The sequence below is a fragment of the Actinoplanes lutulentus genome (assembly GCF_003259845.1).
Taxonomy (GTDB): Bacteria; Actinomycetota; Actinomycetes; order Mycobacteriales; family Micromonosporaceae; genus Actinoplanes; species Actinoplanes lutulentus.
In genome coordinates this window covers 1-57,671 of sequence record NZ_QLMJ01000027.1, presented here as the reverse complement: position 1 = coordinate 57,671, position 57,671 = coordinate 1, and the positions used below count along the sequence as shown (strand labels likewise).

Below are 57,671 nucleotides of genomic sequence, written 5' to 3'. Positions count from 1 at the left end.
CTCCGTCGTCTGGCCGGCCTGCAGGCCCAGAACCGTACGGTAGAAGAGCGCGACCTGGTCGAAGTCGTCGATCGGCTCGGTGAGGGCGATGTGGTCGGTTCCGGTCACCAGACCGTCGGTGCGGGTCTGGGCGCCGGTGGGCTCGAAGTCGGCGAGCCAGCTGCTGCCGTCCGCGCCGGGGCGGCAGAAGAAAACCGCCATCCCGTCCGGCGCAGCCACCGAGCTCAGGTCCGCTTCGCCCGGCCGGCGCACCCGCGGCAGCACCGGAGCGAGGAGCCGGTCGGCGCGTTGGGCAGAGCTTGCGGGGTCGCTGCTCTCCACCCCGAGAGCGCAGATCGCCGCGGTGCCGGGCGGGACCGTCCGCTGCGACGCGAAGTTGAGCAGGATCCGGGCATCGCCCTGCTGCCACAACTGCACCGGCTTCGAGCGGTGCAGCCCGATCTGGGCGAAGCCGAGAGCGGTCAGGGTCCTGGCGACGGTCGAACCGGACCCCTCGTCGACCGCCAGCTCGGTGAACATGTGACCGCCCAGACGCGGCACCGCCGGCAGGCCGGGTGATCGCAGCCGCCGGCGCGCCGCGGGTGGGCCGCCGAGGCTCACCGACTCCTGCAAGGCCAGCAGCGAACGCATCCCGTCGATGGCGGCATGCCGGGGATCAGCCTGGCGGTAGACGTCGTTGAACACTTCGAGCGAGAACGGACCGTCATAGCCGGTGGCCAGCACCTGACCCACGAACCCGGTCAGGTCGAACGAACCCAGGCCGGGGAAGAGCCGGTGGTGCCGGCTCCGCTCCCCCACGTCCATCGTCGATCGGGGTGCGTCGGCCAGCTGCAGGTGGAACACCTTCGAGCCGGGCACCACCCGGATTCCCGCCGTGTCCTCGCCGCGGGACAGGACATGGAAGCTGTCCAGGCACAGGCCGAGAGCGGGGTGGTCGGCGCGCCGCACGATCCGCCACGCGTGGGCGTAGGTGTTCACGAACCGGCCCCAGGCCAGTGGCTCGTACGCGATCCGCAGCCCTCTGGCCGCCGCACGCTCGGCCAGCTCCCGTAGCTGGTCGGCGGCCAGTTCGTCGTCGTCGACGGCGTCGGCGGACTCGGACGACGCGACCAGCAGAGTGCCGGCGCCGAGTTCCTCCACGACGGCGAGCTTGTGTTCCGCACGGCGCATGTTGGCCCGGAAGGTATCGGGGGCGACCGCCTCGAAATCGCGGAACGGCTGGTAGAGGTCGATGGCCAGGCCCCGGCGCGCGCATTCCTGCCGGACTCTCGCCGGTGACCAGGCCGACGCGACAAGGTCGCTCTCGAAGATCTCGATCCCATCGAAACCGGCTGCGGCGGCGGCCGCGAGTTTGTCCTCCAGGGCCCCGGACAGACAGGCGGTGGCGATCGTCAGGCGTGGGCCGGTGGACGGGGCGGCGGGCGGGCTCTGAGCAGCATCATGATCGGCGATGAGCATGGTGCACTGCCTTCCTCGATAGCTGTGCCCGGCTTCAGGGACGAGCTCAGCGATGCGCCGATGGGACGACGGAAGGTATTCGTTGCCAGGGGCTGTGTAACAACCATTGATACTGACAACAATGTATGTACTAGTTAGTTAGTTATACGCTCCGAGTGGCGGAGGAGGAAGGCCCGCGAACCCGCGACTAAGGTGGATCTTCGATCGAAGGAGGGCCATGTGGCGACCCAGACGCCGGAATCGCCGGCGGCGGCACCCGCCGCTCGCGACCCGGAGCGGACACGATCCGAGATTCTGGCTGTCGCGACACGCGAGTTCGCCGACAAGGGCTTCGCCGGCGCCCGCGTCGACGAGATCGCGGCGAAGACCCGCACCACCAAGCGGATGATCTACTACTACTTCGGCGGCAAGGAGAACCTGTACATCGCGGTCCTCGAGCTGGCGTACACCGGGATCCGCGCCCTGGAACGACAGGTCGACGTGGAACATCTCGACCCGGCTGAGGCGATCCGGCGGCTCACCGCTCTCACCTTCGACCACCACGAGTCGCACCCGGACTTCATCCGGCTGGTCAGCATCGAGAACATTCACTACGCCCGGCACATCGTCCGGTCCGAGATCCTGGCCGGCCTCGCCAATCCCGCGCTGGACACGCTGACCCGGATCCTCGACCGCGGTCGCGCGGCCGGCCAGTTCCGCCGCGACGCCGACCCGATCGACGTGCACATGATGATCAGCGCGTTCTGCGTCTTCCGGACCGCCAATCGGTACACGTTCAACGCGATCTTCAAGCGGGACATGCTCGACCCCGCCCGCCGGGACCATTACCAGGCCATGATCGGTGACCTCGTGCTGGAGTATCTGACCGCCTCCGACGGACGGCCGGCGCCGACGGCCTGAGCTTCCAGCGGCCGGATCGCCGGGTTCGGTCACCGCGCTGCCGCCGATGATATTTGCTGGCAGGGTGACGTTCGATGCCGGAGCCGGGATGTCCGGCCCTCGCCGCTGGTGGGCGAACCTGTCGGTGCTGGGCAAGGTGCTGTGCGCGGTGATCCTCGCGGCCGGCGCCGCGGTGGCAGCGGGCGCCGTCGGGATGCTCGAGTTGCGGGCCGTCGACGAGAGCGGCGGCGGCATCTACGAACGCAACCTGCTGCCGATCGACACCCTCGGGAAGGTCGACGGCGACGTCAACGAGATCCGGGCGACCGTCCTGCGGCATGTCGTCTCCAGCGACGCGGCGGAGGAGGACGAGCGGGAACAGGAGATCACCGGCTTCCGGGACGAGCTCGGCGAGCGATGGGCCGAGTACACGGCCGACACGGGCTCGGCGCAGGAGGAGGATGCCCGGTCGCGGTTCCGTACCGCGCTCGACGCGATGTTCACCGTGATGGACGACGAACTGCTGCCGCTGAGCCGGGCGAACGACACGGCCCGGGCCGCAGCGGTGGAGTCCGAGCGGTTCGACCCCGCCTTCGACCAGGTCGGCGAGGTGCTGAACGAACTCAGCGAGATCGAGACGGCCCAGGCCACGGCCAGCGCCACCGAGGCAGAGGCGACCTATCGCGACGGCCGTAACACCCTGATGGTCATCCTGGTCTTCGCCGTGCTGGCCGTCGGTGTCGGCGCTTTGGTGGCGCGCTCGGTCAGCAGACCTCTCGTACACGTCGTGGGGGTTCTGCGCCGCGTCGAGGACGGCGATCTCACCGTGACGGCGGATGTGCGTTCCCGTGACGAAACCGGTCAGATCGGCGCCGCGCTGAACGCCACGACGGCCCGGCTGCGCGAGATCATCGGCGGGCGGATGGCGCAGACCGCGGTCAGCCTCGCCGCCGCGGCCGAGCAGTTGTCGGCGGTCAGCGCCCAGTTGCAGTCCAGCGCCGGCGACGTCGCGGACCGTGCCGGCACGGCGACCCGGGCGACCCAGGACGTGAACACCGGTGTTCAGGCCATCGCGGCCGGAGCCGAGCAGATGAGCGTCTCGATCACCGAGATCGCGGCGAACGCCGGCTTCGCCGCGCAGGTGGCGCAGAAGGCGATGGCCGTCGCGCAGCGCACCAGCGGGCAGGTCGCCGACCTCGGTGTCGCCAGCGCCGAGATCGGCGAGGTGGTCGAGCTGATCACCACGATCGCCGAGCAGACGAATCTGCTGGCACTCAACGCCACCATCGAAGCGGCCCGCGCCGGTGAACTGGGTAAAGGCTTCGCCGTCGTCGCCGGCGAGGTCAAGGAGCTGTCGCAGCAGACCGCGCAGGCCACCGAGCAGATCACCAGCCGCATCGACGCGATCCAGCATTCGAGCGCGTCCGCCACGGCGTCGATCGAGGAGATCAGCACGGTCATCGTGCAGATCAGCGACTACACCACGACAATCGCGTCCGCCGTCGAGCAGCAGACCGCGACGACGGCCGAGATGAGCCGGTCGGTGACGGATGCGGCCGGTAACAGCAGCGATGTCGCGCGTACCGTGGCCGCCGTTGCCGACGTCGCGGCCGCCACCGCTGACGGCGCGGCGACCACGCAGCAGGCCGCGACCGATCTGAGCCGGCTTGCCGGCGACCTCACCTCGATCGTCGGCAGTTTCCGGCACTGAACCACGGATCACCCGGGTCCCCCGCACGCATGAGCGGTGGCACCACCGTGAGCCTCAGCTCTGGCGCAGGTGACGTCCCGCGAAGTCGTCGTCCTGGGTGAGCTCCACGGCGAGGGTCTGGGTGAGCCGGTCGATGGTGGCCGCGAGGGTGCTCAGTTCCTGCGGTGACCAGTCGCGGAAGGTCTGACGCAGGGTCTCGACGCGGGCCTGGCGCACGGCCTCCACCCGGGTACGTCCGGCGTCGGTGATGGTGATGTGCACGGTGCGGTGCTCGTCGGGGTGGCGGTCGCGGCGCACCAGCCCGGCGTCGGCGAGCGGGGCGACGCGGCGGGTGGCGGTGGACGGCGTGATGTCGAGCTGTTCGGCGATCTCGCCCATGGTGAGCGGGGTGCCGCCGGCCAGGCGGGACAGCAGCAGGAAGGCCGTGCGGTCGAGCATCGGCCCGCCGCCGGCCTCGCCACGGTGGAAGCGGTGGAACTCGCCGAGCCGGATGAGCCAGGCGATGGACTCCTGGATGCGGGCGAGCTCGGAGTCGGCCGACGGCGAGGTTCCCATGCCGCTCATCGTGCCCGATCGAGGGGGCCTACCGGAAATCCAACCCATCTAACCTATTGAACTTGTAGGAAATGCTGGTAGCTTTCATTTGCACATTGCAAATGACCGCATGGAAGGACGTGACGTGACTCAGCAGACCGATCTGGCTGACGTGCTGAGCGATCTGGAGGCAGGCTCCGCCGAGCGTGAGTCCGCGGCCGGGCGGCCGCACGACGTGGTCGACCGCCTGCGCGGCACCGGCTTCCTGACGCTGCGGGTGCCGCGCGATCACGGTGGGGCGGACGCGAGCCTGCGGCAGGTCTTCGAGGCGCTGATCGACGTGGCCCGAGCCGACTCCAACGTGGCCCAGGCCCTGCGGGCGCACTTCGCCTACGTCGAGGGACTGCGGTTCTCCCCGGGCGGATTCGAGGCCGTCACCGGCGGCAGCGTCATCGGCAACGCGATCACCGAGCCCAGCGGCGCGGCCGCGGGTGACTTCGCCGGACTGTCGACCGTTTTCGTCCAGGGTCCGGACGGGTGGACGATCACCGGCACCAAGTTCTATTCGACCGGCACCCTGTACGCCGACCGGGTCTGGGTGTGGGGCGTCACGGACGCAGGCGTCCCGGCCAGCGCGCTGATCCCGCTCGACCGTCCCGGCATCACGGTCGTCGACGACTGGGACGGCTTCGGCCAGCGCGCCAGCGGCAGCGGCACCACCCACTTCGAGAACACCCCGGCCACCCTGGACGAGGTCGTCGTCGCCGGGTCCGAGCCACCACCGCGCCTGGCGATCGGCGCGTTCCTGCAGCTCTGGCTCACCGCGGTGATCGTGGGCAACCTCGAGGCGGCGAGCAACGACGCGCAGGCCCTGCTGCGCGGACGCAGCCGGGGCATCACCCACGGCACCACCGAGCTGCCGCGCCACGACCCGGTCCTGCTGCAGCAGGCCGGCGACATCGCGAGCAAGGCGTACGCGGCCCGAGCGATCGTGCTCGACGCGGCGTCGCTGCTCGACGACGTCGACGCCCGGCTGCACGCCGGTGATCTCGACGGGGTCGCCGCGCAGGAGGCCGGTCGCCGGGTGGCCGAGGCCAAGATCTCGGTCGAGCGGCTGGCTCTCGACGCCGCGACCGAGCTGTTCGAGGTCGGCGGCGCCTCCGCCACCCGCGCGGGCGCCAACCTCGACCGGCACTGGCGCAACATCCGCACGCTCGCCTCGCACAACTCCACCCGGATCAAGGCGCGGGTCATCGGCGACCACGTGATCAACGGTTCCGACCTGCCCGACAACACCTACTTCTGAGCCAGGAGCACTTCGTGACCACCATCCCCGCAGCAGCTTTCGGCCCCGGCGCGAAAAACGTCGACGTCGCCGTCCTCGACTCGCACCTGCACCACGTCGAGCAGGGGTCGGGTTCGCCCATCGTCTTCCTGCACGGAAGCCCGACGAGCTCCTACCTGTACCGCCACGTCTTCCCGCTCCTCGAAGGCCACGGCCGCCTGCTGGCACCCGACCTGATCGGCTTCGGCGACTCCGGCCGCCCGGACATCGCCTACGAGCTGGCCGACCACGAGCGGTACCTCGACGCCTGGTTCGCAGCGCTCGACCTGCGCGACGTGACCCTCGTGCTGCAGGATTACGGCGCGGCCTTCGGCATCTCCTGGGCCGCCCGCCACCCCGAGCGGGTACGCGCGGTGCTGCTGGCCGAGCCGGTCATCCGCGACATCGAGTCATCGGCGCTGCCCGAGGCCTTCGTCGGTGCCCAGAAACTCATCCGGACGCCGGGCGACGGCGAGAAGTTCGTGGTCGAGGACAACGGCTTCCTCACCCAGGTCTTCCCGGGCGCCTTCCTGAAGCCGCTCGCGGCCGAGGACCTGGCCGTCTACCAGGCGCCGTTCCCGACGCCCGAGTCGCGTGCCCACCTCATCCGCTTCCCGCGCAACCTGCCGATCGACGGCGTACCCGCCTCGAGCGTCGAGTTCCTGGCACGCAACGAGGAGTGGCTGCGGACCTCGTCGGGCGTACCCAAGACGTTGTTGACCTATGAGCCCGGCTTCCTGCTCACGCCGGCCATCGAGGCCTGGATCCGGGAGAACGTCGCGGACATCGAGGTGCACGCCGGTGGCGCCGCCGTGCACTTCGTGCAGGAGGAGGAGCCGCAGAAGCTGGCCGACGCCGTGGTTTCGCTGCTCGCCCGTTCTCAGGCGAGCGGCCGATGACCTTCGACGCTCTGATCGCCCGCATCGCCGAGGGGGCGGCCTACCGCGACGCCGAGGGCATCGCACCCTTCGAGCAGATCGCCTGGATCAAGCAGGCCCGGCTCGGGGCGTACCGGGTGCCGGTCGCCGAGGGCGGCAGCGGCGCCGGCGTGCGCGACCTGTTCGACCTGGTGGTGCGCCTGAGCCACGCCGACTCCAACATCGGTCACCTGCTGAGAGCCCACTTCGGTACGGTCGAGGACATCCTGACCTGGCCCGCCTCCCCGCGCCGGGAACGCTGGATCGCGCGGGTGGCCGCCGGTGAGCTGTTCGGCAACGGCAACAACGAACTGGGCGCCAAACACGCCGGCGACTTCGGCAAGTCGACGACGTTCACACCGGACGGCGACGATTACGTCGTCGAGGGCACCAAGTACTACTCCACCGGCACCCTGTACGCCGACCACACCTTCGTCACCGGCGTCACCGACACCGGCATCCCGGTCCAGGCCCTGCTCACGCTCGGCGCCGAGGGCCTCACGGTCGAGGACGACTGGGACGGCTTCGGTCAGTCGCTCACCGCGACCGGGACCACCCGTTTTGCGAGGGTACGGGTATCGGCCGAGGACGTGACACTCCCGCCGGAGGATCTCAGCTCGATCCCGCGGTGGCACCTCGGGCCGTTCTACCAGCACTACCTGAACGCGGTGGTGGCCGGGAACGTGCGGTCGGTGCTGGACGACGCCATCGCCCTGATCCGCTCGCGCCGGCGCAGTTTCACGCACGGCTCGGCCGACCTGCCGAAGGACGACCCGGTGCTGCAGCAGGTCGTCGGCGAGATCTCGGCGCTGTCCTCGGCGGCCACCGCCGTCGTCCTGGAAACGGCCGACGTGCTGGCCCGCATCCCCGGCAGCCCGGTCCTCCTCAGGGACGAGGCGGTGCACGAGGCCGCGCTGCGGGCCTCACAGGCCCAGGTGGTCCTGCACGACCTCGGGCTGCTTGCCGCCACGGCGCTCTTCGAGGTCGGCGGGGCGTCGGCGGTCAAGCGCTCGGCCAACCTGGACCGGCACTGGCGCAACATCCGCACTGTCGTCTCGCACAATCCGGTGCGCTTCAAGAATCGCGCCATCGGTGACCTGCTGGTCAACGGCGCGACCCTGCCCGACAACACCTACTTCTGAGCGGAAGCCGTGACGCGCCAACTTCACCTGAACCTGTTCATCCTCGCCTCGGGCCACCACGAGGCCGCCTGGCGGCATCCCGGTTCCACGCCGGAGCGGATGTTCGACCCCGGGTTCTACACCGAACTGGCGCGCACGGCCGAGGCTGCCGCCTTCGACGCGGTCTTCCTCGCCGACATCCCCAAGCTCGACGACAACATCGAGTTCAACTCGGCGGGACGGCTCGATCCGCTCGTGACCCTGGCGATCATCGCCGGGGCCACGGAGCGGATCGGGCTGATCGGCACCGCGTCCACCACGTACTCCCATCCCTGGCAGCTGGCCCGATCCCTCGCGAGCCTCGACCACCTCTCCCGCGGCCGGGCCGGCTGGAACATCGTCACCACCGACTCCCCCGCCGCGGCCCGCAACTTCGGTCTCGACGGGAACCCGGACGCGGCGACCCGGTACGAACGCGCCGACGCGTACGTCGACGCCGTACTCAAGCTCTGGGACAGCTGGCAGGACGACGCGATCCGCCTTGACCGCGCGGCCGGCCGGTACCTCGATCCCTCGCGTATCCATCATCCGGGCGTGAACTCCCGGCACGTGCGCGTCCAGGGAGCACTCACCACACCGCGTCCGCCGCAGGGATACCCGGTGCTGGTCCAGGCCGGTTCGTCGAACCACGGCCGGGCCTTCGCCGCCAAGTACGCCGAGGCCATCTTCACCGCCCAGCAACACATCGACGACGCCCGGGCCTTCTACGCCGACATCAAAAGCCAGGCCGCCGGACGCGGCCGCAACCCCGGCCACATCAAGATCCTGCCCGGTCTGAGCCCCGTGATCGGCGGCACCGAGGAGGAGGCGCTGCGCCTGCAGGCCGAGCTGAACGAGCTGACCGTGCCCGCGTTCGGGCTCATCCAGCTCAAGGACTTCGCCTACGTCGACCTCGACCACCTCGACCTCGACGAGCGCGTACCCGAGGAGGCCTTCGCCGGCGCGGGCGACGTGACGGACAACCTCAAGAGCCGCACCCAGGTGTACGCCGACATCGTCCGCCGTGAGAAGCCCACCCTGCGCGAGCTCCTGCACAAACTCGCCGGAGCTCGCGGGCACAAGGTGCTGGCCGGCACCCCCGAGCAGGTCGCCGACCACATCCAGCACTGGTTCACCGGCGGCGCCGCCGACGGCTTCAACGTGATGCCGCCGTCGCTGCCGACCGGCATCAACGTGTTCGCCGAGACCGTCGTGCCGATCCTCCGCGCGCGGGGCCTGTTCCGCGAGGGCTACACCGGCACGACGTTCCGCGAGCACCTCGGCCTCCCGCGCCCGGAGAACCAGTACACGATCTAGGCACCGCCGGTGGTCTCGGCCCGGCGGGTGAAACCTCAGATCCGGCCGGCGCCGGCCCCGGACCGCACTGCCGCCGGCACCGAGGCCACCGGATCCAGGGTGTACGCGTAGTACTGCGACGGCTCGGCCACACTGCCGCCCGCCTCGCAGACGCCGGACCCGCTGAACTGGTTGCCGCGCTGCACCAGACGGCCCGGCCCGCTGTCGGCGTACCCGCTGGTGGAGAAGCAGGGGTACGGGACGTTCGTGAAGCTGTTCCCCTCCACCACCACACCGGCGTTCATGGTGGATGCCACCGCGTAGAGCTCGTTGCCCTCGAAGAGGTTGTTGTAGACGTGCACCGGCTCGCCGAAGCGCACCCGCGGGTGACGCTGCCGGGAACCGTCGAACCAGTTGTGGTGAATGCTGACCTTCAGATGGCCGATGTCGCTGGAGGCCGCGCCGTCGGAGTGGCCGATCAGCATGCTCTTGTCGGTGCCGGCGAAGTGGTTCCACGACACCGTGACGTAGTCGGCGCCCCGCACGATGTCGATCGACCCGTCGACCGGGCTGCGGAACGTGTTGTGGTCGATCCAGATGTGGTGCGACTGCTGGCCGACGTTCACCGCGTCGTCCTCGGCGCCGACGAAGGTCAGGTTCCGTACGATCACGTTGGACGAACGGTAGAAGTCGAACCCGCCGCCGGTGATCGTGGCGTTCGCGCCGGCCCCGACGATCGTCTTGTTCGGCCGGACCCCCTGTTTGCTGGTGATGGCGATGGTGCCGGAGACCTGGATGACCATCGCGCCGACGGTGTCGATCGCGTCGAGCAGCTCATCGGTGGTGTCGACGGTGACCGTGGGGCCACCTGCTCCCCCGGTGGTCCCGGTGGCGAATCCGTCCGCAGCGGAAGCCGCAGCCGGCGCGACGAGCACGGGCGCCATCAGCAGGGCGGCGAGCAATCCGTACATCAGAGCCTCCCCACGCCCGCGCCCGCGGTGACGATGGACTTCACCGCGTTCGGGTCGTCGAGGGTGTAGGAGTAGTACACCGACGGCTCCTGCACGGTTCCGCTGCAGTCCGGCGCTCCGGACTCCCCCACGAAGACGTTGTTGCGGGCCACGCAGCGTCCGGCCGGTCCGGCGTACGTATTGGTGACCGGCTCCTCGACGTTCTCGAAGTAGTTGCCCTCGACCATGCACCCGGCGGTGTTCTGGCAGGCCACGCCGGTGTCGGTGTTGTAGAAGTAGTAGTTGTTGTAGACGTGCACCGGCTCGCCGAACCGGACCCGCGGGTTGCGCTGCGGCGTCGCGTCGAACCAGTTGTGGTGATAACTGACCTTGAGCCGGCCGGTGTCCTGAGCGCCGTTGCCGTCGTCGTGACCGAGCAGCATGTTCTTGGTGTGGTGGTGGGTGTGGTTCCAGGACACCGTGACATAGGACGAGCCACGCTTCACGTCGATCAGCCCGTCATACCCCTGTGCCAGATCGTTGTGGTCGATCCAGATGTGGTGCGAGAACATCTGCACGTTTATCGAGTCGTCGCTGGCGCCACGGAACGACAGATTCTGGATGATCACGTTGTGCACCGCGTCGGCCGGCGGCGTGGTCACCGCCGACACCGGCAGGCCGATGTTGAAGCCGCCACCGCTGATCCCGGCGGTTGCGCCGACGCCGACGATCGACTTGTCGCTCGTCACGTCGTACATGCCGGCCGGCAGCGTGATGGTGCCGGCCACGCAGATGGTCAGCGGGCCTGCCGCCGCGATCGAGGAGAGCAGCTCAGCGGCCGTGTCGACCTGCACCACCGGGCCGCCGGCGCCACCGGTCGTGCCGTTCTGGCCCCACGCGTTGACCGCGGCGAAACCACTTGCCGCGCCGCTCACCGCACAGCCTCCGGGAGGCGGGGGCGAGCTGGGCGCGGGCGAACTCGGCGACGGCCCCGGCCCGGGTCCGTCGTTGGTCACCGTCACATCATCAAAAACCGCGCTTGCGTACGACGTGACGAGGCCGATCCGGCCACCGGCGAAACTGCTGTCCGTGGCCTGGGCGACCTGGGTTCCGTCGACATAGCCGGTCAGCGTGCTGCCCTGGGCGCGCAGGGCGAGCGTGCGCCACGTACCGGTGCCGCCGCCCACCACGGCGGTGGCGAGCACGGCCGCGGTGCCGCCGGAGACCCGCTGCAACTGGGCGGTGCCGCCGCCGGTCAGCACGAGGGTGTAGTACTGGCTGGTGGACTGGGCCCGCGCGGCCACCCCGGCGGTGCGGTCGGCAGCGCCGAAGGCGAGCGGTTTGACCCGCGCCTGCACGGTGTAATCGGTCCAGGAGGTGGCACCGGCCAGGGCCCGCGCGTTCGCGCTGGTGCTGGACTGGCGATACGCGGGGGTGCCGTCGGTGACGACCGACCAGGTGCCGCCGTTGCGGCTCCATCCGTCGGCGTTGCCGTCGTCGAACGTGTCGCCGAACAGCGCCTCGGCGCGTGCCGGAGCGCTGAGCACCGCGGTGAGCAGCACGGCCGGCGCGACCACCGCGAAACCGGCGGTGAACCATCGAACTCTTCTCATGTCGGGACCTCGGATCACGCAGAAGGGACCGGGAGGGGGAACGGGTGCGCGGCATCGCCACCGCGCTGCCCTGAGCGCGGCGGAAACAGTGATCAGGAAATGCGGCGGGAAATGCGCCCGCCGGGCTGTGTAACATCCGCGAAACCTTGGGCCGACCATAAAATCGCCCATCGGAGCTGGTCAATGTTTTTCGTTTGCAGAAATGTTGCAGTCACAACTCTCACGAATTGACTGCATCCATCCGAGGGGGCCCGAGCGAAGTACGAGTGGTGGCTGTCGGAGCCACCACCCGTACCGATCGGAAAGAGGCTCGAAGATGAGGTTCACCCGTCTCGGCAAGCAGGCCGCCGCGGTCGCCACCGCCGCGATCGTCGCCGCCGCGCTCAGCGCCGCCCCCGCGCAGGCCACCGGCAAGAAGCCGCTCAAGACCAAGTCTCTCGCCGCGGTCCTGACCGCGGACAAGAGCGGCTTCGACCACAACGGTCACGACTACGACATCCTGGCCGCCGCCGTGACTGCCGTGCTGAAGGCGAAGCCGGGCAGCAAGGTCGGCGTGCTCGCCGACGGCAAGGTCAAGCTCACCGCGTTCCTGCCCAACGACCGCGCCTTCCAGCTGCTCGTGAAGGACATCACCAAGACCAAGCGGCTGCCGGGCGAGAAGAAGGCGTTCACCGCCGTCGCCGGCCTGGGCATCGACACCGTCGAGTCCGTGCTGCTGTACCACGTCGTCCCGGGCGCCACGATCACCAAGAAAGCGGCCCTCAAGTCCGACAACGCGAAGCTGGCCACCGCGGCCGGATCCAAGATCAAGGTCGATGTGTACGGCCCGCGCTGGCACAAGCGCATCGCCCTGATCGACGCCGACCGTTCCGACCGTAACCCGCGGATCAACCGCTTCGACATCAACAAGGGCAACCGCCAGATCGGCCACGGCATCGACCGCGTCCTGCGCCCGATCAACCTCCCCTGATCCCGGTCCTCCCCGAGCACGGCCCGGGCGTGAGATCGCAGCTCACGCCCGGGCCGGCTGCGTTTCATCCTCGGCGGGTGCACCGTTCCATTGCAGGAGAAGGACGGTGGCGTCGTCCTGGAGGCAGTCGTCCTGGTGTTCGAGGATGGCGTGCACAAGCCGGCGGACCGTTTCCGGGGCGGGAAGCTGGTCGGCGAGGGCTCGCTGGGTGAAGTCGATGAGCCGCTCGACGCCGAACGGGTTGCCGTCGTAGTCACGGGCCTCGGTGATGCCGTCGGTGTAGAGCAGCACCTGATCGCCGGGTTCGAGGGCCTCCTCGATGATCACCGGTGGCCGCCGGTCACCGAGGGTGACCGGCAGGGCGGTGGGGGTGGGCAGAACAGTGACCAACCGGCCACGGCGCAGCACGATGCCGCCGGGATGGCCGGCGGAGATGACCCGCAGGACTCCGGTGTTCTGGTCGAGTTCGGCCATCACCGCGGTGATCATGCCGGTGCGATCGTGCTCCCGGACGGCATTGTCGAGGTGGTGGTAGGTGGCCGCCAGGTCCATGCCGGCGCGCCGGCCGTTGCGGTAGGCGGCGATGACGATCGAGGCGAGAATGACGGCGCGCATGCCACCCGCGGAGCCGTGCCCCACCGCGTCGAACAGGGCGAGGTGGGCGGTGTCGCCGTTCACCGCGTAATCGAAGGCGTCGCCACCGACGTCGTAGCAGGGTTCGAGGATGCCGGCGATCACGGTACGGCTGGTGGCGAAGGTCAGCGGGGGCAGCTGGGCGCGGAGCATCTCGGCTGCCAGTCGCATGGGTTCGCGGCGCCGCCGCCGCTCGATCGTGTCGCTGTAGAGATCGCAGGTGACGACGAGTTCCCCGAAAAGAGCGGCGATCGTGGCGCAGTCGGCGACGGCCTGCTCGGTCAGGGACCGGTCGGCGATGATCTGCAGAACGCCCATCCGCTCGCTGCCGTCGAGCAGCGGCACCCACAACACCTGCCCGGCGGCATCCGGCGGACCGGGGACAGGCATCAGGGTCCCGTACGCGCGGCCGGCAAGGGTGCCGTCGATCAGCATGGGCTTACTGGTCGGGGCCTGGTCGCCGGGCAACGGCAGCAGTTCGCGTTGCCGATGGTCGACGACGTAGATGACCATCGCGGTGACGCCGAGCAGGGGCGCCGCCTGCATGGCCATGCCGGCGAGATCTTCGGGACGGGCTCGATAGCCTTGGCGGATCAGTTGCCTGACCGCGTCGAGCGTACTCACCGTGACCTACTCTCCCCGGCCGGTCCGACACCGCCCAGCCCGCCGATTCAACCAGACCTCGGCTGAGCGGGAACCGGCCCGGTGCGGCCCGGCTCCCGCTGCTGATCATTACCGGCGAAGCGTCGTGAAGAACTGCGTCATCTCGGCGGCAAGCAGGTCCGGTTCCTCCAGCGGCATGAAGTGCCCGCCCTTTCCTGGTTCGCTCCAGTGCCGGATGTCGGTGCAGGCGCGTTCGGCGATCTCGCGGGGGAAATTGGCCTGGGAGGGTTCGGTGCTCACCGTGAACGCGGCGGGAACGGTGATGTCGGGTCGTGGGCTGTTGTGATGGAAGTCGAAGTACTGCCGGAACGACGAGCCGATGGCGCCACTGGTCCAGTACAGGGTGATGATCGTGAGCAGGGTGTCCCGGTCGAAACGGCTTTCTAGGTCCCCGTGGTTGTCACTCCAGTCCCGGTACTTGTCGACGAGCCAGGCGGCCAGCCCGGCCGGAGAGTCGTTCAATGCCGCGGCGATGGTGTCCGGCCGGGTCCCCATGATGGCGCTGTAACCGCCATCGGTCACGTCGTACGCCGCTTCGGCATCGAGAAACGCCTGCTCGGCGGGAGACAAGGGACGGGAGTCGAAGCTGGCCGGGAACGGTGGGTGGATCATGTGAATGCCGGCTACCTGCTCGGGGTACAGGGCGCCCAGCCACCCGGTGACCACGCCACCGACATCGCCACCGAAGGCGCCGTAACGTCGGTAGCCCAGGACGTCGGTCATCAACCGGTGCAGCGTCTGCGCCATCGAAGCCCGGGTGAGCGGGCCCTCCGGCAGCTCCGAGTACAGGAATCCCGGCAGCGAGGGAACCACCACGTCGAACGCGTCGGCGGGGTCGTTCCCGTACTTCGCGGGGTTGGTCAGGCGATCGACCAGCGGCAGCATCTCCACGAAGCTGCTGGGCCAGCCGTGGCTCAGAATCAGCGGCAGCCCGGCCGGTGCGCCGGCCGGACGCGTACCGGGCACGCGAAGGAAGTGCATGCGCCGCCCATCGACCGGGGCCTGGTAATGCGGCAATGCGTTGAGTTCGGCCTCGCGAGCCCGCCAGTCGAACCCGTCGACCCAGTACGACACCAGCTGCCGCAGGTAATCGGGGTCCGCGCCGGCCTGCCACGGCTGATCGCCGCTGCGGTCCGGGAAGCGAGTGCGGGCCAATCGGGCCCGCAGATCGTCGAGTACCTCGTCGGATACGTGGATACGGAACGGGGAGAAGGTCATGGTTCCTCCGGTTAGGAGGGCGCTCCCCGACGCGAGATCAGCGGACAGGGATGGCCGGGTGGAGCGCCCAGACGTGACATGGGGTGTTCACCGGGCTCACCTCCCCTCATCGCTGACATCGACCACTGTACAGACCATTCCCGGGTACGACGGTGGCCGCGCCGTTGCCGGGTGCGGCCACCGTCTCACCACCTCTACTGGACCACGCGGACGATCTCGCCGTCGTCGTCGACGACCGTGCGCATCCCCAGCGGTGCGTCCAGTTCGCCGACCGCCTCCCGCTCCACCGCGACGTCGTCCTGTGCGCCGCCGGCGGCCCGGTACAGCACCTTGACGCGTACCTGTTCGGCGTCCTGCGACAGGATCTCCAGCTCGCCCGCCGCATCGGCCGGGCGCTGCGCGTAGATCACGGTGATCTCGTTCGCGCCCGGGCCGGGCCGGAAGCCGACCAGGTCCGCCGACGTGCGGTAGATGCTGCAACCGGCCAGGGTGAGTGCCAGGACCAGGGCCGCCGCGGCGGTCCTCATGACGTCTTCAGCGTTCCCGGGAAGCCGTAGTAGGCGTCCCAGATGTCGGTGAAGTAGTTGGAGCAGGGATCGAACTCGCCACCGTACGAGTCACTGCCGCCGCCGTGGGTGCCGTTGAAGATGCCCTTGGCGGTGACGCTGCCGTCGGAGTTGACGGTGTAGACGGGCCCGCCGGAGTCGCCGGGGCCGGTGCACTTGCCGGTCTTGAGCCGGCTCATCACGACGTTGCGCTTCCACTTGCCGCTGGAGTAGACGTCGATGCTTGTCGCACCCACCGTCCAGCCGCAGATCTCACCGAAGTACGACCCGCCGACGCAGTACTGGTCGCCCTTCTGCGCCCGGCGGCTCCACATCGCCTTGACCCGGGCGGTCGCGGTCGTGCTCACCGGGCCCCGGAAGATCCGACCCTGAATGCCGGCGGACGCGTTGGCCAGCGCCATGTCACCTCGGTACACCTTCTGGTTGGGCAGGTAGACCGTACCGTTGGATCCGTAGTTCTCCCGGGATCCGCTCGGAATGCTGCCCATCGTCTGCTCGCGCCAGCTCAGCATCGTGCCGCCGTCGGGTGCGCAGTGTGCGGCCGTCAGCATGCCCGGCGCGGTCGACGTGATGTTCCAGGCGAACGCGGAGGAGCAGCCGTTGACCGTACCGTTTGGCCTCTTGATCTTGATCCGCGCGCCGCCGCGCCACAGCGGGACGTCGGCGAGCCGGCTCGCCTGGTCGACGGGCAGCTGGTTCTTCTCGTCGATCAGCACCACCCGGTCACCGAACCGCTGCTCCAGCGCCTGCGCGGCCGGGACCGTCACGTCGCTCATGGTGACCGCGATCCGCCCGCCGTCACGGTCCACCTCGGTCTTCCAGACGTCCGCGGCAACCAGCGCGGGGGTGCTCACCACGGCGGCCTGCACCTCGTCGCGCAGTTCATCGATCTCGGTACGGCTCAGCGTGACGTCGTTGATCGCCATGTCCACGCCGGCCACGTTGTCCTGGCCCTCGATCGCGGCCTCCTCGGCCTTGTTGGCGTCCGGGTCGGTGCTCGGCTGGGCCTGCAGGGTGCCGTCCGCCAGTGCCTGGGCCTTGTCGGCCGCCTCGTCGGTCACCACGTCGACGACGATGGCGTCACCGGTCACGTCCGGGTACCCGAACTCGTCCGGGTTGGCCTCCGCCAGCTGGTCGTAGGTACCGAGCGCGTCGCGCAACTCCTCCGGGACCGTCTCGTTGACGTCGTCGGCACCGATGATGTCCAGGCTGCTGTCGACGGTGAACTCACACCAGGTGGTCCAGGCGCCGGCGCTGCCGGCGGAGACGCCACGGGTACGCCAGCGGTAGGTCCCGCCGTTCGCCAGCTTGCCGGCCGGCACCTTCGCCGACACGAGCGTCCCGGACGCCTGGCTCGCGGAGGCCGCGGTGTGCAGGACCGTGCCGTTCAGAGCGGTCAGCTCGAAGTCGGCGCGCACCTGGGTCACGGCCGGGTCGTCGACCAGGATGTTCAGTGCCGGGGTGGTGGTGTCGACCACGGGCCGGTTCGCGCCGGTGACGCAGGACGAGCCCTCGTCGATGTGCGGTTCGGTGACCGCGACACCGGTGCTGTAGACGACCTCGATGTAGGGCACCTTCGCCGGGTCGGTGTACTTACGCGACCAGAACTGCTTGTAGGCGGTGTAGTCCGCCTCGTCGGTGGCGCGCAGGCCCATCGTCGGCTGGACCGCCTTCGCCGCGGCGGCGCGCCGCACGAAACTGGTGACGTCGGCGGTCACCGCGGTGTCGGCGCAGCTGGTCTCGGTGGAGACGGCCTCCAGCTCACGCCATGCGGGCTGCACGTCCCAGGAGGTGGCGGACGTGATCGGCCCGGTCGTCCAGACCTCCCACGGCGTCGGGTCGCAGGACGTCGAGTAAGGGTTGTGGAAGTGCGCGGTGGCCGACTCGATCCGCTTGTTCTGCACGGCGGAGGCGTCCCAGGTCAGGAACGAGCGGGCGGTGAAGCCCTCGTAGGCGCTGCCCAGGAAGACCGAGTCGGCGTCGGGCCAGCCGGTCGGATAGCCGGTGACGGCCGAGGTGTTGCCGATCGTGGTGAGGCGGACGGTCTGGGTGCCGGCCGCGGCGGCCGGCGTCGCGGTAGCGGAGACCACCGTGGCGGCGGTCGCGGCTATCGTCAGGCTGACGGCGGCGGCCAGTGAGCGAAAGATATTTCCCCGTGTGGATAGTGACACGCGACGATCCTGAAGGCCGTTGATCTTGGGGGAATCCGCTCATCGGCCGAGGCCTCCATCCACCGACCGGATCGATGTCCGCATGGGATGACAAGAGGTTGAACAGGCCCTGTACTGCACTTGATCAACTCCTTGCCGGCCGGCGTGAAGGCCCGGCCCGGCCGCGGCCGATTCCCGCGCTCCTGTCCTCCGTCGGCCGGTGGACCGGTCACCGCCACCGGCGCGGAAAGTTCAAACAACGCGACGGTTACGCTGGGTCATCAGCAAGCAGAGGAATGCAGATGCAAATGATCAATGTTCACGAATTTGCCCGCCGGCTCAGCACCCTGGGCGCCGCGGTTTTCACCAGTGACGACATCGTGGACCTGGCGACTGCCGTAGACGTGCGTATCAGCCCGGACCTGGCTATCGACGCGAATCTCGCGCAGCGGCTGCTTGACCACATCTCGCCGGCCCTGCCGGTCACCGGGGCGCAGATCGCCGCATCGGAGTGGCCGCCGCCGATCTCCACCCGTCCCGTGGCGCCGCCGATGCTGTTCTCCAACCCCGGCGCCGTCGACGGTCCGGCCGCTCAGCCGGGCCGGCCCCGCGGTTCCGGACCAGCGCGGACCGGGCGGCGACCGGACTCCCGGCGAACGGGCAGATGAATCGGGACAGACGCCGGACGCAGACCGGCCGGCGCGACCAGGAGACCACCTTCCGCCGCGGGGAAACCTCGAAGACCCGTCCGGGCCCGGCACCCGGCAACCTGGCTCACTGAAGCCACCACGGGACCCCGCGCGCTACCGGATGGTGGCCTGCGAGAGGTACGACCGGCGGCCGTCCAGGACCACCGTCTTGCCGACGATGTCAAAGGCGCCGCGCAGGCGGATGTCGCTGGAGGAGCTCCCGGCGAGGACCTGGACCGGGCCGGGTTCGAGGATGAAGTCGCCGTCGAGGCCGAGGTAACCGAGCTGGTCCATCCGCACGGTGAACTCGACAGTGGCCGCGGCACCGGCGGGCAGGTCGAGACGGGCGAAGCCGACGAGTTCCCGCGCGGGTCGTTCCAGACCGGTGGCCTGATCGCTGAAGTAGAGCTGGACGACCTCCTCACCGGCTCGTTCGCCGGTGTTGGTCACGGTCAGCGCGACGGTGACCGCTGCTTCGCTGTCGACCTCACGGGCGTTGAGTTCCAGATCGGCGTACCCAAAGGTGGTGTAACTGAGTCCGTGGCCGAAGGTGTACAGCGGGGTTGAGGGCATGTCCAGATATCCCTGGTGCATGTCCTGGCCGGTGCGGTGGTAACCGCTGCCGGTGAGCTGACCATGATAGATCGGCACCTGCCCGCTGTGCCGCGGGATCGTGATGGGGAGCTTGCCCGCGGGGTTGACGTCGCCGAAAAGTGCGCCGGCCATGGCGGCGGCGGCGTGCTGGCCGCCGTAATAGCCGTAGAGCAGCGCCGGCAGGTGGCCTGCGATCGCGGTCAGGGCCATCGGCCGTCCGGTGCAGACAACGCCCACGCAGGGTGTGCCGGTCGCGGCGACGGCTTCGACGAGCGCGACCTGGTTGGCCGGGAGGTCGATGTCAGCGGTGTCGCAGCCTTCGCCTTCGGAGATGCGCGGGGTGAACCAGCCGGCGCGGCCGCCGAGCGCGAGGATGACCACGTCGGCGTCGCTCGCCGCCGTCACCGCGGCGGCGATGTCAGCCGGTTCCTCGTCCAGGACGCCGCAGCCGGCGGCCACGATGACCTCGGCATCGGGTACGGCGAGGCGGACCGCGTCGGCGAGTGACTGCGCGCCGTAGTTGTCGCGCAGGTACTCGTCGATCGGTGTGCCGAGGGCGCCGGCGATGGTCTGGCGAAGCAGCGAGATCGCTTCGGGTGGCATGTCACCGGCCATGTGCTCGGTGCCCGGCATGGCGCCACGCTCGCCGGTGACCCGGGCCCGGAACATCTCCAGCATCGCGGGATAGGTGTAGGTCGGGAAGGCGACCGAGACGCCGTCGGCGTGCGGGCCGACGATCGCGATCCGGCGCAGGTCGCGCCGCAACGGCAGCACGCCGTCATCGTTCTTCAGCAGGGTCACCGACTGGCGGGCGAGCCGGGCGGACAGATCGCTGCCCTGCGCGGCGACCTCGCTGATGACGACCGGGTCCTCGTCGGCGTACGGCCGGTCGAACAGGCCGAGTGCGAACTTGTCCCGCAGCACGCGCCATGCCGCCTGGTCCAGTTGTTCCGCCGGGACGACACCGCGGTGGACCGCCTGGGCGAGGGTCGGGCCGTATCCGTACGCCATGGCGAGTTCGACGTCGAGGCCGGCGGCGATGGCGAGCCGGCCCGCTTCTTCGGCGTCGCGGGCGACACCGAGACGTTGGTGCAGGTGACGGACGGTGTCGTAGTCGGAGAGAGTCTCAGTCATCGGATTCCTTCGCGGCGGTGACGGTCAGGACGGTCGACAGGCCGGCCGTCGAGCTGCCGCCGGCCCAGATGTCGAGGGTGGTGGCGTCCTGCACCCACCCGTGGGTCGCCGCGCTCCAATACCGAAGTTCAGAAGGACCAAGATCAAATACGACGGTACGGGTCTCGCCCGCGGTGAGCGTGATCCGTTGGAAGCCCTTGAGCTCACGGACCGGGCGGGAGGAGGTGCCATACCGCTGGTGGATGTAGAGCTGCACCACCTCGTCGGCCTCCCGTCCGGAGGTGTTGGTGACGTTCACGGACACCATGGCGGTGTCGCCGATGACGACCTGTTCGCGGTCGGCGCGCAGGTCGTCGTACCGGAACGCGGCGTAGCTGAGGCCGTGACCGAAGGGGTAGAGCGGAGCCGACTCCTCGTCCCAGTAGCGTTTGTCCTGGTTCTCCGGCTGGAACGTGCGCAGGTGGGAGTAGACCATCGGCACCTGGCCGACATGGCGCGGCCAGGTGAAAGGCAGCCGGCCCGCCGGGGAGGTGTCACCGAACAGCACTGCCGCGACGGCGTCACCGCCGCGGCTGCCCGGGTACCAGACCTGAAGGATCGCCGGCACGTTCTCCTGTGCCCAGCGCAGGTCCAGGGGACGGCCCGACATCACGAGCAGCACGACCGGGGTCCCGGTCGCGGTGATGCGCCGCAACTGCTCCAGCTGACGGCCGGGCAGGTCGAGGGTCGACGTCGAGGCGTTCTCGCCGATCTGGTTCTGCCGCTCCCCCACGACGACCACGGCGACGTCCGCGCCGGCCGCGAGCGCGACCGCACGGTCGATCTCGGTGTCGTCGTCGTAGCCGGCCGGGGTGTTCACGACGTCCGGGTCCTGGCGGTCGAACATCGACGCGTACCGCCGGGCCGGGATGCCGGCGCCCGGCGCGTGCTCGACACTCACCTGGTCGCCGGCCCGGGTGCGGATGCCGTCGAGGATGCTGACGGTCTCGGCGGTGTCGTGGACGAACACCCACGGGCCCAGCGTGTCGCGCTTGCTGTCCGCGAGCTGGCCGATCACCGCGATCGAGCCGACGCCGGCCGTGTTCAGCGGCAGCGCCGCCTGCTCGTTCTTGAGCAGCACGGCCGTGCGTTCGGCGGCGGCGCGGGCGAGCTCACGGTGCTCGGCGGCGTCGAGCACCAGGTCGGTGTTCTGCTCGTCGACGTACGGGTTCTCGAATAGGCCGAGGCGGAACTTCGCGGTCAGGACGCGGCGCACGGCGGTGTCGATGGTGGCTTCGTCGACGAGGCCCTGGGAGACGGCTTCCGGCAGGGAGCCGAACGCCGGGTCGAAGATGCACATCTCCATGTCCAGTCCGGCGGTCACGGCCCGGGCTCCGGCGTCCGTGGCGGATCGCGCGAAGTGCTGGGTCTCCAGCGACTTGACCGCGTTGGCGTCGGAGACGACGAAACCGTCGAAGCCGAGTTCGCCACGCAGGATGTCGGTCAGCAGCCGGGCGTTGCCGCTGGCGGGGACGCCGTTGAAGTCCATGTAGGCGCTCATCACGTTCGCCGCGCCGGCGTCGATCGCCGCCTGGAAGGGCGGCAGGTAGACGTTGTACAGCTCCGAGTCCGACACCTCGGCGTCGTCGTAGTCACGGCCGCCGCGGGCGGCGCCGTACCCGGCGAAGTGCTTGGGCCCGGCCAGGATGTTCCGCGGCCCGAGGTCACCCTGAAATCCGCGCACCTGCGCGGCGGCGAACACCGCGCCGAGGTACGGGTCCTCGCCCGGACCTTCGATGATGCGCCCCCACCGTGGGTCACGGGCGATGTCGACCATCGGCGCGAACGTCCAGTGGATACCGACGGCCCGCGCTTCCCGGGCCGCGATCGACTGGGCCGCCGCGACGGCATCCGGATCCCAGGACGCGGCCTGCGCGATCGGGACCGGGAAGATGGTCCGCAGGCCGTGGATGACATCGAACCCGAAGATCAGCGGAATGCCGTGCCGGGAACCCTCGACGGCGAGCCGCTGCAGCCGGTTCGCGACGGATGCCTTCGTCACGAACAGCACCGACCCGGCACCGCCGCTCTCGACGGCGGCGTCGACCATCGCCGGCTGACGCAGGTACGCCTGGTGCTCCGGCGGCAGCGCATCGATGTCGAGGTCCGCCGGCGGCTCACCGAATCCGGCGAGGTAGAAGTACTGGCTCAGCTGGCCGGCCTTCTCGGCAAGGGTCAGCCGGCCGAGGAGGTCCTCGACCCGCTCGGCCACCGGCAGGGCGGGATCACGGTACGGAACAGTGCTCATGGCTGGATGCTCGCTTTCGAATCTGACAGGTTCGCGCCGTTGCCGCGGGCGATGCCCCCGAGCCACGCGAGGCTGGGCTTGGGGTGCCGGGTGAAGTCGTCCCGGTCGACCGCGATCAGGCCGAACGTCGGCTCCCAATGGCCCCACTCGAAGTTGTCCAGGGCGGACCAGTGCAGGTAACCGCGCACGTCGACACCGTCGGCGATCGCCGCGCGCAGCCCGTGAAGCGCACCGGTCGTGTACGCGATGCGGCGCTCGTCGTCGGCCGTGGCGATGCCGTTCTCGGTGACCAGGACCGGGGCGCCGGTGACCGCCACCGCGTGCCGGACCGTGATGCCGAGCGCGTCCGGCCGATAGGCGGCGCCGGTCAGCGTGTTGTCCGGGCTCGGCGCGGCAGGCACCATGCCGCCGGCGTCGATCTCCTGCGTCGAGTACGACTGCACCCCGATGAAATCGTCGCCGCGAGCGCCCTCGAGGTAGAGGTCCTCACGGGCGTAGAGCTCGGCCGGCAGGTACTCGGCGTTCTCCGGCTTCGCCCAGAGGCCGAGGTTCGCGACCGTCCAGCCGACGTTCGCGCTGGTGCGTTCCTTCAGCACCGCACGCGCCGCGTGGTGGGCGTCGACGAGCCGGTGGCCGATCTCCAGGGTCGGGCGCGGGATCACGATGCCGCCTTCACCCCGCTGGACCGTGGGGGTGTCGAACGCGGGTACGGCGCCGGGGTTGATCGCACGGGCCATCAGCACCATCAGGGCGAGCATGTTCGGCTCGTTGATGGTGCAGATCCACTCGACGCCGTCGAGGATCCCGGTCACCCGGGTGACGTAATCGGTGAACCGTCTGATCGCGGTGTCACCGTGCCAGCCGCCCTCTTCCACGAACCAGCGCGGGCTGGTGAAGTGGTGCAGCGTCACGACCGGCGTGAGCCCGGCCCCGATCGCGGTGTCGATCATCCGCCGGTAATGCGCCAGCTCGGCCCGGGAGAACTCGCCGGGCAGCGGCTCGACCCGTGCCCATTCGATGCCGAAGCGATAGGCGGTGAGGCCGGCGTCGGCAAGCAGCCGCATGTCCTCGGCATAGCGGTGGTAACTGTCGACGGCGTCGCCGCTGAGCCCGAGGTGCGGCATCCGCTGCTCGTAGAGCCACCAGTCGCTGTTGACGTTGTTGCCCTCGATCTGATGCGGCGCGGCGGCGGCACCCCAGAGGAACGGCGTGGGGAAACTTGTCACGAGGTGAACCCTTCGATGTCGTACGCGTGGGTGCCCGCTCCGGCGGTGTGCCGCTTGCCGTCCGGCAGGACGATCTCGGCGGTCGTGTTGGGTGGCACTGTCACGTCGAGGACGCCGTCCTCCCAGCGGCTGGTGACGGTGCCGTACAGGCTGGTGTACGAGGCGGCGGCATAGGTCAGACCACCGCCGGGGACCGGGGCGATCACGAACCGGTTCTCGCCGTCGACCCGGATGCCGGCCACGGTGTCGAACAGCCACTGGCAGACCGCGCCGGGCGCGTAGTGGTTATGGCTGACCGTGCCTTCCCAGTCCTCCCACACGGTGGTGGCGCCGGCTTTCACCTCGGCGAGCCAGCTCGGTGCCTGCTCGTTCTGCAGCACCCGGTAGGCGACGTCGGCGCGCCCGGCGTCGGTGAGCGCCGGGAGCAGGAACGGTGTGGACAGAAATCCGGTGCCGACCCGGTATCCGCGGTTCTCCACCGCTTGCACCAGCCGCTGCTGCACTGTCCGCTTGAGGTCGCCGTCGACCAGGCCCAGGGCGAGCGGACGTACCAGTTTGGCCTGCCGATCGGTGTCGAAGGTGCCGGCGAACAGGCGCAGGTACGCCGCCTTCGCCCCCTGCGCGTACTCCCGGAAGAGCGTCTCGTCGGTGCCGTGGTCCAGCGCACCGGCGACCTCGGCCATCAGCGTCATCGTGTAGTGCAGGTACGCGGTGGCGACCTCGGTCTGCGGAACCCTGCCGCGCGCGCCCATCGGGTCACGGAACTCTTCGGGTTCGAGCCATTCGCCGAGCTGAACGCCCTTCTGGTACGCGTACCCAGGGCTTGTGTTTTTGATCATGAAAAGCGCGTAGGCACGCATCATGTCGTAGAACTCGCGCAGCACCGAGACGTCGCCGTACCGTTTCCAGAACCGGTACGGGACCAGCACGACCGCGTCACCCCAGCCGACCGAGCCGCCGGTGCTGTCGTAGAGCATCGACAGCCCGCTGTATGGCGCGACAGCCGACGGTTTCCCGCTCGTGAGCTGCCCGTCACGCAGGTCATGCAGCCATTTGCGGAAGAACGCGGACACGTCCATCAGGTGCGCCGCGGTGTCGAAGAAGACCTGCGCGTCGCCGGTCCAGCCGATCCGTTCCCGGGTCGGGCAGTCGGTCGGCACGTCGAGGAAGTTGCCCTTCATACTCCAGCGGGTGTTCTCGACGAACCTGTTCACGTCCGCGTTCGAGCAGGTGAAGTCGCCGGTGGAGCCCATGTCGGAGTAGACCGCGACAGCGGAGAAGGCGGCCGGATCGATCGGCAGGTCCGTCTCGACGAGCGCGTAGCGGAAGCCGAACACGGCGAACGACGTCCGGTAGTGGTCGAGGCCGCCGCTACAGGTGAAGTCGATCTCCTGCTTCGGGGTGGGTTGCAGCTCGCCGCGGATGCGGCCGGCCTGACCGGAGATGAGCAGGACCGAGGTCAGCTTGCCGGGCTCCTTGACCGGTTTGCGCTCCTGGAAGTTCCGCTGGGTGAACTCCCCGGAGGCGTCGAGGATCTCGCCGAGGCGCATCACCACGCGTTGCCCGGCGGAACCCCGCACGGTGAAGGCGACGAAACCCGCGATGTTCTGCCCGAAGTCGAGGACGCGCTGCCCGCTGGGGGTGGTGAGCAGTGACGGCCGGAGGATCTCGTGCTCTTTCGGTACGACGTTGTTCGCGGCCCGGGGCACGAGGCGTTCGGTGGTGAGCCGGGCCCGGCCGGCGTAGGACGGCACCCGACCGGCGTCGTAGACCTCACCGTCCTGGAGGTCGGCGAACCGGATCGGGCCGTCGTTGCTCCACGCCCACGAGTCGTCGCTGCCGATCGTCTCGGCGCTGCCGTCGGCGTAGGTGAGTTCCAGCTGGCACAGCAGCTTCGTCCGCCGCCCGAACACGTTGGTCGAGCCGAAGGCGTTGACCGAACCCCGGTACCAGCCGTCGCCGACTCGCACGTCGAGCAGGTTGCGGCCGGACAGCAGGTCGAGCACGTCGTAGACCTGGTAGTGCAGCCGGTGCCGGTAATCGGTGCTGCCCGGCGCGAGGGCGGCGTCACCGACCCGCCGGCCGTTCAGGAACGCCTCGTACACCCCGCAGGCGGTGATGTAGAGCCGTGCCCGGATCACCACCCGCCGGGTGTCGAACTCCTGCCGGAAGCAGTCGACCGGATAGCGGGCGTGCTTCTTCGGCCGATAGTCACCGGTGATCCAGCGGCCCGTCCAGTCGCCCTTTTCGAGCAGCCCCATCTCGAACCAGCTCGACGCGCCCTCCCCCGCGACGTCGTTCTCGTCCCACAGGGTGACCGTCCAGTCGATCCGGTCCCGGCTGGTCAGGGCCGTGCCGTCCCACCCGACGTGGGTCATCCGCGCGGAGGCCACCTTGCCGCTGTCCCACACCGTCTCGTCGCCGCGCCGGGCGACGATCCGGTAAGCGGTCTGCACGGTTCCGGCCTCGGCGTTCCAGTAGAACCGTGGCCGGGCGATGTCCAGACCGAGGGGCTCGGCCAGATATTCGGTCCTGAGACGGACTGCTCTCACGGCCGCTTCTCCACGGTGACCAGCGCTTCGGCGCTTTCGCATCCGGGCGCGGTGGCGATCACCCGGACGTCACCGGGGCCGGTCGGGCGCACCACGAGCAGGGCGCGTCCTTCGTAGGTGGTGCGGGTGCTCCGGTCGTACCGTTGCTCGGTCGAGGGATCGGCGCTTCCGAAACCGATCAGTTCGCCGCCGCTGATGTCGACGGTGACCGGCAGGTCGGCGGCGGTGTGCACGGTCCCCGCGGCGTCGCTCAGGGTGAGCGCGACATAGGCGAGCTCACCGTCGGTGATCACAGCACGCTCGGCGGCGGCCCGCACGCTGGTCGGCTCGCTCGCGCTTCGCAGCTGGTCACGGCCGATTTCCACCCCACTTCGGTACGCGATGACGACGAGTTCCCCGGGCTCGTAGCCGAGTTCGAACTCGGCACGGAACCGTTCGATCGTCGTGCGGCCGTGGGACTGACCGTTCACGGACAACTCGACCTCGTCGGCGTCGGCGTAGACCTCGACGACGATCGGTGCCCCCTCGAAGCCGGGCCATGTCCAGGAGTTGATGCTGTCGGACCACGCCCAGGGCGTACCGATGAAGGTCTTGCCGTGGTGCTGGGGCCGCCGGACCGCGAGGTAAGGCGCGGTGCGCAACCCGAAGACGATCTCCCGGTAGAACGAGGCCGGTCGGCGGTGTCCGAGAATGTCGATGTCACCGGCGTCGGCGGTGAGGTGCGGGTACGGGGCGGCGAAGGCCCGCGGCGCGTCCGGGTCCAGGTATTGCGGGCGGCCGATACCGACTTCGCCGAGGTAGTCCCAGCCGGTCCAGGTGAAGTCACCGATGACGTGCGGGTGCTGCTTGACCAGGGCCCACAGCTCGTCGATGCGGGTCGGGAACGTCTCGGTGCCCAGGATGATCCGCTCCGGGAACAGCTCGGCGTCCATCGCGTAGCGGCTCTCCGAGTAATTCATGCCGGCCACGTCGAGCAGGCCGTAGGACTCGGCGGTCCGCGTCGTGACCATCTCGGACTGACCGATCATGTTCATCATGGCGCCGGCGTCGGCCATCGCGGTGTTGATGCCGCCGCCCTGATCCTGGCCGCGCTGCTTGCGTCCCTCCATCACGGCGTCCAGAACGGCGAGCATGTTGTTGATGCCGTTGGTGACGTAGCGGGTGCTGTCGAGGTCGCGGACCTTCTCGGCGAGTCTGCGTCCCCAGAGGGCGCCCGCGGGCGAGCCGGTCTCGGGGATTTCGTTGCCGATCGAGTACATGATCACGGATGCGTGGTTGCGGTCCTTGGCGACCAACGCTTCGAGGTCGCGTTCCCACCACTGCTCGAAGTGCAGGTGGTAGTCGAATTCGGTCTTGCCGGAGGTCCACATGTCGAAGGCCTCGTCGATGACGAGCATGCCGAGCCGGTCGCAGGCGTCCAGCATCGCCACGCTGGCCGGCTGGTGCGAGACCCGGATCGCATTGAATCCGGCGGCCTTGAGCAGCCGGATCCGGCGTTCCTCGGCGGTGGCGTGGGTGGCCGCGCCGAGGATGCCGTTGTCGTGGTGGACGCAGGCGCCGCGCAACGTCACGGTCTCGCCGTTGATCCGCAGCCCGTGTACGGGGTCGAGGCGCAGGTCCCGGATGCCGAACGTGACCGTCTCGGCGTCGAGCTCACCGAGCCACACGTCGGCGGTGTAGAGGTTCGGGTCGTCGACGCTCCATCGCGACGGCCGCGGCACGTAGAACCGTTGCCGCAGCGTGACCGTCTCCCCCGGCGGGATCGTGAGCGGCGTGGTCCTGGTCGTGACGTCCCGGATCGTGGTCGTCACGTCCACGGTGTGGATGCTGATGGAATCGTTGACCACCGACGTGGCGACCTCGACGACCGCGCGTTCGCCGTCGATGTCCGGCGTGGTGACCACAACGCCGTCGGGGGCGATGCGGACCAGGTCACCGTCGAGCAGCCAGACGTCGCGGTAGATGCCGGCGCCGGTGTACCACCGGGAATCCTTGTGGGCGCGGGCCTCCACCCGGATCTCGTTGTCACCCGGGCGCAGGAACCGGCCGGCGTCGACGCGGAAGAGGGAGTAGCCGTACGGACGCTGCCCGGCGTAGACGCCGTTGATGAAGACCGTCGCGTCACGGTAGACGCCCTCGAACTCCAGCAGGATCCGCTTGCCGACGAGGTGTTCGGGCAGGTGGAAGGTCTTGCGGTACTCCCAGGTCCCGCCGGGGAAGTAGGCGTTCGCGGGATCGCCTGCCGGGTCACGATCCTGGCCGATCATCGCGTCGTGCGGCAGCGTCACCGTCTCCCACGGCGCCGATGCCCCGGAGAGTTCCGCGAACGGGTTGACCTTCGGCCGGAACTCCCAGCCTTCGTTGAACGATGTGCGGTGCACGGTGGCTCCTTACCGGACGTTCTTGATGCGGGTGGCGATGGTCAGGCCACCGGCGAGGGTGACGACGGCGGCCACCAGGTAGAGCAGGGTGTAGTTCTTGTCCCCGCCGGAGGCTCCGATCGCCAGGAACGCCGGGGCGATGAACGGGGCGATGCCCTGGGCGGACGTGGTGGCGAACGCGAAGACGCCCATGTACCGGCCGGCGTCGGTGTCCCGGTCGGGCAGCACGTCGAGGGTCAGCGCCTGGTCCACGCTGGAGAACGCGCCCAGCCCCAGCGTGCCGATCAGCGACGCAACGATGATCAACGGCATCGACGGGGCGAACGCCAGCAGAACGGCGCCGCCGGCGAAGATCGCCGTGCCGACCAGGACGAAGATCCGGCGCCGTTTGAGGCGGTCGGAGAGGAAGCCGCCGCCGATCGCACCGGCCATGCCGGTGGCGATGCCGCCGATGCCCATGATCGCGACGGTGCCGGCCACCTCCTCGACCGACACGTCGAGGCGGTCGGCCAGGAAGAACGCGGTGAACGTGGTGTTCAGGGTGATGCCGAACATGACCAGGAACTTGCCGAGCCAGTTCCACGCGAAATCGGGGTGCCGGCGCGGGCTGAACGTGTAGGTCCGTAGCAACGAACCGGCGCTCAGTGGCACGTCGGAGCGGGGCACGTCGCGGTTGTCGGCCTCCGGCACGAACAGGACGAACGACAGCACCGCGAGAGCGCCGACGATGCCGGGCACCAGGAACAGCAGCAGGCTGTTGCCGGCGAATCCACCGACGAGCAGAACGCCGACGACCGGGGCCATCTGGGTGACGACTCCGCCGAGCCCGGCGACCCGGCCCCGCTGTTCCTCGGGGAGCTGGTCCGCCTGCGAGGTCAGCAGCAGGGTGATGACCGGCGCCCAGCCGGCCTGGGCGAGCATCCAGCCGAGACCCAGCACCAGCACCGAGGACGACTGGACGATGACCACGAGAGCGATCAGGCCGATCGCCGTACCCAGGAGAAGGAAGGGCCGGCGCTGGCCGAACCGGGAGCGAAGCCGGTCGCTGAGCGTGCCGACGATCGGGTTCGCGATGATCGCCGCCAGCGAGCCGACGCCGATGATGTAGCCGAGGTACTCCTCGCGGCCCGGCGCCAGCTGACCGACTTTGATCGCCAGCGACAGCGCGATCGGGGTGACGAAGGCGAGGTAGACGCCGAACATCGCGGCGATGTTCAGCCAGACGTAGCGGGCGCCGACCGGCGGCCGCACTTTGTCGATCGGCAGATCAGGGGTGGGACCGGCAGGAAGAAGGGCCATGGGTTTACCTCGCTGACAGATGCGGAGGGAGCGAGGCCGGAGCCCCTAACGCGCGTTGCCAACGCGCGTTAGCGAAAGTGAACACCTGATTTCGAGTAGAGACAAGATGAGCCTTTGTAACGGCTGGGTAACGGCGGTTCGTGATGCTCCCCACTGCCGGTAACGCGCTTAAGCAACGCGCATCAGCGCGTTGGCTCGGCAGTCGTTCGACAGATGGCAACCACCGCAACAGCGGGGAGGGTGATGTCATGAGCGCAAACGAGGTCTCGCACCCCATGACCGGCCCGTTCACCACCGTCGCCGACGTCTTCTGCTTCGTGCCCGACCTCGCCGCCGCGACCGCCTGGTACACCGACCGGCTGGGCGCCCCGCCCACCCTCCGGGCCACTCAGCTCGCCCGCTTCGACCTCGGCGGCACCAGCCTGACGCTGCACTCGTTCGACGAGTTCAACACCGGCGGGCCGGCCGGCTGCGTCGCGTACTGGGACGTGGCGGACGTCGACGCGGTGACCGCGGCATGGGTCGCGCACGGTGCGACCGCGCACCGCGGGCCCAAGACCATCATGACCGGCGAGCGTCTCTGCCAGCTGCTCGACCCGTTCGGCAACCTCATCGGCATCCGCCAGGCACCACTCCCCCACGACCGGGTCAGCGGCTAACGCTGCCGGCACCCGCGTGGCGCTCCGGGCATCGATCCCGATCAGGTTTCATCGGCTCGGGCGCGGCCTGGTACATCCAGGTACTCCGATATGTCGTGGCGGCCGTTGACCGCAGACCGTTCGTCCGTCCCGGGCTCCGCCGGAACGTCGTACCGTGCTCGGGTGATCACTCCACAGCGGACAGGAGCGAGAATGCGGGCACGCCGGATCGGGAGAGTCGCCACCGCGGTCATGGCAGCCGGGCTGCTCACCGCGTGCGGCAGCAGCGGAGCCGACGACGAGGCGGCGCAGACGCCCGCCGCCGACGCCGTGGCCGCGGCGGAGGAGATCGCGGAGGCGGAGGAAGCCGCCGCGATTCCCCCGAAACCCGACGACGAGACCGCGGCGAAATACCTCGCCGCCCTGGAGGAGATCGATCCGGAGATCCTGAAGAGGGAGCCGGAGCGACTCATCGACCGGGGCCGCGAACAGTGCTCCACCATCAAACGATTCTCCGGCAACCCGGACAAGATCCTTCAGTACGCGAACCTGCGTTTCACCTCGCCCGAACACCCCAACGGCTTCGGCGACGCCACCGCGAACGAGATCAACACGGTGATCGTGAAGCACCTCTGCCCCGACCTCGCCTGACGCCCGCCCGCGTTCGAGCGTGGGAAGCCCAGCCAGCACTGTGAGGTAGGGCCTGTCCAGGCTCCGGTCAGCTCGCGTACGCCTCGATCGCCGATAGCTGCCCGGCCGGCCACGCCGTGTTCGCGGTGGCGGTGACCCGCAGATACCGTACCGAAGACGCCTCGAAACCGACCGTCACGGAGTTGCCGGAGCCGGGGGTGAACGTCCGCTCGGCGGCCCCGGACAGGGTGGTGAAGGCGGATCCGTTCGTGCTTCCCGCGATCGCGAGCGTCTGTGTCCGCGCACCCCACGACGGCGGAAGCCGCAGCACCGCCCGGCTCACCGTGACGGCCGCGCCCAGATCCACCTGGACCCACTGCGGGAAGGCGTTGTTCGCGCTCTCCCAGTAGCTGTTCGCGTCACCGTCGGTCACGTTGCCGGCCCCGTACACCTGGGCCTGACCGCTGGTGGTGGCCGTCCGGCCGCGCGCCAGATCGGTGACGGGCGGCGGTGTGGTGGGCGCGTTGTCTCCGTACACCTGAAGTTGGGCGATCTGAGCCGCCGGCCAGCCGGTGTTGGCCGTGACGGTGAGCCGGACGTAACGGGCGGTGGCACCGGAGAGCGTGATCGTCACCGTGTTGCCGGAGCCGGGGTCGAAGATGTGGCCGGCTGAACCGGCGAGCGTGCTGAAACCGGCGCCGTCGCTGCTGCCCTGCACCGTGATCGTCTGGGTTCGCCGCTCCCAGCCGGTGGGCAGCCGCAGGACCAGGCTCTTCACGGCATAGGCAGCACCCAGATCGACCTGCAACCACTGCGGGAGCCCGCCGCCGGACTCCCAATAGGTGCCGGCGTTCGCGTCGACCGCGTTCGCCGCCGCGTAGGGCCCGTTCGCACTGCTCGCACTCGCCGCCTTACCGGCGGCAAGATCCCCGGTGGGTTGCGGAGGCGGTTCGGTCACGGTTGTCGGCTGCGTCGGGCGTACGGAAGTAAGTGCGATCTGGCCCTTGAGCATTTTCCCGGCGTCGGTGGTGATGCGCAGGTAGTAGTCGGCGGAGCAGAAGGTGCCGTCCTCGTCGAGCGCGCGGATCCCGGTGCCGGCCGGCACGGACGCCGCGGTCTCGGCGGTCTTGGCGATTTGATTGCCTTCGTTGAACTCGTCGAACATGGACACGTAGAGGCCCTGCGCGCCGAGCCGGACCATGTTGTAGATGCTGCGCCAGTAGAAGTCGCCGTGCCGGCGATGCCCGGAGGAGAGGTCACCGGGCAGCACGCACGGCTGGTAGTCGACGCCGCGCGCATCGCAGTCGGCCTGGTCGGCGGCGTTGACGTTGGCGGCGAACCAGTCGAGTCCGGCGAGGTCGCCGGTGCGGCCGACCATCCACGGCGACAGCATGTCGAAGGCGCGGTACACGTCGGTGAACCCGGTCCGGCTGTCGTTCTTTCCCTCCCGCCAGTAGGTGGGCACGCCGCCGATCACGTAGCAGCCCTGCGCCTTGAACCAGGCGATCACGTCGAGACACTGGGCCGGGGTGAACGGGCGCCCGTCGTCGTCGAAGCCGAAACCCCAGACGCAGACGACAGGCTTGCCGTTCTGCCGGGCGTACGCGCTGGACCCGGTGTGCGCCGACATCTTCGACGTCCAGTCGGTCTTGATCTGCGTCTGCATGCCGGTCCAGCCGGTGACGTCGTACATGATGTAGAACTTGCGGCCGGTCCGCTCGGCCGCGGCCCGCACCTTCTGCGCCATCACGTCGCGGGTCGGGCCCTCGTCGCCGGTCGGGTTGAACCGCTGCAGCGCGGCGGTGTCGATGCCGTAGGTCCGCATCCAGTCGAAGTGCGTGTCAACGGTCTGCTGGTCGTATGACGAGAACAGCGCGGCCGGCCCGCCGTTGCCCAGGTTCGGGTACGCCGTCGGGTAGGTGCGGGTGAAGTCGCGCAGGTCAGGCCAGGACACAATCGTGGTGTTGGCAGGCGACGGCGGCTGGAAGCGGTCCCGGCTCCAGTGCCACCAGCCACCGATCGGCGCGCCGTCGCCGGGGCAGGCGAACCAGCCCTGATAGCCGACGCTGACCTTGCCGACCACGTCACCGACAGGCGAGGCGGCGCGGGCGGGTGCGGCGCCGGCCAGCAGGGCGGCCGGCGGGCCGAAGGCGGCTGAGGCCAGCAGGGTACGGCGGGTGACTGCCATGGGGACTCCAGTCGATCCGGGGGACGGATGAGGGATCGACGGTCATCGTGACAGTTGCGTTCACAGAACCGCAATACTCGAACGGTTCTTTGAAATATTCTGTCTTTCCGAGGGAAAGAGAGGCGTTGTGCCGCGTCTTCACCTACCAGGAAAGGGTCAGAGTCCGCACCGCGTATTCGACTCCGACCAGCAGCGCCGAGACCGCGACCGCGGTCAGGGCTGCGGTTCTTCCCCGGCGGCCCAGCCAGGCAGCAGCGGCGATGCCCGCGCCCCACGGCAACCCGTACAGCAATCCCGCCTGCCCGAACATGGTCACCGGACTGAAATCCCAGGTGAACCATGCCAGCGCCACGGGCAGGCCTAGCGCCACCACCAAAGCCGCCGTCAGGTAAGCCGGCTTCCGGGGCCGCAGGGCGCGCCATCCGTCAACCGGCTCGCGCCACAGCAGCGCCGTGGCGACACAGCCGGCCACCGTGCCGCATATCGCCACCACCGCGGCGAGACCAACCACCCAGGCGAGATCGGTCTGCCGCATGCCGGCGCTGGCTCCGGCAGTGTTGAACCAGTCCCGCACCGCCACGAGCCCATGCCCGCAGACCTGCGCCGCCAGCACCATCGCGATCACCGCCGCGGGACGTCTCCACTGCGGCCGGGCCGCCACCACGAACCCGGCTGCTGCCAGGCCCGGCAACAGCAGCCACAGCACCCAGAAGTACTCCCAGAGCAAGTCCCACTCGCCGGGCTCGCCGGGAACCCAGCCCGGTACCGCAGCAGCAGCTCCGGCAACGACCGCGCACGCCGTTACCACCACGCCCGCGACGACCGTCGTCACCGGCCGCGCTGCCGGCACATCCTCACGTATCGCCACCGTTACTCCTAGGCCATCGGCTGGGCTTCTACGCAGCAAACGGCCTATTGGTACGCACGACACGGCACGGTCCGGCTGACAACTCGAACGCTACAAGGTGGTTGATCTGGCCCAGTCGACGTTCGCGGTGTGGCCGAGGGCGCCGTACCAGTGGTTGGGCGCCGGGAGCAGCTGGAGGTAGGGCAGGTCCGGGACTCCGTAGGCGTGCAGCACGTCCCACACGTTGTCGGCGCAGTTGTTGCCGATGACGTGCGGCAAACCGCCACTCGGATGGCGAAACGAGCCGATACTCAATGGACGGGCTTACCCCCGCGTGGCCGGTTCCTCGTAACGGCCCGCGAACGCCGCCGCTCGCTCCCGCAGCGCCTCCCGCAACGACGGCGGCGACAACGCCTCGGCGCCCAGCCCGAGCTGCCACAACGCCCACACCGCATGGCGCAGGTCCTGGAACGTGACCGCCAGCCGTGACCAGCCGGCCGCGTCGGGCTCCTCGGCACGGACGGCCACCGCGGCGCTCAGCAGTTCCTCACGCCGTGCCGGGTGTACGCGTACCAGCACGGCGATGTGGTCGCTGGAGAGGAACCGCGCGCACCGTTCTCGCCAGGCGCCGTCGAGGTCGACCTGGCTGGGCCGCTCGGCGGGCTCGGGGAGGTCTTCGGCGTCGAGCACCCGGGACAGCCGGTACGTGCGGTCCTCGCCGGCACGGGTGGCCAGCAGATAGATCCGGTCCCGCACGGTGACCAGCCCGATCGGGTCGACCGTACGCCACTGTGGTGCCTGGCCGGTGGCCGCGTAGTGGAGGCGCAGCTTGTGCCCGGCCAGCACCGCGCGGCGCACCTCGATCATCGTGGTCTCCGGCACGTCCTCGGTGACGGGGCGGCGGGAGAGCAGGTCGGTCTCCGGCTCGACGAGGAACCGCTGGGCCGCGTCGCTGGCGGTGGTGCGGTGCTTTTCCGGCAGCGCGTCCGCGACCTTGCGCATCGCCGACGCGAGGGCCGGCCCGAGGCCGAGGGCGCGGCTGGTCCCGGCGGTCAGCAGCGCCAGCGCCTCGTCATGGTTGAGCCCGGTCAGCTCGGTCCGGAACCCGGGCAGCAGCGCGAAGCCGCCGTGCCGGCCCCGTTCGGCGTACACCGGCACGCCCGACGACGACAGCGCCTCGATGTCGCGCAGCACCGTGCGGGTGGAGACCTCCAGCTCACGGGCGAGGGCCTCGGCCGTCAACTGTCCCCGCTGGCGCAGCAGCAGAACCAGGGAAACCATCCGTTCGGCTCGCACGGGAGAACTTTACTCAAATACACGACAAAGGATGTCGTGATTTGTCGGCAGGCTTCGGCGTACGCAATCCGCAGTAACCGAATGGAGCAGCTGTGACGGTGAAACGCGCGTCGGTCAACCCGTGGACGTGGTCGGTGGAGATGGGCTTCAACCAGGGGGAGATCGTCTCCGGGCACTCCCGGACGTTGTACCTCTCCGGGCAGACCGCGATGAGTGAGGACGGCAAGCCTCAGCACGACGGTGACATCGCCGCGCAGCTGGCTCTGGCCGTCGACAACCTGGAGCGCGTACTCACGGAGGCCGGCATGTCATTGAGCAACCTGGTCCGGCTCAGCGTGTACACCACCGACGTGGATGCGCTGTTCCCGCACTACGGCGTACTGGCCGGTCGCCTAGCCGCCGCTGGGGTGGCGCCGACCACGACGATGCTCGGCGTCACCCGCCTCGCGATCCCGGGCCAGCTGATCGAGCTGGAGGGCACCGCCGTCGACTGACCGGACAGGACGGCCGACGTTCCGGCTGCGACCGCGGAACTCAGCGATGGGATCGCCGTCGGTGCCGTCGGGGCGCAGGCGTGACACGGTGACGTCGTAGACGCCGGTGCGACCCTTGAGCGCGCGCTCCTCGGCCCGGGCCAGGAGGTGGTCGCCGATCCGGCCGGGTTCGAGGAACGTGATGTCGAACCCGGCCGCGAGCGACAGGACGCCATAGGAGTTGCAGGCGACCGCGAACGCCGTGTCGGCGAGCGTCGCGATCAGGCCGCCGTGGCAGATGTCCCAGCCGTTGGCCATGTCCGGGCGCACGACCATCGTGACCTCGCCGGTGCCTGGTGCGACGTTGCGCAGCTCGATCCCCAACGATTTGCTGGCGCGGTCGGCGGCGAGCATGACCTCGGCGGAGCGCCGGGCGATCTCCTCGGCGGAGCGCCGGGCGATCTCCTCAGCGTTCATGCCTGCCTTCATGTCCGCGTTCATGTCTGCGCGAATCCCATCCGTGTCAGCACCGCGGACTCGATGACGCCGATCAGCTGGTAGAGAAGCAGCGTCGCGAGGGTGATCAGCACTGCCAGCGCCCACACCGCGCCGATCCGTGACTCGCCCACGGCGGCGACGATCGCGTACCCGATGCCCTTGCCGGTCGCCAGCCATTCGGCGATCAGCGCGCCGGTGATCGCGCCCGGTACGGAGATGCGTACCGCGGCGAAGAGTGCGGGCCACGCGGAGGGCAGCGCGACCTTGCGCAGCGCCTGCCAGCGGGTGGCGCCGTACACGGTGACCAGGTCGATCGCGGTCCGCGGGGCGCTGCGCAGGCCGAACGTGATGTTCACCAGAGCGGGGAAGAGCACGACCAGCCCGCCCATGACGGCGACGGTCACCGTGCTCCGGCCGAAGATCAGTACCAGGATCGGCGCCATCGCGATCAGCGGCACCGACTGGAGCAGCAGCACGATCGGCATCAGGGCGCTCTCCACGGACTGGACGAGCTGGAACAGCGCGGCGATGACGAGCGCCACGCCGAGGCCGGCGGCGAATCCGACCAGCGCGTCGCCGAGCGTCGCCCCGAGCAGGTGCAGCGCCTCCGATCTGTTCTGCGCTGCTTTCGGCAGCGTGAAGAAGTAGTCGATGACGTCCAGCGGGCCCTTGCCGACGAACGCGGGGACCTGGAAGAGGCGCAGGCCGGCGACCCAGAGCACCACGATCGCGATGATCGAGACGGCTGCCCGCCCGGCGCTGCGGCCGGCGGCGCCCGCGACCCGCCGTCCGGACCCGCCCGGTGGGGTGATGACGCTCATCGGAGCTCCTTCGTTCCGGCCGCCCACGGCGCGGCGAACCGGCCGATCAGCGCCACGATCAGATAGCCGGCGAGCGAGACCAGCCCGGCGACGAGCGCGAGGCCCCAGGTACGGGGGATCTGCAGCGTCTGCTGGGCGTTGATCAGCGCCGGGCCCACGCCGACGTCGACACCGCCCAGGTACTCCCCGAGTACCGCGCCGAGGAAGGCCGAGGGCGCCGCGACCTTCAGCGCGGTGAGCACGCTGGGAATCGCCGCGATGATCCGCACCTTCGTGAGCTGCTGCCAGCGGGAGCCGCCGTAGGCAGCAACGAGCTCCAGCGTTGCTTTGTCGGCCGCTTTGAGACCGAGCAGCGCGCCGACGACCGTGGTGAAGAAGACCAGCAGCCCGGCGAGGAACACCGCGGTGCCGGCGACCTCGCCGCTCTGGGGTGGGTCGATGAGGATACGCAGGATGGGGCCGATCGCCACGATCGGAATGCAGTACGAGATGACCGCGAGCTGTGAGACGACGCCTTCGAGCTGCCGGACGACCATCACGGCCGCGGCCAGGCCGATCGCGATGAGGTTGCCGCCGACGTAACCGATGAACGCCTCCCGAAGTGTCAGGGAGACGTTCGGGGCGTAGAACGAGAAGCCGTCCTCGATCGCGGTGGAGACCACCCGCGCCGGGTCGGGGATCGATCCGCCACCGTCCGCGGAGGCGGCACCGACGTTGCTCAGGACGGTGTCGGCCAGCAACCACCAGATCGCGACGACGGCGACCGCGCCGGCCATGGCCCGCCCGCCGGCGCCGATCCGCTGCCCGGCGCTCACGAGGGGCTCGCCGCCGGCGCCGCGCCCTCGAACAGCAGCGCTGACGCGCGGTCCTGCAGCGCGTGGAACTCCGGGGAGCGCAGCATCTCCGTGGTGCGCGGCCGGGGCAGGTCGACGTCGATGACCTCGACGACCCGCCCGGGCCGGGCGCTCATCACCGCGACGCGGTCGGAGAGGAAGATCGCCTCGCCGATGCCGTGGGTGACCATCACGGTCGTCGCCGGCTTCGCCGCGAGAATGCGCAGCAACTCGCTGTTCAGCCGTTGGCGGGTCATGTCGTCGAGGGCCCCGAACGGCTCGTCGAGCAGCAGGACCGACGGCTTCAGCACCAGCGACCGCGCGATCGCGACGCGCTGGCGCATGCCGCCGGAGAGCTGAGCCGGTTTGGCCTTCTCGAAGCCCTGTAGTCCGACGAGTTCGATCAGTCCGGAGATCAGGCCGGGCTCCGCGGTGATGCCGGCGATCTCGAGCGGCAGCCGGATGTTGCTCTCCACCGACCGCCAGCTCAGCAGTGCCGCGTCCTGGAACGCGATGCCGAGCGCATGGGATTCACGCAGTTCGCGGGGGGTCTTCCCGTCGACGGTGACCGTTCCGTCCGACGCCGTCTCCAGACCCGCGAGGATCCGCAGGATCGTCGACTTGCCGCATCCGCTCGGGCCGAGCAGGGAGAGGAACTCCCCCTGCTCGGTCGAGAGGGACACGTCCTGCAATGCCGCGACGACCGAACCGCGCAAGGTGAAGCTCTTGCTCAGGCCGCGGATGTCGATGCCGGTATCAGGCATGTCGTTGTTCTCCGATCGACGGGCGGATCACTGAAGCAGTTCCGGGTGGTCCTGGTAGACCTCGGTGATGATCGAGGTGTCGAAGAGGTCGCCGCTGCTGATCTCGACACCGGAGGCCTTCAGCGTCGCGAGACTCGTCTCGATCGCCGTGTCGGAGATCGTGAGCAGGCCGTTCGTCGCGGTCTCGTCGCTCTGGATCAGCTTGTTCGCCTCGGTCGCCTGCAGCTTCTGGGTCTCGGCGTCCAGGTCCAGCGTCTTGCCGTACGTGTTGACCGCGAGGTCGACGCTGCCGTCGATGTCGGCGACCGCGTCCTTCCAGCCGCGGATCGTCGCGTAGAGGAAGTCCTTCAACGCCGCGCGCTTGTTGTCGATCGAGTCCTGGCTGACCACGAAGCTCTCGGTCACGAACGGCAGCCCGTTGTCGGCGAACGTGAGGTTCTGCACCTTGAAGTCACGCTGCTGCAGGGTGATCGATTCGCTCGTGACGAATGCCAGGTAGCCGTCGACCTCACCGTTGGTCAGTACCGAGGGGTCGTACTGGACCGGGACGATCGTCACCTCGGACTCGGTGATGCCGTTGGCGGCCAGGAATGCCTTGAACAGGCCCTCGTTGCCGGTCTGTACGCCGATCTTCTTGCCGGCCAGGTCCTTCGGCGTGGTGATGTTCGCCTTGTCCGCCAGCGAGAGGATGGTGAACGGGTTCTTCTGGTACGTCGTGCTGATGATCTTCAGCGGCGCTTGCTCGTTGTTTATCGCTTTGGCGACGGTGATCGGGTCGCTGATGCCGACGAGCGATTTGCCGGAGGCCACCTGGGTCTCGGTCGAGCCGGGCCCGGCGACGAGGTTGACCGAGCTGAACCCGGCGTCCGTGTAGTAGTTCTTGGAGTCGGCGAAGTACTCACCGGCGAACTCGATGTCCTTGACCCAGGACAGCTGAACGTTGAGGGCTCCGTGGTCGCCGTCGTCTGCCGCGGCGGACGAGTTCCCGTCCCCGCAGGCGGTCAGGGCGAGGGCGGCGGCGGCAAGAACGGCGATGAATCGAGGCTTTGAGAATGACAGCACCGTCATAGCGGCGGCTCCTAGACTCGTGAAGGAGAGGATGAAATTCCAGTTAGGACGGAATCTCTTACACCTATACCGAACACTAGGGATCGCAAGTTTCCACCCGCGGCACCAGTGTTTCGAGGCGGTAACAGCTGGCCTGGCCAGCAAGAACAAGCGTCAGTACGAAGGCGGTGCGCTCGAGAACAGCAGCACGACGGGCTCGTCACTCGGGTTCTCGAGGCGGTGCGGGGCGCTCGGGTCGTACGAAAGGCAGTCGCCCTGCCGAAGCTCGAAGCGTTCCGGGCCGAGCCAGACATCGACGCGGCCACGCTCGACGAGCACTGCCGTCTCGGCAGCGCCGTAGGCCAGCATTCCCTCGCCGGTGGTTCCTCGGGGCGCCAGCGTCGAACGGATCACCTGGAGTTTGCTGAACGCCCGGGGCGTCAGGAGCTCCTCGTCCCACTCCGCGTTGTGGTGGACCAGCCGCGGGCCCTGGCCGGCACGCACCAGCCGGGAGTTCGAGCGGCTCTCGAACATGCTGCCGATGGTCTGGCCGAGCGCTTTCGCGATCCTCATCAGCGTGGCGATCGAGGGACTGGCCTCGCCGCGCTCGACCTGGGAGAGAAAGCTGACCGAGACGCCCGACTCGGCCGCCAGCGAACGCAGCGACACCTTCCGGTCGAGCCGTAGCTCGCGGATGTAGGTGCCCAGCTTGCGCTCGAAACCAGCGGCATCCGTCGTCATGTCCTCGGGCGTCGTCACGAGAGCACAGTATCGGTCGGGTGTGTTCCGGTGAGCGGTGTCCACGCCGCCGTCAGCCTATCCACCGCCGCCCCGATCTCCTGCAGGTCAACGGTGAGCACACGGCCGTCGCGCACGACGGTGCGGCCGCCGACGACGACCCGCTCCACCGCTTCGGGCAGCATCGAGTAGACGACATTCTGCGTCACGGTCCGTCGTGGCCGCAGGGAGGGCGCGGTCAGGTCGAGGCCGACCAGGTCGGCTCGATAGCCGGGCGCGAGGACACCGACCGGCAGGCGTAGCGCCCGCCCGCCCGCCGACGTGCCCAGCCTCAGCGCGCCGGTCGCGGTCAGCGCCGTACCGTCACGTCCGATCGCCTTGGCCAGAAGCGCGGCCATCCGCATCTCCTCGAACAGCGACTGACGGCTGTTCGCCCCGCCGGCGTCGGTGCCGAGGCACACCGGGATGTCCAGGTCGAGCATGCGGCGTACCGGCGCGATGCCACCGCCGAGGAACGCGTTGGCCGACGGGTTGTGCACGACCGTGCTGCCGTGCGCGGCCAGTAACGCGAGGTCGGCGTCGTCGACGCGGACCGCGTGCACCGCGAGCGTCCGCTCGTCGAGCACGCCGAGCGCGGCCATCCGGCCGATCGGGGTCGCGCCGAACCGGGCCAGCGACGCGTCCACCTCGCCCTGGCTGTCGGCGAGGTGGACGTGCACCGGGACGTCGAACTCGGCGCCGAGCCCCGCGCCGAGCTCCAGCATCTCGGGGCCGGCGCCGAGCACCGAGTGCGGCGCCGGGTGGACGTCGATCAGCGGATCGTCCGCGACGGCCGCCCGCAGCTCGCGGAAATTCTTCTCGAACAGCGCCGGGGACTCCTGATACCGCGGCGGCCCGGGATCGGCGTCGAACATGCACCGGGCGAGCACCGCACGCAGACCGACCTCGTGCGCCGCCTCGATGATCGCGAGAGCATTGTCGTTGCCGCCGTCGTGCAGGTAGAAGAACTCGACGGCGGTGGTGATGCCCATCCGCAGCATCTCGGCGAAGTCGTACCGGGCGGCCAGTTTGATCGCGTCCCGGTCGAGCCCGGCCGCGGTCGGATGCACCAGCCTGCCCATCCAGTCGGCGAACCGCAGATCGTCGCCGAAACCGCGGATCAGCGCCTGAAACGTATGCCCGTGGCCGTTGACCCCGCCGGGCACTATCGCCCGGTCGGCCCAGGCTTCGACGTCGGCACCGGGGTATCCGGCGGCGACGGCCGACGCGGGCCCGGCCGCCACGATGAGGTCCCCGTCGACCGCGATCGCTACGTCGGCGGACCACTCGTCCCCGACGAATCCCAGGGGTGCCGTGATCAACCTGGTCACGGCGTCAGCACCGTGTCGACGAGGTCCTGGTCGCCCTCGAAGAACCGCAGGGTAGCGAGTTGCCCGTCGCGAACCGTCGCCAGGATCAGCCGCCGCCAGCTCACCCCGTTCGCCGAGGCGGTGGCGACCGTGACCACGTGGTCGTCGCCGGCCAGCAACTCGTCCGGGGTGAGCCGGAACGTGCCACCGGTCAGCCGGGCCATCGTCGCGCCGAACTCCCCGACACCGGCGTGGCCGCGATACGTCCCCGAGGCCGGGTGCGCCCCGGGCACCTCCAGCACGACGTCGCCGGCGTAGAACGGCATCGCCGCGGGCGGGCCGCCGGCACGCATGGCGTCGAAATAGCCGCGCAGAACCGCGAGGTTCTCCTCACGAAGTGAACTCACGGCGCGACCTCCCGGATCGACGAGCCGTAACCGGACTCGCCGACGAGCTCCTCGTCGCGGACCACGAACTGACCGCGGACCAGCGTGTGCCGGGGCCAGCCGCGTAGCGGCATGTCCTCGTACAGGGAGTAGTCGGAGAACGTGCCCAGCCACTGCGGGTCGGGGGTCCGGGTCCGTTCCAGGTCGACGATCGCGAGGTCGGCGTCGAGACCGACCGCGATGTCGCCCTTGCGGTGGTCGGCCTGGATCAGCTCCGCCGGGCGCTTCGCGGTGAGCTCGGCGATCCGCTGCAGCGGCAGGCCACGACGGTGGTAACCCTCCGAGAGCAGGACCGGCAGCGTCGTCGGCGCGCCCGGAAAACCGGCGCTCGCCTTCCAGATGCCGCCTTCCTTGGCGACGCGTTGCCGGCCGACGTGGTCGGAGCCGAGCGTGTCCACGGTGCCGTCGGCCAGCGCGGTCCAGAGCGCCTCGGGATGGCCGGCGGTACGCAACGGCGGGTTGACCTTGCCGACGACGCCACCCTCCCAGTCCGAGGTGTGGGTCAGGTAGTGCGGGCACGTCTCGGCGAACAGCGCGTCGGAGGCGAACTCGAGCCGTGCCTTGCGCAGCTGGTCGAGCGAGTCGGCGGTGCTGACGTGCACGAAGTACATCCGGCAGCCAGTGCGCTGGGCGAAGAACGTCGCCTTGCGGATCGCCTCGGCCTCGACGAACGGCGGTCGCGACTCGTCCCAGGCGGCCAGGTCGTCGCGGCCCGCGGCGATCAGCTCATCGCGGAGCACCCAGACGACCTCGGGGTTCTCGGCGTGCACGAGCAGGAGGTCGCCCCGCTCGGCGACAGCCTTGGCGATGCCGAAGAAGCGGCCGTCGTGCGTACCCTCGACGTTGAGGTATTGACCCTCGTCGCCGCGGAAGTGCATGAAGTACTTGAACGACCGCAGGCCGTACCGCTGGCGGACCTCGTCGATCTCGGTGAGGTGCTGGTCGGTCATCAGCGTGCAGTGGTAACCGAAGTCGATGTACGCGAGCGACGACGCCGTCGTCGTGTGTTCCTCCAGCATCGGCAGGTACGACCCGCCGGACGAGAGCATGTACATCATCGTGGTGACGCCGCCCTTGGCCGCCGCGGCGGTGTCGGTGCGGTACTCCTCGAGCCCCGACGTGGACAGCGCGATGTGGTTGTGCGGGTCGACGCCGCCGGGGAAGACGTGCAGGCCGGTGATGTCGAGGCGTTCAGCTGCCTCGACCGCGGCGCCCGGCGTGAGCACCGCCGCGATCTTGCCGTCGCGGATGCCGACGTCGGCGGGGCGGGGCACGTCGCGGGGGCGCACGACGGTGCCGCCGGTGAGCACGAGATCGAACAAGGGATCAGTGGTCATTGCGGGTTCTCCTCGTGAGGATCCAGGCCGAGCAGGCTGAGCGGGCGGTCGTCGATGATCGACTCGATGAGTTCCGCGGCGAACGGCGGGAAACCGGGCACCGGGTCGGCGGCCAGCGACCGGAACTGCTCCAGGCAGTCCGCCGGCCGGTAGATAGGGAAGTCCGAGCCGAACAGCACGCGGTCCTGGACGCCGTAATCGAGCAGGTTGCGCAGGATCTGCGCGAGCTGCCACGGGCGCCCGTACCGGGCCGAGAGGTCGGTGTAGACGTTCGGGTTCTTGAACATCACCGCCGTGGTCTCGTTCGCCCACGGCTGTCCGGCGTGCGCGATGATGATCGGGGTGTCACGGAACGTGCGTGCCACCCGGTCGAGAAGCATCGGCTGGGCGTACTCCAGGGCGCCGCCGCGCAGGAAAACCCCGCCCTGGTGGAAGGTGAGCGCCAGGCCATGGTCGGCGGCCGCGGTGTAAACCGCGAACGCCGCGTCGCTGTGCGGATGGAAACCCTGGTAGGGCGGGGACAACTTGAGGCCCTTGAGGCCGAGGTCGGTCGCCGCGTAGCGCACCTTGTCCACCGCGTCCGGGTCCGACGGGTCCACGCTGCCGAAACCGACCAGGCGATCGGGTGCGCGTTCGACGAGCCCGGCGATGTACTCGTTCGGGATGTCGAGGTCGATCTCGCACGCGACCAGGCCGAGGATGACCGCGGCGTCGATACCGGCCTCGCGCATCGCCTCCTCATGGGCGTCCCAGTCGCCGTCCGCGCTGGGGTGGGCCGACACGTTCGCGTCCAGCTCCGGTCCCCAGTGCGGGCCGAGGTGCCCGGGCAGCCAGGTGTGGCTGTGCCAGTCGACTCTCATGCGCTCTCCCGGCCGAGGCCGCGCAGGTAGCCGCCGGCGGCGTCGGCCGTCATGACGTCGGCGTACTTGGCGGCGAGGTCGAAGAGCGCGACCTCGTGCACCACGTCGAGGCGGTCGAAAACCGCGTCGCCGACGATGCCGACACGGAATCCGTAGGAGAAGGCGTCGACGGCGCTGGCGCGGACACAGCCGCTCGTCGTCGCGCCGGTCAGCAGCACGGTGTCGACGCCGCGCTGAACGAGGTGGGTGAGCAGCCCGGTCGCGAAGAACGCGCTCGGGTGGTCCTTGGCGATCAGCGGCTCGTCGTCTCGCGGGGCGGCCCCGGTGACGAAGTCGTATGCGCCGGCGCCGGTCGAGGCCAGTGTCGGCGTCTTGGCGGCGTAGCCACCGGCGGTGAGCTTCGTCTTCGGGGCGACGTGGGGGTGGAAGATCGGGATGGCGGCTTCTCGTGCCGCGGTGAGTACCTGCGCGATCCGGTCGACGGCATCCCAGCCGCGGTCGCCCGTGGCCGTCGGGAACTCGTTCATGGCCTCGGTGATCGGCACCCGCTCATGGCCGACCGTGCGGTACTGCACGTCGATCACCAGAAGCGCCGGCCGTACACCCAGACCGGACGTCCGGCCGAAGCCCGCCCGGGCGTACAGGGTCTCGTCCGCCGCGGCGATCGCCGCCGGCCACCAGGAACTCGTCGTCGTGGACATGGCGCCGAGGCTAAGTTGCCTGCTCGGCCGGTGTCAACCAATACTGGAATGTGTCAACCACCACTGGACAACTGTCCACCGCTACTGCAATTGTGTCCGCCATAGGTTCACGGCTGGTGGGAGGGACGCTATGCAGTTCGACTACTTGTTCACGATGGACAACCCGGGTAACGCCCGGTCCTATCGAGAGCTCCTCGACATGGCCACGGAACAGATCGTGCATCTCGACGAGTCCGGTTTCGGCACGTTGTGGCAGGGTGAGCACCACTTCGGCGGCGAGGGTTTCGAGATCAACCCGAACCCGATCCTCGCCGGTGCGTATGTCGCGGGGATCACGTCGCGACTTCGGATCGGAACCGGCGCTGTTACCCCGCCGTTCTGGCACCCGCTGCGACTGGCCGAGGACCTCGCGCTGCTCGACCAGCTGAGCCGGGGCCGCCTGGACATCGGCGTCGCGCGTGGCATTCAGCGCCGAGAGGCAACGAACTTCCACCTCGCCGGCGATCGCGCCGACGAGCAGCGCAACTGGCGCTTCTTCCTGGAACAGATGGAGATCCTGAAAAAGGCGTGGACACAGGAGGCCTTCAGCCACCAGGGCGAGTTCTGGACGTTCCCGCACCCGGGCGTTCCGGACTCCGCGACCTGGTATCCGCGCAACCCGCTGTGGCGGGCCGAGGACGGCGAGTACATCGCGATGTCGATCATCCCGAAGCCGTACCAGAAGCCGTACCCGGCGCTGTGGAATCTGCTGGACAAGACGCCCGGGTTCGTCACCTCCGCTCGTGAGCGGATGAACGTGATCACCTGGCTGCGTTCCCGCGAGGGTCTGCGCGAGGTGATGACCACGTACCAGGACGCTCTGTCGGAAACGCTCGGCCGGCCGGCGGCCCGGGGCGAGGGCGTCTCGCTGATGCGCATGGTCTACGTCGCCGAGACGGACGAACAGGCCGAGGCCGACACCCGCGAGCTGATCAACTCGCTGTACTCCTACGTCGGCGGGGTCCGGCCACGCGACATGTTCGCCAACCCGGGCGAGAAGCTCACCGACGAGGAACAGCGCGGCGAATGGTGGCCCTTCCTGTACTCCCGCGAGCACCTGTTCATCGGATCGCCCGACACCGTCCGGGCACAGATCAAAAACTTGCAGGATGAGTACGGGGTACAGCGCGTCGTGCTCTGGTCCTGGATCCCCGGTCTTGACCAGGAGCAGGTCATGCGGTCGAACCGGCTGTTCGCCGACGAGGTCATGCCGCACTTCCCGGAGGCGGCGCCCGAGCCGATCCGGCCCGAGATGCCGGCCGGTTTCGGCCCGCTGACCGGGGACTGAGGCCGCCGTGCGCCGCATCATCCGGGTGCCCGAGGGTCCCCAGTACGACGAGTCGTATCCGCTGTCGCAGGGCGTCGAGACCGAGACGATGGTGTTCGCGAACGGCATGGCGTTCGACAACGACTCGCGGACACGCATGGCGTCGGCGGTGACGATCGCCGACGAGACACGCATCGTGCTCGACGCGCTGACGGCGATCCTCGCCGACGCCGGGGCACGCCTCGCGGACGTGGTGAAGACGACGGTCTACCTGTCCGACCGCGCGTTCTACGACGAGATGAACAGCATCTATCGAACATATTGGACGCCGGGCGAGTTCCCGACGCGAGCCACCGTCTATGTCGGGATCGGAAGTGAATGCCGCGTGGAGATCGACGTGATCGCTGTGAAGCCCACGACGGCGGTGCCGTCATGAGCGGGCTGCCCGAGCGGGCCTCGAACCTGATCGGCGGGGTCCTCGAGCCGTCCAGCGGCGACGCGACCGCGGTGACCTCGCCGTGGACCGGCGAGCCGATCGGGTCGGTCGGCGGTGGGGACGCCGCAACCGTGGACCGGGCGGTCGCCGCCGCGCGGGCGGCGTTGCCGGGATGGTCTTCGACGCCGTCCACCCGGCGGGCGCGAGTGTTGACACGCCTGGCCGGACTGATCGAGGCGAACGCCACGGAGCTGGCGGCGACCATCTCACTCGACAACGGCAAGACCCTCGCCGACGCGCGCGCCGAACTGGAACGGGCCCGCGAGCACCTCGAAGCCGCCGCGACGGCCCCGGCGCTGCTCGCCGGCGAGCACGTCGTCGACGTCGTCTCCGGCATCGACGCCACACTGGTGCGCGAACCGATCGGCGTCGCCGCGATCGTGGCACCGTTCAACTTCCCGATCATGACCGGGCTGATCTACTGGTCGTGGGCGCTGGCCTGCGGAAACACCGTAGTGATCAAACCGTCGGAACAGGCGCCGTACGGAGGTTCCGCGCTCGGCCGGCTGTTCCGCGAGGCGGGCTTCCCGGACGGCGTCGTGAACATCGTCCAGGGCGGCCGGGTGACCGTGGAGGCACTCTGCGACCACCCGGACGTCGCGAGCGTGTCGTTGGTCGGCTCGTCGGCGACCGCCGCCGCGGTGTACGCCCGCGCCTCCGCGGCCGGAAAACGCGCCCAGGCCGCCGGCGGCGCCCGCAACCCGCTCGTCGCGCTCCCGGACGCCGACCCGGACGTCGTCGCCACCGCCGTCACGACCTCGGCGTTCGGCATGTCCGGACAGCGCTGCCTGTCCAGCAGCATCCTCGTCACAGTGGGCGATCAGCCCGCGCTGCTCGACGCGGTCGTCCGCACCGCGCGGGAGAGCACGGTGGCACCGTCCCCGGACGCCGCCGGACTCCCGCCGATGATCTCCCAGGCCGCGGTCGACGCCGTCACCGGCGTGCTGACCCGAGCCGGCGAGGACGTCCTCGTCGACGGCCGCTCCGCTCTCACCCCCGGCAAGGGTTACCTGATCGGACCGTCCGTGGTGCGCGCCGCCGAGAGCAGCCCACTTATGACCGACGAGATCTTCGGCCCGGTTCTGTTCGTCGTCGCCGTACCGACGCTCGACGCGGCCCTCGCGTTCGTCAACGCGAGCCCGTTCGGCAACGCCGCGTCGATCTACACCACCGACGGCGCCGCCGCCCGCACCTTCACCAGCCGCGCCGACGTCGGCAACATCGGCGTCAATGTGGGCGTCGCCGCCCCGACCGCCCAGGTCGGCTTCGGCGGCCGCCGGCGCTCGTTCCTCGGCACGATCCACTCCCAGGGCCGCACCGCCGTCGACTTCTTCACCGACCTCAAATCCGTGTCAGCGAGGTGGGTGAGCTGAACACCGGCCTGACGCCGCTGCAGGCGCCCATCGACCTCGGCCCGGCCCGGGTCAAGAACCGCATCTTCGTCGCCCCGCACACGACCAACTTCGGCGAGGCCGGCCGCAACCTGGTGACCCGGCGCCACCTCGACTACCACCGGGAACGGGCGCGCGGAGGCGCCGGGCTGATCATCACCGAGGGGATCCGCGTACACCCGACCAGCCTGCGCCGCCTCGGCCTGCACGCCTACGACGACGAGGCGCTGGCCGGCCTGTCCGCGCTCGCCGAGGTCGTGCACGCGGAAGACACGCGATTGTTCGCCCAGATCCTGCACACCGGCCGCCATTCCGGTGACGATCACTACGGCAGCTGGGGTGCGAGCGCGGCGCCCTGGAGCACCGGCGCGCACTCCCCGCACGTCATGAACGCGTTCGATCTCGACACCGTGGTCGCGGGGTTCGCGGCCGCCGCGGCGCGAGTCGTCGAGGCCGGGTTCGACGGTCTCGAAGTTCACCTCGGCCACGGGCACCTGCTCCAGCAGTTCCTCTCGCCACTCACGAATGACCGGATCGACGGGTACGGCGGCTCGTTCACCGCACGGGCCCGGCTCGCGCGTGAGGTACTGATCGCGGTCGTCGAGGCCGTTGGTGGCCGGGCCGCCGTCGGGCTGCGGCTCTCCGCCGACGAGTTCCTGCCCGGCGGTCTCGGCCCCGACGACGTCGTCCGGATCGTCGAGCATCTCCGCGACGCCGCCCCGGTCGACTTCCTGCACGTCAGCCACTCCGCGTACGCCGGCGCGGCATCGCTGAGCACCCAGATGGCCGACATGAGCTACGGTCCGGCGCCCTTCCGGCATCTGCCCGCACGGTTCAAACGGGAGTTCCCGGACGTCCCGGTGCTCGCGATCTGCCGGATCGACACGCTGGAGACCGGCGCCTCCATGGTGGCGGCCGGGGAGGCCGACCTCGTCGGTTACGCCCGGGCGCACATCGCCGAGCCGGCGTTGACCCGGCGCACGCTCCGGCAGCACTCCCCGCGTCGCTGCATCGCCTGCAACCAGGGCTGCAACGCGAACCTGGAGGCGATCACGCCGATCACCTGCACGGTCAACCCGGCCGTCGGCCGTGAGCGCGACTGGCTGGCGGCCGAGGCGGCCCGGCCCGAGCCGCTTTCCGTGCTGGTCGTCGGCGCCGGCCCCGCGGGCCTGGAGGCCGCGACCACCGCGGCACGCCGCGGGCATCACGTCGTCCTCGCCGACGCTGCCGCCGGACCCGGCGGCGCGCTGCCGGACGTCACCCGGATCCGCAGCGGATTCGGCCTGCTCCTGCACGACCTGCTGGCCGAACTCGACGCCAGTGCCGTGGTCCGGCGTTTCGGCGCGCGGGTCACCGCCGCCACGGTCGCCGGGCTCGCGCCCGACGTCGTCGTACTCGCCACCGGCGCGGCCACCCACCCGGATGACGCGCTGGTGCTGCCCGGCGGTCCGCCGGCCCTGGAACTCGGCGACGTCGTACGGCAGCCGCAGTCAGCCGGCGCCACGACGCTCGTGCTCGACGAACTGGGGTCATGGGAGGCGTTCGCGCTGGCCGAGCATCTCGCGGCGCGCGGCGTCGCCGTCCGGCTGGTGACCCCGCTGGCGAGCATGGCCCCGCGCATCACCGTGTACTCCCGGCTTGGGCTCGCCGAACGGCTCCGCGCGGCCGGCATCCGGATCTTCACGATGCATCGGCCGTCGAGCGCCCTCGACAACACCGTCACGATCACTCACACCGTCGACGGGTCGGCGCAGACCCTGACCGGCATCGACTCGATCGTCCACGTCCGGCCCGCACGAGCCCGCGCCGGCCTGCTGGACGAACTCGCGGAATCCGGCTGGTCCGGCCAGGTACACCTGGCCGGCGACGCGTTCGCTCCCCGCACCGTTCAGGAAGCCGTCTACGAAGGCCGGGCCGCCGGCCTGTTGATCGGCACCTCCATCACCCAAGGACTGTCCATGCGACCTGCCTACGCCCTGCCCCGTCTGGTCGCCGCATGACGCCGGCCGCTCTCGTCACCGGCGCCGCCGGGGCGATCGGACAGGCGACAGCGGCCGCACTCGGCGCCGCCGGGATGCGTCTCGCCCTGGCCGACACCGACGAGACCGCCCTCGATGCTGCCGTGGCGAAACTCCCACCGCACCTGCGTGAACGCACCACCGCACACCGGCTCGACGTGACCGACGACGCCTCCTGCGCCGAGGTCGTCGCGGCCGCCGTGAGCGCACACGGAACACTGTCGCTGCTCGTCAACGGCGCCGGTGTGATGGTGCGCGACACCGCCCTGCAGACCAGCGTCGCCACCTTCCAGCGCGTCCTGGACGTCAACCTCACCGGCGCCTACCGGATGTCCAGAGCCGCCCACGCCGCCCTCGCCGGCGACGGCGGCGCGATCGTGTCGATCTCCTCCACGCACGCTTTCCTCGCCGCTAAAGGATCCTTCGCGTACGGGGTGAGCAAAGCCGGCCTCAGCCACCTGACCAGACTCCTCGCCCTGGAATGGGCCGAGGACGGCATCAGGGTCAACGCCGTCGCCCCGACCGTCGTGCCCAGCGCGATGACCGAGGACGTCCTCGCCGACCCCGGTTACGTCAACCGGAAGATGGCCGCGATCCCGCTCGGCGCGCCGATCGCCCCCGAGCACGTCGCCGCCGCCGTGGCCTACCTGGCCTCGCCGGGCGCGGCGTCGACCACCGGCCAGATCCTCGTACTCGATGGTGGTGAAAGCCTTGCGTAAGACGATCGTGGTGATCGGCAGCGGCGCTGCCGGCATGTTCTGCGCGAACGGCCTCGCCGAGCGCGGCGACATCGACGTCATCCTGCTCGAAGCGGGCGACGACCCCGGCACTCCCCCGCCGGACTGGATGCGCCGGGACCTCGCCACCCCCGACGACGTCGACTGGGGCCACGTCGATGCCGGCACCGGCCGGCCACTGCTGCGGGGCCGGGTCACCGGAGGCTGCACGTCGACGAACTCCGCGGCGGCACTACGCGGCCAGCCCTGGTGCTTCGACGCCTGGGACATCGACGGCTGGCGCTGGGACGACGTCGCCCCGGCGTTCAACGCGCTGGAGACCGACCAGCAGTTCGGCGACCGGCCCGAGCACGGCAGCACCGGTCCGATACCGATCACCCGGCTGAGCTTCGGCCCGGTCGACGCCGCCTTCGCCGCATGGGCCACCGATCAGGGACACACCTGGGTCGACGACCAGAACGCACCCGCTGTGCTCGGCGTCGGCCACTGGCCGACGAACACGAAGGACGGGTCGGTGCGCTACGGCGTCCACGAGGCCCTGCTCCCCCGGCTACGCCCGCACCTGCGACCACGAACCACCGCGAAACGGCTGCTCTTCGACGGCACCCGCTGCGTCGGCGTGGAAACCGGCACCGGGACGATCGACGCCGACCACGTCGTCGTCTGCGCGGGCGCCGTCGAGACCCCGGCGCTGCTGCTGCGCTCCGGCATCGGCCCCGCGGCCGGCCTCGCCGAAGCCGGAATCCCGCTCGTCCACGACGCCCCCGAGGTCGGCGCCAACCTGCAGGACCACCCGTGGACCGTGCTCCAGGTCCGCGCCACCGACCCGGCAGCGCCCGCCTTACGCCCGGTCAACGGCGTCCTGCTGCGGTACGAGATCCTCGCCGACGACCGCGTCGAAGTGCACCTCTACCCGCACCAGGCACAGCCGTACCTGCCCGGCGCCGACCCCGCCGACGTCTTCCTCGGACTCGGCCTGATGCGGGCCGTCAGTCGCGGCTCGGTCCGGCTCACGCCGGGCGGCGCGACCGAGGTACGCCTCAACCACCTCGCCGACCCCCAGGACGCCACGGCTTTCGATCTCCTGCTGGACGACGCGCGCAAGGCACTCGACGCGCTGCGCACCGTCCTGGTCGAACCGGCCGGCGCGTGGTGGCGCGCGACCAACGCCGCCGAGCTGCTGCCCGGCCACCTCGAGTCCTACGGCCACCTCGTCGGAACCTGCCGGATGGGGACCGATGCCGGCGCGGTGGTCGATCCGACGCTCGCGGTCATCGGCGTCACCGGCCTCTCGGTCGCCGACGCCTCGATCATCCCGGTCAGCCCCCGGGCGAACACGATGCTCACCTCGATGATGATCGGCCTGCGCGGTGCCGCGCTGGTCGAGGCCAACCTGCCCGAATAGAGGACTGCCATGCCGCTTCTCGACCCCGACCGGATGCCCCAGGTGCTGTATGCCGGCACCGCCCAACCGGCCACCACCACCGCCGACATCACCGAACCGGCCACCGGCGCCGTACTCGGCCAGATCGCGACCGCGTCCACCGATGACCTGACCGCGTCCGTGGCACGACTCGTCGACGGCCAGCGCGCCTGGGCCCGGCGCCCCGCGTTCGAACGCGCCGCGATCCTGCGCGAAGCCGGCAACCTGATCGAGGCCAACATGGCCGAACTCGCCGGCTGGCTCGTCCGCGAGGGCGGCGCCACGGTCGGCAAGGCGATGTTCGAACTCACCATCAGTGCGCAGACCCTGCACGCCGCCGCCGGACTCGCCCTGGAACCGACCGGCGAGACCTACCCGTCACCGCAGGGCCGGCTCAGCATCTCCCGGCGTATCCCGGCCGGGGTCGTCGGCGTGATCGCGCCGTTCAACTCGCCGCTGTTCCTCGCCCTGCGCAGCGTCGCGCCGGCGCTCGCGGTCGGCAACAGCGTCATCGTCAAGCCGGATCCCCGCACCGCGGTCAGCGGCGGCGCGATCATCGCCGAAGTGCTGTTCCAGGCCGGGCTCCCCGAGAACGCGCTCGCCGTGCTGCCCGGCGACGGCGCGCTGGGTGCGGCGCTCGTCGACCACCCGGACGTGCCGATCATCGCGTTCACCGGCTCGACCGGCGCCGGCCGCGCGATCGCGGTGCAGGCCGCCAAGCACCTCAAGCGCGTTCACCTCGAACTCGGCGGCAATTCGGCGCTCGTCGTGTTCGACGACGTCGACCTGGACGCCGCGACCAGCGCCGGCGCCTGGGGATCGTTCCTGCACGCGGGACAGATCTGCATGGCGTCCAGCCGGCACCTCGTCCACGAATCGATCGCCGACGAGTACGTCGCCCGGCTCGCGGCCCGCGCGAACGCCCTCCCGGTCGGGAACGCGGCCCTCGACCCGTCCGTCGCGATCGGACCGATCATCGATGTGCGGCAGCGCGACGCCGTACACAAGATCGTCACCGAGACGCGGGCCGCGGGTGCGTCCGTGGTCACCGGCGGCACCTACGACGGTTTGTTCTACGCCCCGACCGTGCTCTCCGGCGTGCGGCCCGGCATGAGCGCATACGACCTGGAGATCTTCGGGCCGATCGCGCCGGTCACCACCTTCGCCGATTTCGACGAGGCCGTCGAACTCACCAACGGCACCGAGTACGGCCTGTCCGCCGGCGTGCTGACCAGCGACGTCGGCCGTGGGCTGGCGTTCGCCGACCGCATCGTCAGCGGCAACGTGCACGTCAACGACCAGACCCTGGTCGACGACGTCCTGCAACCGTTCGGCGGCGTACGCGCCTCCGGCAACGGCAGCCGGGTCGGCTCCCACCGATACAACGCCGACGCGTTCACCGAGCAGCAGTGGCTCACGAGCCAGGCCGAGATCGCCCGCTACCCGTTCTAGGAGAAAACCGTGTCCCACATCTACACCGCAAAAGCCCACGTGGCCGGTGGGCGCAACGGCCACGGCCGTAGCGACGACGGCCACCTCGACGTCGCCCTCTCCCGGCCGGCTTCCGGCGGCCCCGGCACCAACCCCGAGCAGCTGTTCGCGGTGGCGTACGCCGCGTGCTTCGAGGGGGCGCTGTCCACCGTGGCCCGGCGAGCCCGCGTCGACCTGGGACAGACCAGCGTCGAGTCCTCGGTCTCGCTCTCCTCCGTCGACGACGGCAGCTTCCGGATCGACGCCACGCTGGCCGTGACGATCCCCGGAGTGACCGATGCGGGGCAAGCCGTCGAACTGGCCACCGAGGCCGACCGGGTCTGCCCCTACTCGAACGCGCTGCGCGGCAACGTCGACGTGGCGATCACCGCCAACGGGCAATGGGTGGCGGGTCCCCGTGACTGACATCGTGACCGACGACGTCGCCGCACTCCGGCGGGCGTTCACGCTGTACCCGCGGGGCGTGATGGCGGTAGCCGCCCAGATCGACGGCGCACCGGTCGGGCTCGCGGTCAGCGCCTTCGTATCGGTATCGCTGGACCCACCGCTGCTCGCGCTGTGCATCGACGCGGCATCCCGCACCTGGCCGGTGCTGAGCACCGCGGACACGATCGGCGTCAGCGTGCTCACCGAGGACCACGCGTGGCTCGGCCGGCAGCTCGCCAGCCGCAGCCGCGACCGCTTCGCCGGCGCGGACTTCGACGAGACGAGCCGGGGCGCGCTGCTGCTCACCGGCGCCGCAGCCCGGTTCGAGTGCAGCACGGAGACCGTCTTCCCGGGCGGCGATCACCTGATCGTGCTGCTCAGGGTGCTCTCCCTGTCCGCCGACCCGGCCCGCAAACCCCTTCTCTGGCACGACTCCGAATTCCGGGCGGTGGCACCTCTCACCCCGCTGCCGTGACGCCTGGTTCGTCCGTGAACCACAAGAAGCCACCGACGAGTTCTGTTCGCGGCCCGTGTCGCACCGTGGTCCTCGAAGAGGCTCAAGGCCCACGAGGTGCTGGGCCCGGTAGCCGGCGACAGCCAGTCCTGAGACGGCGGCGAGGCGGCATTCCGATGCGGAGTGCCGCCTCCCGCCACCGTCGGCCCCGCGGGCCGCGCGTCGAAGCCTGGACCTCTCGATCATGTCAGTCATGGGTGATCGAACGCCGTACCCCGGCTGCCTGGAAATACTGGGCTTGCTCTAACTCGGCGGACTCGTCGATGGATATCGGCCGAAGGCCCGGTCGATGTGACGCCCTTTCCGCCGCGCGGCTTCGAACTGGCGGCCGAGAATCGCCGCCATGGAAGCGACCGTCCGGACGATGCCGCTGCCAAGGGCCCGACTCTCCTCGCTCCAGAGGAACGGGGAGACGGCGATGCCCTGGTCGGCACGGAGCGCCAGCACGTCGGCACGCCAGCTCGGCCAGAGCCGGCCCTCATAAAAATGCGGCAGATCACCGGATACGCACCAGTCCAGCCACTCACTGTGCGACATCCGCAACCTCGCCCACTTCAACGACGCCGGGTCGAAGTAGAGGACTTCGCCTGGCACACCGGGCCGGCCGGCGCCGCGCCGCAGTCCGTTGAGAAAGAAGACGCCACCGAGAACATCGTGCGCCACTATCAATCCCCCAGTCGGCGCCCACGTCCTGTCGATGCGTTCGGGAAAGTCGTTGACCTGTCCGATGCTGGGCAGGCTCACGTCCGGCCCCGGCGAGCCTCCGTAGATGCGCAGCCAGCCGTCGTACAGCAGGATTCCGCCGCTGTTGAGCGCGATGGCGCCCAGCGGCGAGGAGGCCGTGACCTGCAATTGGGTCAAGCAGGCCTGGGCCTTCTCATGGTCGGCGGGGAGTATCCGCGGTGCGGCGAAACTCTGTGACAGGACGTCCACCAATGCCGGCCACGAGGTCTGATCGTCCTTGACGAGGTTCAGATCGCTCATTACCGGTTCACGCCTCGTGGCGTGGGCCCGACATCCAAACTGGCGTGTCCCATACCCGACATGACGGAGCCCGGACCAGCAAGTTCAGCGTGCACCGTACGCCCGCACAGCTCTTGCCGGCTCGAGTCGCGTCAGGCGTTCCTCGATCACCGGCACCAGCGGCACATGCAGGTGACTCAGCAGGTCGAGCGCCTGTTGCCATGCGGCACGGGCATCAGCCGGGTCGCCCAGGGCGAGCGCGGTGTCGCCCTGGTGCAGCAGAGACTCGACCCAGTTCATCCGCCACCCCAGCTGCCGGTACATCTCGGTCGCCTGCTTCCAGGCGGTCAGCGCGGCCGGCAGGTCCCCTTCGGCATAGAAGCTGATCGCCAGTGCCTCGTACGAAAGCCCGAGGCCGGTGGGGTCGTCCAGCGTCTCCGCGATCCTCAGCGCACGGCTGGCCATCTCCATGCTGGTGTCCGTCCGGCCGAGGTATGCGTGCGCTTCGGCCAGGCAGTACAGCAGGGCGACCTGGGCGAGCAGATCGTCGAGCGACTCGACGAGGCGCAGAGCGTGCTCGTAGCTGTCGACGGCGTCGCGATAGTTCTCCTGAGCGGCGCTCACCTGGCCGAGGTTTCGGTACACCAGCGCCTGTTCCTCAGCATTGCCGAGCCCGTTGAACAGGTCGAGCGAAAGACGCAGGAACCGCGCGGCGGAGTCGTGGTTGCCCAGCATGAGCTCGGCGCCGGCCAGGCTCCGGGACATGTAGGCCCGTCCGAGGTCGTCCCCCGCGGCGGTGGCCGCTTGCAGGCAGGAGCGTGCCATCGCGGCCCAGTCGTGCCACCAGCCCTCGCCATGGAGGAAACGCTGAAGGCTGACCGCCAGCCGCCACGCCGGATCCGCGGGGCCGTCGTCGAGCTGGCGCCCGACGATGGCCTTGATGACCTGCCGATCGGCGTTGAACCAGGCTATGGCCTCACCGGCATCACTCAGATGGGTGGTCACCGTGTCCGCCAGTTCCTCGGGCCGGTCCAGCACGACGGCAGGAACCAGGAGCAGATCCGCCTCATAGGCGGTCTGCCGATAGTGGTGAGCGAGCCGGTGGAAGGCATGCTCCCTGGCCGGGCCGTCCTCGTGCTGATGGACGAGTTCCTGGGCGTAGGCCCGGATCAGGTCGTGGGTGGTGAACCGGCCCACCGTGTGTTCGGTGAGCAGGCCGGTGCGCACCAGCTCGCC

Annotated in this window: 51 protein-coding genes (1 of these 51 running past the window's edge); 20 read left to right on the top strand and 31 right to left on the bottom strand. The window is 69.7% G+C overall.

Features of this window, described 5'->3' with window-relative positions:
• Positions 1 to 1,458, bottom strand: partial view of a TIM barrel protein gene (locus tag B0I29_RS40995; RefSeq protein WP_181558236.1) — the 5' portion only. The gene continues 1,323 nt to the left of window position 1, outside the view; the window shows 1,458 of its 2,781 coding nt (coding positions 1-1,458); the start codon lies at positions 1,456 to 1,458; its stop codon lies off the left edge, out of view.
• Positions 1,459 to 1,677: 219 nt separating this feature from the next.
• Between B0I29_RS40995 and B0I29_RS40990 the strand changes: the two genes are divergently transcribed.
• On the top strand, positions 1,678 to 2,358 hold the full coding sequence (locus B0I29_RS40990; RefSeq protein WP_111654580.1) for a TetR/AcrR family transcriptional regulator: 681 nt from the start codon (positions 1,678 to 1,680) through the stop codon (positions 2,356 to 2,358).
• A gap of 64 nt (positions 2,359 to 2,422) precedes the next feature.
• Positions 2,423 to 4,048: a methyl-accepting chemotaxis protein gene (locus B0I29_RS40985; RefSeq protein ID WP_245973156.1), complete on the top strand. Its 1,626-nt coding sequence runs from the start codon at positions 2,423 to 2,425 to the stop codon at positions 4,046 to 4,048.
• A gap of 54 nt (positions 4,049 to 4,102) precedes the next feature.
• Here the strand turns inward: B0I29_RS40985 and B0I29_RS40980 are convergent, their stop codons facing one another.
• Positions 4,103 to 4,603: a MarR family winged helix-turn-helix transcriptional regulator gene (locus tag B0I29_RS40980; protein WP_181558235.1), complete on the bottom strand. Its 501-nt coding sequence runs from the start codon at positions 4,601 to 4,603 to the stop codon at positions 4,103 to 4,105.
• 124 nt (positions 4,604 to 4,727) lie between these two features.
• On the opposite strand from B0I29_RS40980, the gene B0I29_RS40975 reads away from it, so the two are divergent.
• From B0I29_RS40975 to B0I29_RS40960, 4 genes are read left to right on the top strand one after another with little or no spacing between them, the layout of a single operon-like run.
• Positions 4,728 to 5,888, top strand: a complete 1,161-nt coding sequence (locus tag B0I29_RS40975; protein ID WP_146617059.1) for an acyl-CoA dehydrogenase family protein — start codon at positions 4,728 to 4,730, stop codon at positions 5,886 to 5,888.
• Positions 5,889 to 5,902: 14 nt separating this feature from the next.
• Positions 5,903 to 6,805 (top strand): haloalkane dehalogenase, encoded by a 903-nt coding sequence (locus B0I29_RS40970; RefSeq protein ID WP_111654577.1) that lies wholly within the window; start codon positions 5,903 to 5,905, stop codon positions 6,803 to 6,805.
• Positions 6,802 to 7,965 carry an acyl-CoA dehydrogenase family protein gene (locus B0I29_RS40965; RefSeq protein WP_111654576.1) on the top strand — a complete coding sequence of 388 codons (1,164 nt, stop codon included), beginning with the start codon at positions 6,802 to 6,804 and terminating at the stop codon, positions 7,963 to 7,965. The genes B0I29_RS40970 and B0I29_RS40965 overlap by 4 nt, the downstream gene beginning before the upstream one ends.
• Before the next feature lie 9 nt (positions 7,966 to 7,974).
• Positions 7,975 to 9,300, top strand: coding sequence for an LLM class flavin-dependent oxidoreductase (locus B0I29_RS40960; RefSeq protein WP_111654575.1), 1,326 nt, complete (start codon positions 7,975 to 7,977; stop codon positions 9,298 to 9,300).
• Positions 9,301 to 9,335: 35 nt separating this feature from the next.
• Here the strand turns inward: B0I29_RS40960 and B0I29_RS40955 are convergent, their stop codons facing one another.
• Complete coding sequence (locus B0I29_RS40955) at positions 9,336 to 10,250, bottom strand: pectate lyase family protein (RefSeq protein WP_111654574.1); 915 nt, start codon at positions 10,248 to 10,250, stop codon at positions 9,336 to 9,338.
• The gene (locus B0I29_RS40950; protein ID WP_111654573.1) at positions 10,250 to 11,842 is read right to left on the bottom strand and encodes a pectate lyase family protein; all 1,593 of its coding nucleotides are present in this window, start codon (positions 11,840 to 11,842) and stop codon (positions 10,250 to 10,252) included. The genes B0I29_RS40955 and B0I29_RS40950 overlap by 1 nt, the downstream gene beginning before the upstream one ends.
• A 316-nt stretch (positions 11,843 to 12,158) precedes the next feature.
• On the opposite strand from B0I29_RS40950, the gene B0I29_RS40945 reads away from it, so the two are divergent.
• Positions 12,159 to 12,812 carry a fasciclin domain-containing protein gene (locus tag B0I29_RS40945; RefSeq protein WP_111654572.1) on the top strand — a complete coding sequence of 218 codons (654 nt, stop codon included), beginning with the start codon at positions 12,159 to 12,161 and terminating at the stop codon, positions 12,810 to 12,812.
• Between the two features lie 42 nt (positions 12,813 to 12,854).
• Here B0I29_RS40945 and B0I29_RS40940 read toward each other — a convergent pair whose 3' ends face one another.
• From B0I29_RS40940 to B0I29_RS40925, 4 genes are all read right to left on the bottom strand, one after another.
• Positions 12,855 to 14,069, bottom strand: a complete 1,215-nt coding sequence (locus B0I29_RS40940; protein ID WP_111654571.1) for a PP2C family protein-serine/threonine phosphatase — start codon at positions 14,067 to 14,069, stop codon at positions 12,855 to 12,857.
• 108 nt (positions 14,070 to 14,177) lie between these two features.
• Positions 14,178 to 15,326 (bottom strand): epoxide hydrolase family protein, encoded by a 1,149-nt coding sequence (locus B0I29_RS40935; protein ID WP_111654570.1) that lies wholly within the window; start codon positions 15,324 to 15,326, stop codon positions 14,178 to 14,180.
• 194 nt (positions 15,327 to 15,520) lie between these two features.
• On the bottom strand, positions 15,521 to 15,853 hold the full coding sequence (locus B0I29_RS40930; RefSeq protein WP_111654569.1) for a hypothetical protein: 333 nt from the start codon (positions 15,851 to 15,853) through the stop codon (positions 15,521 to 15,523).
• Positions 15,850 to 18,063, bottom strand: coding sequence for a DNRLRE domain-containing protein (locus B0I29_RS40925; RefSeq protein ID WP_146617058.1), 2,214 nt, complete (start codon positions 18,061 to 18,063; stop codon positions 15,850 to 15,852). Before B0I29_RS40925 ends, B0I29_RS40930 begins: the two co-directional genes overlap by 4 nt.
• A 287-nt stretch (positions 18,064 to 18,350) precedes the next feature.
• Between B0I29_RS40925 and B0I29_RS40920 the strand changes: the two genes are divergently transcribed.
• Positions 18,351 to 18,710, top strand: a complete 360-nt coding sequence (locus B0I29_RS40920; protein WP_146617057.1) for a hypothetical protein — start codon at positions 18,351 to 18,353, stop codon at positions 18,708 to 18,710.
• Between the two features lie 135 nt (positions 18,711 to 18,845).
• Here the strand turns inward: B0I29_RS40920 and B0I29_RS40915 are convergent, their stop codons facing one another.
• The 6 genes from B0I29_RS40915 to B0I29_RS40890 are packed head-to-tail and all read right to left on the bottom strand — an operon-like array spanning position 18,846 to position 30,204.
• Positions 18,846 to 20,459 (bottom strand): glycoside hydrolase family 3 C-terminal domain-containing protein, encoded by a 1,614-nt coding sequence (locus tag B0I29_RS40915; protein WP_111654566.1) that lies wholly within the window; start codon positions 20,457 to 20,459, stop codon positions 18,846 to 18,848.
• Positions 20,452 to 22,746: a glycoside hydrolase family 3 N-terminal domain-containing protein gene (locus B0I29_RS40910; RefSeq protein ID WP_111654565.1), complete on the bottom strand. Its 2,295-nt coding sequence runs from the start codon at positions 22,744 to 22,746 to the stop codon at positions 20,452 to 20,454. The genes B0I29_RS40915 and B0I29_RS40910 overlap by 8 nt, the downstream gene beginning before the upstream one ends.
• The gene (locus tag B0I29_RS40905) at positions 22,743 to 23,972 is read right to left on the bottom strand and encodes a family 1 glycosylhydrolase (RefSeq protein WP_111654564.1); all 1,230 of its coding nucleotides are present in this window, start codon (positions 23,970 to 23,972) and stop codon (positions 22,743 to 22,745) included. The genes B0I29_RS40910 and B0I29_RS40905 overlap by 4 nt, the downstream gene beginning before the upstream one ends.
• On the bottom strand, positions 23,969 to 26,524 hold the full coding sequence (locus B0I29_RS40900) for a family 78 glycoside hydrolase catalytic domain (protein WP_111654563.1): 2,556 nt from the start codon (positions 26,522 to 26,524) through the stop codon (positions 23,969 to 23,971). The genes B0I29_RS40905 and B0I29_RS40900 overlap by 4 nt, the downstream gene beginning before the upstream one ends.
• Positions 26,521 to 28,905, bottom strand: a complete 2,385-nt coding sequence (locus B0I29_RS40895) for a glycoside hydrolase family 2 TIM barrel-domain containing protein (protein ID WP_111654562.1) — start codon at positions 28,903 to 28,905, stop codon at positions 26,521 to 26,523. The genes B0I29_RS40900 and B0I29_RS40895 overlap by 4 nt, the downstream gene beginning before the upstream one ends.
• Before the next feature lie 9 nt (positions 28,906 to 28,914).
• Positions 28,915 to 30,204, bottom strand: a complete 1,290-nt coding sequence (locus tag B0I29_RS40890) for an MFS transporter (protein ID WP_111654561.1) — start codon at positions 30,202 to 30,204, stop codon at positions 28,915 to 28,917.
• A gap of 248 nt (positions 30,205 to 30,452) precedes the next feature.
• Between B0I29_RS40890 and B0I29_RS40885 the strand changes: the two genes are divergently transcribed.
• Together B0I29_RS40885 and B0I29_RS40880 are read left to right on the top strand one after the other, a co-directional pair.
• The gene (locus B0I29_RS40885) at positions 30,453 to 30,863 is read left to right on the top strand and encodes a VOC family protein (RefSeq protein ID WP_181558234.1); all 411 of its coding nucleotides are present in this window, start codon (positions 30,453 to 30,455) and stop codon (positions 30,861 to 30,863) included.
• Positions 30,864 to 31,055: 192 nt separating this feature from the next.
• Positions 31,056 to 31,493: a hypothetical protein gene (locus B0I29_RS40880; RefSeq protein WP_111654559.1), complete on the top strand. Its 438-nt coding sequence runs from the start codon at positions 31,056 to 31,058 to the stop codon at positions 31,491 to 31,493.
• Positions 31,494 to 31,560: 67 nt separating this feature from the next.
• Here B0I29_RS40880 and B0I29_RS40875 read toward each other — a convergent pair whose 3' ends face one another.
• The 4 genes from B0I29_RS40875 to B0I29_RS40865 form a co-directional block, all read right to left on the bottom strand.
• Complete coding sequence (locus B0I29_RS40875) at positions 31,561 to 33,660, bottom strand: glycoside hydrolase family 99 protein (protein ID WP_111654558.1); 2,100 nt, start codon at positions 33,658 to 33,660, stop codon at positions 31,561 to 31,563.
• A gap of 142 nt (positions 33,661 to 33,802) precedes the next feature.
• Positions 33,803 to 34,528, bottom strand: coding sequence for a hypothetical protein (locus tag B0I29_RS40870; RefSeq protein ID WP_146617055.1), 726 nt, complete (start codon positions 34,526 to 34,528; stop codon positions 33,803 to 33,805).
• Between the two features lie 90 nt (positions 34,529 to 34,618).
• Complete coding sequence (locus tag B0I29_RS46165; protein ID WP_181558233.1) at positions 34,619 to 34,786, bottom strand: hypothetical protein; 168 nt, start codon at positions 34,784 to 34,786, stop codon at positions 34,619 to 34,621.
• Between the two features lie 45 nt (positions 34,787 to 34,831).
• A complete protein-coding gene (locus tag B0I29_RS40865; RefSeq protein ID WP_111654556.1) occupies positions 34,832 to 35,803 on the bottom strand; it encodes a helix-turn-helix transcriptional regulator in 972 nt (323 codons plus the stop codon).
• A 92-nt stretch (positions 35,804 to 35,895) separates the two neighbouring features.
• Here B0I29_RS40865 and B0I29_RS40860 point away from each other — a divergent pair, with 92 nt between their 5' ends.
• Positions 35,896 to 36,297, top strand: a complete 402-nt coding sequence (locus B0I29_RS40860) for a RidA family protein (RefSeq protein WP_245973155.1) — start codon at positions 35,896 to 35,898, stop codon at positions 36,295 to 36,297.
• Here B0I29_RS40860 and paaI read toward each other — a convergent pair.
• The 11 genes from paaI to B0I29_RS40805 form a co-directional block, all read right to left on the bottom strand.
• Positions 36,196 to 36,753, bottom strand: a complete 558-nt coding sequence (gene paaI, locus B0I29_RS40855) for a hydroxyphenylacetyl-CoA thioesterase PaaI (protein WP_111654669.1) — start codon at positions 36,751 to 36,753, stop codon at positions 36,196 to 36,198. The genes B0I29_RS40860 and paaI overlap by 102 nt on opposite strands.
• Positions 36,754 to 36,773: 20 nt before the next feature.
• Entirely contained in the window at positions 36,774 to 37,595 is an 822-nt protein-coding gene (locus tag B0I29_RS40850) for an ABC transporter permease (RefSeq protein WP_111654668.1), read from the bottom strand.
• A complete protein-coding gene (locus tag B0I29_RS40845; protein ID WP_220091557.1) occupies positions 37,592 to 38,410 on the bottom strand; it encodes an ABC transporter permease in 819 nt (272 codons plus the stop codon). Before B0I29_RS40845 ends, B0I29_RS40850 begins: the two co-directional genes overlap by 4 nt.
• Entirely contained in the window at positions 38,407 to 39,192 is a 786-nt protein-coding gene (locus B0I29_RS40840; protein ID WP_111654555.1) for an ABC transporter ATP-binding protein, read from the bottom strand. The genes B0I29_RS40845 and B0I29_RS40840 overlap by 4 nt, the downstream gene beginning before the upstream one ends.
• A gap of 27 nt (positions 39,193 to 39,219) precedes the next feature.
• The gene (locus B0I29_RS40835) at positions 39,220 to 40,260 is read right to left on the bottom strand and encodes an ABC transporter substrate-binding protein (protein ID WP_111654554.1); all 1,041 of its coding nucleotides are present in this window, start codon (positions 40,258 to 40,260) and stop codon (positions 39,220 to 39,222) included.
• 153 nt (positions 40,261 to 40,413) lie between these two features.
• A complete protein-coding gene (locus tag B0I29_RS40830; protein ID WP_111654553.1) occupies positions 40,414 to 40,998 on the bottom strand; it encodes a helix-turn-helix domain-containing protein in 585 nt (194 codons plus the stop codon).
• Entirely contained in the window at positions 40,995 to 42,347 is a 1,353-nt protein-coding gene (locus tag B0I29_RS40825) for an amidohydrolase family protein (protein WP_181558232.1), read from the bottom strand. The genes B0I29_RS40830 and B0I29_RS40825 overlap by 4 nt, the downstream gene beginning before the upstream one ends.
• Positions 42,344 to 42,733 (bottom strand): nuclear transport factor 2 family protein, encoded by a 390-nt coding sequence (locus B0I29_RS40820; protein WP_111654551.1) that lies wholly within the window; start codon positions 42,731 to 42,733, stop codon positions 42,344 to 42,346. Before B0I29_RS40820 ends, B0I29_RS40825 begins: the two co-directional genes overlap by 4 nt.
• Positions 42,730 to 44,109, bottom strand: a complete 1,380-nt coding sequence (locus tag B0I29_RS40815) for a dihydroorotase (RefSeq protein WP_146617054.1) — start codon at positions 44,107 to 44,109, stop codon at positions 42,730 to 42,732. The genes B0I29_RS40820 and B0I29_RS40815 overlap by 4 nt, the downstream gene beginning before the upstream one ends.
• A complete protein-coding gene (locus B0I29_RS40810) occupies positions 44,106 to 44,969 on the bottom strand; it encodes an amidohydrolase family protein (protein WP_111654549.1) in 864 nt (287 codons plus the stop codon). Before B0I29_RS40810 ends, B0I29_RS40815 begins: the two co-directional genes overlap by 4 nt.
• The gene (locus tag B0I29_RS40805) at positions 44,966 to 45,670 is read right to left on the bottom strand and encodes an isochorismatase family protein (RefSeq protein ID WP_111654666.1); all 705 of its coding nucleotides are present in this window, start codon (positions 45,668 to 45,670) and stop codon (positions 44,966 to 44,968) included. Before B0I29_RS40805 ends, B0I29_RS40810 begins: the two co-directional genes overlap by 4 nt.
• Before the next feature lie 130 nt (positions 45,671 to 45,800).
• On the opposite strand from B0I29_RS40805, the gene B0I29_RS40800 reads away from it, so the two are divergent.
• Genes B0I29_RS40800 through B0I29_RS40760 form a run of 9 tightly spaced genes read left to right on the top strand, consistent with a single transcriptional unit; the run spans position 45,801 to position 55,433 of the window.
• Positions 45,801 to 46,997 carry an LLM class flavin-dependent oxidoreductase gene (locus B0I29_RS40800; protein WP_181558231.1) on the top strand — a complete coding sequence of 399 codons (1,197 nt, stop codon included), beginning with the start codon at positions 45,801 to 45,803 and terminating at the stop codon, positions 46,995 to 46,997.
• Positions 46,998 to 47,004: 7 nt separating this feature from the next.
• A complete protein-coding gene (locus B0I29_RS40795) occupies positions 47,005 to 47,412 on the top strand; it encodes a RidA family protein (RefSeq protein ID WP_220091556.1) in 408 nt (135 codons plus the stop codon).
• Complete coding sequence (locus B0I29_RS40790; RefSeq protein WP_181558230.1) at positions 47,409 to 48,845, top strand: aldehyde dehydrogenase family protein; 1,437 nt, start codon at positions 47,409 to 47,411, stop codon at positions 48,843 to 48,845. Before B0I29_RS40795 ends, B0I29_RS40790 begins: the two co-directional genes overlap by 4 nt.
• Positions 48,833 to 50,863, top strand: coding sequence for an oxidoreductase (locus B0I29_RS40785; protein ID WP_245973154.1), 2,031 nt, complete (start codon positions 48,833 to 48,835; stop codon positions 50,861 to 50,863). Before B0I29_RS40790 ends, B0I29_RS40785 begins: the two co-directional genes overlap by 13 nt.
• Positions 50,860 to 51,600, top strand: coding sequence for an SDR family NAD(P)-dependent oxidoreductase (locus tag B0I29_RS40780; RefSeq protein ID WP_111654546.1), 741 nt, complete (start codon positions 50,860 to 50,862; stop codon positions 51,598 to 51,600). Before B0I29_RS40785 ends, B0I29_RS40780 begins: the two co-directional genes overlap by 4 nt.
• A complete protein-coding gene (locus B0I29_RS40775; RefSeq protein WP_111654545.1) occupies positions 51,578 to 53,023 on the top strand; it encodes a GMC family oxidoreductase in 1,446 nt (481 codons plus the stop codon). The genes B0I29_RS40780 and B0I29_RS40775 overlap by 23 nt, the downstream gene beginning before the upstream one ends.
• 9 nt (positions 53,024 to 53,032) lie before the next feature.
• A complete protein-coding gene (locus tag B0I29_RS40770; protein ID WP_111654544.1) occupies positions 53,033 to 54,493 on the top strand; it encodes an aldehyde dehydrogenase family protein in 1,461 nt (486 codons plus the stop codon).
• 9 nt (positions 54,494 to 54,502) lie between these two features.
• On the top strand, positions 54,503 to 54,937 hold the full coding sequence (locus B0I29_RS40765; RefSeq protein ID WP_111654543.1) for an Ohr family peroxiredoxin: 435 nt from the start codon (positions 54,503 to 54,505) through the stop codon (positions 54,935 to 54,937).
• On the top strand, positions 54,930 to 55,433 hold the full coding sequence (locus tag B0I29_RS40760; RefSeq protein ID WP_181558245.1) for a flavin reductase family protein: 504 nt from the start codon (positions 54,930 to 54,932) through the stop codon (positions 55,431 to 55,433). Before B0I29_RS40765 ends, B0I29_RS40760 begins: the two co-directional genes overlap by 8 nt.
• 282 nt (positions 55,434 to 55,715) lie before the next feature.
• On the opposite strand, the gene B0I29_RS40755 is transcribed toward B0I29_RS40760, so the two are convergent.
• Complete coding sequence (locus tag B0I29_RS40755; protein WP_111654542.1) at positions 55,716 to 56,456, bottom strand: DUF2625 family protein; 741 nt, start codon at positions 56,454 to 56,456, stop codon at positions 55,716 to 55,718.
• 84 nt (positions 56,457 to 56,540) lie between these two features.
• On the bottom strand, positions 56,541 to 57,671 hold a 1,131-nt coding region (locus B0I29_RS40750; protein ID WP_146617051.1), incomplete at its 5' end, for a tetratricopeptide repeat protein.

Bases quoted from the DNA above. Each gene is read 5' to 3' on its own strand.
- B0I29_RS40805 (WP_111654666.1), bottom strand. From the start codon at position 45,670: ATGTCCACGACGACGAGTTCCTGGTGGCCGGCGGCGATCGCCGCGGCG.
- B0I29_RS40915 (WP_111654566.1), bottom strand. From the start codon at position 20,459: ATGACTGAGACTCTCTCCGACTACGACACCGTCCGTCACCTGCACCAA.
- B0I29_RS40850 (WP_111654668.1), bottom strand. From the start codon at position 37,595: ATGAGCGTCATCACCCCACCGGGCGGGTCCGGACGGCGGGTCGCGGGC.
- B0I29_RS40770 (WP_111654544.1), top strand. From the start codon at position 53,033: ATGCCGCTTCTCGACCCCGACCGGATGCCCCAGGTGCTGTATGCCGGC.
- B0I29_RS40950 (WP_111654573.1), bottom strand. From the start codon at position 11,842: ATGAGAAGAGTTCGATGGTTCACCGCCGGTTTCGCGGTGGTCGCGCCG.
- B0I29_RS40835 (WP_111654554.1), bottom strand. From the start codon at position 40,260: ATGACGGTGCTGTCATTCTCAAAGCCTCGATTCATCGCCGTTCTTGCC.
- B0I29_RS40945 (WP_111654572.1), top strand. From the start codon at position 12,159: ATGAGGTTCACCCGTCTCGGCAAGCAGGCCGCCGCGGTCGCCACCGCC.
- B0I29_RS40920 (WP_146617057.1), top strand. From the start codon at position 18,351: ATGATCAATGTTCACGAATTTGCCCGCCGGCTCAGCACCCTGGGCGCC.
- B0I29_RS40910 (WP_111654565.1), bottom strand. From the start codon at position 22,746: ATGAGCACTGTTCCGTACCGTGATCCCGCCCTGCCGGTGGCCGAGCGG.
- B0I29_RS40890 (WP_111654561.1), bottom strand. From the start codon at position 30,204: ATGGCCCTTCTTCCTGCCGGTCCCACCCCTGATCTGCCGATCGACAAA.
- B0I29_RS40800 (WP_181558231.1), top strand. From the start codon at position 45,801: ATGCAGTTCGACTACTTGTTCACGATGGACAACCCGGGTAACGCCCGG.
- B0I29_RS40755 (WP_111654542.1), bottom strand. From the start codon at position 56,456: ATGAGCGATCTGAACCTCGTCAAGGACGATCAGACCTCGTGGCCGGCA.
- paaI (WP_111654669.1), bottom strand. From the start codon at position 36,753: ATGAACGCTGAGGAGATCGCCCGGCGCTCCGCCGAGGAGATCGCCCGG.
- B0I29_RS40955 (WP_111654574.1), bottom strand. From the start codon at position 10,250: ATGTACGGATTGCTCGCCGCCCTGCTGATGGCGCCCGTGCTCGTCGCG.
- B0I29_RS40815 (WP_146617054.1), bottom strand. From the start codon at position 44,109: ATGACCACTGATCCCTTGTTCGATCTCGTGCTCACCGGCGGCACCGTC.
- B0I29_RS40980 (WP_181558235.1), bottom strand. From the start codon at position 4,603: ATGGGAACCTCGCCGTCGGCCGACTCCGAGCTCGCCCGCATCCAGGAG.
- B0I29_RS40775 (WP_111654545.1), top strand. From the start codon at position 51,578: ATGGTGGTGAAAGCCTTGCGTAAGACGATCGTGGTGATCGGCAGCGGC.
- B0I29_RS40810 (WP_111654549.1), bottom strand. From the start codon at position 44,969: ATGAGAGTCGACTGGCACAGCCACACCTGGCTGCCCGGGCACCTCGGC.
- B0I29_RS40790 (WP_181558230.1), top strand. From the start codon at position 47,409: ATGAGCGGGCTGCCCGAGCGGGCCTCGAACCTGATCGGCGGGGTCCTC.
- B0I29_RS40780 (WP_111654546.1), top strand. From the start codon at position 50,860: ATGACGCCGGCCGCTCTCGTCACCGGCGCCGCCGGGGCGATCGGACAG.
- B0I29_RS40885 (WP_181558234.1), top strand. From the start codon at position 30,453: ATGAGCGCAAACGAGGTCTCGCACCCCATGACCGGCCCGTTCACCACC.
- B0I29_RS40875 (WP_111654558.1), bottom strand. From the start codon at position 33,660: ATGGCAGTCACCCGCCGTACCCTGCTGGCCTCAGCCGCCTTCGGCCCG.
- B0I29_RS40880 (WP_111654559.1), top strand. From the start codon at position 31,056: ATGCGGGCACGCCGGATCGGGAGAGTCGCCACCGCGGTCATGGCAGCC.
- B0I29_RS40935 (WP_111654570.1), bottom strand. From the start codon at position 15,326: ATGACCTTCTCCCCGTTCCGTATCCACGTATCCGACGAGGTACTCGAC.
- B0I29_RS40965 (WP_111654576.1), top strand. From the start codon at position 6,802: ATGACCTTCGACGCTCTGATCGCCCGCATCGCCGAGGGGGCGGCCTAC.
- B0I29_RS40840 (WP_111654555.1), bottom strand. From the start codon at position 39,192: ATGCCTGATACCGGCATCGACATCCGCGGCCTGAGCAAGAGCTTCACC.
- B0I29_RS40930 (WP_111654569.1), bottom strand. From the start codon at position 15,853: ATGAGGACCGCCGCGGCGGCCCTGGTCCTGGCACTCACCCTGGCCGGT.